We start from the raw sequence: 47,887 nt of genomic DNA on the forward strand, positions 1-47,887 counted from the left end.
AGCACTACCCGTACCCCGATGCGACTCTCAGCCCCGACGACCGCCTGATGGCGCTGTGCGTTCCGGGCGAGCCCGTCCAGGTGTGGAATGTGCCCGAACAGCGCCAGGTCCCCACCCCCTGGGCCCCCGGTGTCACCGCGCAGCAGTGCCTCAGCCAGGCGGTCGGGTTCGCGCAGGACGGCCGCCGGCTGGCAGTCGTCGACGGCGGAGGAGTCCGGATCTGGGACATCGCCTCGGGAACGGAGCTCCCGCGGATCGAGCACGCCGACATCAGGGAGGCGGCGTTCAGCGCGGACGGAACGCTCATGGTGGCGTCGGACGGCAAGGAGGTGCTGTTGTGGCGCCTTGACACCCCATCGGTCCCGTTCCTGCGGCATCCGCTCGCCAACACCGACGCCAGCCAGTTCCGGCTGGATCCGGCCGCACGCAGGATCCGCTACCTGGAGGGCCCGACCGGAGCGGTGGTCCGCACCATCGACCTCACGAGTGTCCTCGCTCCGGCCTGGACGAGCCGACCGATCGCGGCTGCCGTGTTCAGCCCCGACGGCAGCACACTCGCCACGCTGGCATCGCCCGAGGGCGGGGACATGTACCGCTTCCAACTGCGCGATCTCCGCGGGCCGGGAAACGTCGTCGACCTCCCCGCCACGTCCTGCACCTCGCAGCGCCGGAGCTCCATGCCCTGCACCGTCCTCACGGCCTTTCGTCCCGACGGGGGAGCCTTCGCCTTCAGCGTCTTCGACCGCTTGCAGTGGGACGCACCCCCCAGGGTGTCCATCTGGGACATCCCCACCGCCGGCGTCACCGCGACCCTGGACCTCGTGGCCGGTGAGAGGCTCACCGTGTCCGCTGTCAACGCGATCGCCTTCACACCGGACGGACGATCGCTCCTGGTGTCACGGATGGAGCAGGACGGGGCCGTGGAAGTCTGGGACCTGTCCCAGAGGGCCAGAACACGGGTGATCTCCGACATCGGCGGGGAACAACTCGCCGTCCGGCCGGACGGACAACTCCTCGTCACCTCGCACAACCAACTCACCGACCTGCCATCGGGCCAGGTGAACCCCCGTACGCTCACCCAGAACACCACCCACGCAGTCGCCTTCAGCCCGGACGGCGGGTACCTGGCCACCGGCGACGAAGCCGGCCGCGTCACACTCTGGGACGGCAATGCCGAGCGGAACCTGGGCGTACTGCCCGGCACCTTCAGGCCCAACGCCGCAGGGGTGTTCGACCCCATCTCCGCACTCGCCTTCTCCCACGACGGCCGCACCCTGGCCGCCGCGGGCACCGACGGCACACTGCGGATGTGGGACCTCGCATCCCACCAACCACTCGGCCCCGCCCTCCCCGCACCAGGAGGCGCCACCCTCTCCCTGGCCTTCAGCCCCGACGACCGCACCCTGCGCATGGCGACCGAGCACGTACCAGGACACGAGGTCGTGGTGGCCCCGGACCGGGAAGCCGCCGACATCTGTGAACGCGCCGGAGGCGGACTGCCGCAAGCCGACTGGGACACGTACCTCCCCGAAGTGCCCTACCGGAAGGTCTGCTGACTCCGACGGTGCGATTCCCTGCGGGCCGTCGCCGCCGATCAGGCGCTCATTGTCCAGCCGTACGACCAGCCGCCGACGGCGCTCCGGTTCACGGTGAGCAGCAGGACGAGGTCCGGGGCCTCGGAGTGGCCGTGAAGACCCGCTGGCGACTCGCCGTCGATCCCATCGAGCTGAACGCGCTCCACGAGATCGCGGCCGGCTGCGACGACACGCCAATCACGATCGTCGTCGCCCGATGACCCAGCCGCCGGCGCCCACAGCGGCTTCGCCCAGGAGCCGGGTGAAGCCGGTGCGGTGGAGGTGTGCGACATTCCACGGGTTCCCCTGAACCTCGCTCGCTCTGCCGTGACGGAACGCCCGTCGGAGCGCTGAGGGCGGGGACGCCTGCCTCATGGCTGTTCAGCTGGCCCGGACGACGGTCGGGCAGATCCGGCCTGCCAAGCGGGGCGGAGACCAGTGTGAGCCGAACCGGCTGGCCGCCAGCGCTCAACGAGCATCCCCGCGCGTGCGGGGCCTACCTCCGTGGTCACTGCAACTCGCCGATCGCCGGGGAGCCATCCCCGCGCGTGCGGGGCCTACGGACGCGTTCAAGGTCAGTGCAGTGTCCGGCAGGAGCCATCCCCGCGCGTGCGGGGCCTACTCCCTTGGTAGGGCATGTTGGTTTGCGCTACGGGAGCCATCCCCGCGCGTGCGGGGCCTACGGCAGGCGATCCCTCGGGACGGCGCGCGCACCGGAGCCATCCCCGCGCGTGCGGGGCCTACACCGGCCGGGCCTGCGGCTGCGAGGGCATGCCGGAGCCATCCCCGCGCGTGCGGGGCCTACGCGTTCGCCGGGGCGTCCTCGTTGAACGCGACGGAGCCATCCCCGCGCGTGCGGGGCCTACAGTGACCACCTGCTGGTAGGCGGGGGCCGGGCGGAGCCATCCCCGCGCGTGCGGGGCCTACCTGATCCAGTCGCCGGAGAAGAACATCCGGCGGGAGCCATCCCCGCGCGTGCGGGGCCTACGGTCGACTCGGGCTCGAAGCGCATGCCCGCCAGGAGCCATCCCCGCGCGTGCGGGGCCTACCTCTGCGGCTGCCTCCGGGTCCATGGCGACCGGGAGCCATCCCCGCGCGTGCGGGGCCTACACTTTCTGACCTGCTGTGATTCGGCTCAGAGTGCGCCAATTAAATCAGTTCGAGTCCACAGCCCCTCCACAGCCCGGTCTGCGCAGGGTCGACCTGGCGCTCCGTTCCGGAGCTCACTGACCGCTCGTCGCCAACGGGCAGCGCACGGGGACCAATGCGAGCACCCCGACGTTCACCCTGCCCAGGTCGGGCCCGGAGCCGGCCGTCACCTGGTGGCCGGCTCCGGGCGAGACTCGCCGTGCCATGACAGTCGGCCTGCGTCGTGAAAAGCTGGCACGCGCACGACGTACCCGCCCATGCGAATGACCAGTGCTCATGAATTCCCCCCTCCGTCAAACAGGCATCACCGCAGGTGGAAGCTCTGGAGATTGGGTGCCGACTCAGGAAAGCAGAGCGGTTCTCCGGGAGTCCGGCCATCGCGGTCCAACCCTTTTGTGCTCCATGACACGCGGGTCGTGTCAGGCTCCGGGCTGATCATCTGGAATGCTGTTCTCCGTCCGCCGACCACGGCTTTGAGCGGCGGGCATCCGCAGTACCGGGCAGTCGGCCCGGGAAGCCCACGGAGAGAACGGAACATCATGAAGCCATCTGTGCTTGTCGTGTCCACCGACCCCCAGGGGTCCGCGGTCGTCTGGGCCGAGCGGGTGGGAGACAACCTGCCCTTCGACTTCATGGCGGCACACGACCACGCCGAGCAGTTGATCCACCTGAAGAAGACCGGCGCGAAGATCCACGTCATCGCCAACCAGAAGGGCGGCGTGGGCAAGACCACCACCACGGTCAACCTCGCGGCGTGCACCTTCGACGTCCTCGGCGAGAAGGACGAGTACCAGCACATCTTCATCGACACGCCGGGCACCCTGGCGGACGAGGAGATCCTGCGCAGGGCCCTGGAGATCGCGGACGACGTCCTGGTCCCGATGATCACCGAGCCGCTGTGCTTCGACCCGACGGCCCGGACCATCCAGAAGGTCATCGAGCCGATGGACATCCCCTTCCGGATCGTCGTCAACAACTGGGACCCCCGGGACGGCCGCGCCGACCTCGAGGACACCGAGGCGTACATCACGGCGAAGGGGTGGCCCCGCGCCAAGACCGTCCTGCGCCGGTACAAGATCCACTCGCGGGCGGTGGCCGAGGGAACGGTCGTCACCCAGTACAAGGAGAGCGGTACCGCCTACCGGGCCCGCGAGGACTTCTTCCGCCTGTCCCTCGAGCTGGGTTACGGGGGCCGCTGATGGCGGGCCGTCGCGTCTCCTTCGCCTCGATGGCCGGCGACCCGGTCGTCGACGCCCCGGGTGTGGACATCGCCAACAACAGCGCCCCGGTGGCCAAGTGGATGCCCACCGCCGGCTGCCTCCCCAACCCGCGCAACCCCCGTGACGAGCTGGGCGACCTCTCCGACCTGGCGAGCATCAAGGACCGCCAGCTGCAGAGCTGCCTCGCCGTCACCCCGGCCGCCTACCTGCGGCTGTGGCCGGAGGACCAGCAGACACTGGGCGCGGGACCGCAGGACGTCGTCATCGTCAACGGCAACCGTCGGCGGGCCGCCGCTGAGCTGTACGGACGCGAGCAGCTGCTCGTCGTCGTGGACGACTCGGTGGCGGAGTCCAAGGCGACCCTGCTGCGGGCCGCGCTCGACGAGAACATGGCGCGCAAGGACTTCGACCCGATCGAGGAGGCCAACGCGGTCATACTCATCGTGGCGCAGTACCCGACCGCCAAGGAGGCCGCCGAGGCCGAGGGCTGGTCGCAGAGCTGGATCTCGCACCGCAAGAACCTGCTGAAGCTCCACCCCGAGCTGCAGCGCCAAGTGCGGGCCAAGGCGCGCGGCGAGGAGGGCATCTCCATCAACGTCGCCCGCCGGCTCGGTTCGGTGAAGGGCATCGAGGCGATGTCCCTGGCCGGGCAGACCGCGGAGCTGGAGCAGCTGCTCCAGGCCGACGCCGACGCCGTGGCCGCCAGGCGCGCCGCGAAGCTGGAGGCCAGGGCCGCCGCCAAGGCGCCTGCGGAGGCCCCCGCACCGCAGCCCGCTGCGGTGGCTGCCTCCGCACCCGCTTCCACGCCCGCGGCCCAGCCGGCCGCGGAGGCGGCACCGGCCACTGTGAAGGCGCCGGCTCCCGTCGCTCCCCGGCCGGAGCCCGCGCCCCGCAACCCGGTCGCGAGCGCCGAGCCCGTCCGAAGCACCGAGCGATTTTCCGCGGAAAATTCCGAGCCGCTCCCGATGCCGGAGCAGCGGGCCGTGGCCCCGGTGGACGAGCAGTCGTCGGCCGCCCCTCAGGCGGAGCTCGGCGACGTCGACTGGCACAACGTGGAGGAGCTGGCGGACGCCATCTGCCGCACCCTCTCGGCCGACGAGGCCTACCGCCTCGCCGACGCCCTGGCCAACCGGCTGCTGACGACCAGCAGCTGACCCACCCGTGGTGCCCCGGCCCCGCCGTCATGGCGAGGCCGGGGCACCACCGCAGGGGGCTCCTGCGCGATCCGACAGCATCGGGCGGCTCCATCGGGTACCCGCTCAGGGAGGAAAGCCCCCGTGACCCTCGGGGGGTTCGGCCTGGCCGGTGCAGTGGTCGAGAGCAGCGAGCGGCACCGGCCGGCTCTGCTTCGTTCCTCTATCGGGCGAGGGTCGGATGCGTTCCGGCGACAGACTTCCGGTGCGCGAAGAAGCCCGACTCGCAGCAGCCGGGATCACCGCCGGTCTTGAGGGGCGTTGAGGAAATTCAGTCGGCCTGGCAGGACCCAGCGGGCAGGATGGCGGGATGGCTGATCTGCTGTGGGACGACCAGGTCGCGTGGCTGCTCGATCCCACCGATGGGGGGTGCCTGCCCGATGCGTTCGTTGAGGACACGACGGCGGCGGACTGGCAGGCCGTGCTCGACCTGATCGAGGAACAGGGCTGGACCTTTGAGTACGCCGAGGGCGAGGCGGTGCTGCCGCTGCCCCGGGCCGAGGCCGTATTGTCCCGCCCGGCCGACGCCGAGTGCCCGAGCCTGAGTGTGCGGCCTGATCCCGGGGTCTGCGCGATCTTCCGGTTCCTCGGGGAGGAGCAGATCGACTTCGACGTCGACCTCCGGGAACTTCAGGGGCAGGAGCGGCTGGACGTCCTGTGCGGGTTCCTGACCGCCATCGGGCGCCGCCTGGGCAAGTCGGTGCCGCTGTTCCCCGAAGGCGGCGGCACGCAGCCACTGCTCGGGTTCGACGTCGCCGCCGACCGGGTGAGGGTGATGTGGACGCCACCGGAAAAGTGAGGCGATCCATCGCTGCAGTCGGCCGCCAATCTGCACTGAGGAGCACTGTGCCTGAGCAGTTCTTGCTGATCTGCGACGAGATCCCCCAGGACATCGTTCTCCTCGATGTGGGCCCGCGGCCCCTGGAAGTAGCGAAGGTGCTCCGGGAACTCGTGGGCGTCGGTCTCTGGCGGGCCAAGCAGATCGTGACGCAGACGCCTCCAGTGCGCCTCGCAGAGGAGGTCGGTGATGACGTGACAGCGAAGTGGGTCGGCCCTCTGCGCGGGGCGGGCGCGGTGATCGAGCTGCAGACGTGGTGGCGATACCGACCAGGGCAAGGGCCACTGCCAGTAGCCTGAGCCAGGAAAGCGCCGCTTCGACCCATCCCCGGTCGACCGTCGCCACTGTGGAACTGTCCGGGGATTCTTGAGCCGGGTAGTCGGCCATTCCGAGAGTTCGGCCCTACCTCGGGTGCGCCTCCGGCGCGCGCTCACCGACGTGCCTGGATGGTTCGCCGGCGGCCGGGCCTGTGTCCGTGGCACGCCATTGGTCCAGAATCAGGGCATGGATGTCCCCAAGCTGCTGGAAGCCGCCTCCCTACTGGTTCCCGAAGAGGTCGCCACCGAGAACGACATCACGGTGAACGACGTCTGGGAGTACCTCACCCATGATGAGTGGGAGGTGGCCCTCGGGCTGCTGGAGGAGCTGGGTGACGTTCACCCGCTTCCGCTGAGCTTCTGGGAGACTCTCGCCACCGCTGCCGAGCAGATGCGGCTGGAGACGAGCTCGGCCTGGTGTCGCTGGCGCTGCTACGAAGCCCGCAATGGCGTCATCCGAGCTGACCTCACCCTCCGACCGGCCGGCGAGGCGCGTCGGCAGACGCCCTTTTCGGGTGCTGGCGTCCTTCGGCCGATGTGGGACATCGGAACTCGAACCGCGACCGGCGAACCGGGCCTGAACATCGCCGGCCTCTGGGTGGAGTTCATGCCCTTCATGGAACCTGGCGGGCGAGCCACGGTGCGGTTGGCACCTCTCGACCCCTCGCAGTGGCAGCACCTTCAACCCGGCCAGGTGATCACTATGCATGAGGACCGATCGGCGGCCGGAACGGCGGTTGTCCTGGAGGTTCACCGTCCGACGGCCGAGCCGGCCGCATAGCGGTGGGCGTCCAGGCTGGATGCGCGCGAAACCCGGTGCGCCCGCCGGGCAGCTACCGGCTGCATCTGAAACTCTACATTCGTTGCGGACGAATGCCGAGGTGCTGTCGAATGCCGCCGATCGACGGCAAAGCGCAGGCAAAGTACGATCGGTGCGCTCGGTCCCCGGCGATGTGAGGAGTACCCCCGGATGGTGTTCAAGCGGCTTCTCGGTGCCCTGGGCGTCGGCGGACCCACCGTCGACACGGTGCTGTCCACCCCGACCGTCCATCCCGGTGGCACCGTGCACGGCCAGGTCGACCTGGTCGGCGGCAGCCGGGACGCCGAGATCAACGGCATCACTCTCTGCCTGGCCGCCCGGGTCGAGGTCGAGCACGAGGACGGCGAGAGCCACACCGTCAAGGAGTTCGCCCGGGTGCAGGTCTGCGGCCCGCTACGGCTGGCGGCCGAAGAGCAGCGCGCCGTCCCGTTCGCCTTCCCCGTACCGTGGGAGACGCCGCTGACCGCGATCGGGGGCCACCACCTGACCGGCATGGTGCTCGGGGTGCGCACCGACGTCGACATCGCAGGCCAACTGGACCGCGGGGACACCGACCCGATCGCGGTGCAGCCGCTGCCGGTGCAGCAACGGGTGCTGGAGGCACTGGCAGCGCTCGGCTTCCACTTCCACCGGGCCGACCTGGAGGCCGGCCGGATCCACGGCACGGGCCAGACGCTGCCGTTCTACCAGGAGATCGAGTACAAGGCGGCACCTCAGTTCGCCCGGCGCTGCAACGAGATCGAGCTGTCCTTCGTCACCGACCCGCACCGGGTCGAGGTGGTGCTGGAGTTCGACAAGCGCGGCATGTTCCACAGTGGCGACTCGGTGCACACGTTCCTGCTGGACCATGCGGCCGGGAATCACGACCTGACCGGCACGGTGGACGGCTGGATCCGCGGCGTGCTGGGCCACTGACCGCGCGCCTCGCCCTGGCAGGAGTGCTGGTCGTCCTGCGCGGCGAGCGCCTCGGCGCCGGGGGCCAGGAGCGCGAGGCGGGGCGGGGACGCCGCCATCACGAGGGCCTGGGGCCGACGGCTGGCCGCCAGCAGCGGATACCTCCTGGGGCCCCGTACCTACCAGGACGTCATGGCCTACTGGAACACCCAGGACAGCCCGTTCCGCGCCGCACGGCCCTGCAGCGCGGCGAACGACGGGACGCCCGCGCGCATCACCACGAGCTCGCCGTTCAGGACCAACGGTCCCCGGACCTCCGTCAGGGTGTCGGCGACCTCAGGGAACCTCCGGCGGGAGCAGCAGTCCCGGCCGGCCTCCTGACGGAAGTATCGGTGGGTGGCTCCAGTCGCGCGCCTCGCGGAGATCGACCTTGCCGCCGTTGAACGTGGCCTTCGCGAAGTCCACGGTCGCTCCGACGAATGAGGCGCCGCCGAAGCTCGTGAGGCCTGTGCCGAGATTGAAGGAGGCGTTTGTCAACGGCCATCACGCTCGCCCCACTGGCGGCCGGAGTCCCGCCCCACCTGCGGTCTTCAAGACCGCCCCGGTGGCGGCCAGATAATCTCCCCGCCTGATCTGATGCTGATCAGCTGAAGGGCTTCACCCCCTTGCCAGTGGTGGCCTGGGTGAGCCGGTAGCTGTCACCCTGGGTGACGACGATGTGGGCGTGGTGCATGAGCCGGTCGACCGTGGCGGTGGCCAGGGTCTTGGGCATGATCTCGTCGAACCCGGAGGGGTGGAGGTTGCTGCTGACCGCGACCGAGCGCCGTTCGTAGGCCGCGTCGACCAGCCGGTAGAAGCCCTCGGCGGCGTCCGGCGAGACGGGCAGCAGACCGATGTCGTCCACGATGATCAGGTCCGAGCGGATGATCCGCGACAGCGCCCGGGCGATCGAGTCGTCCGCCCGGTGCCGGCGGACCAGCGCGCCCAGGTCCTCGATGGTGAACCAGGCGACCGTCATCCCGGACTCGACCGCGGCCTGGCCGAGCGCCTCGGTGAAGTGGCTCTTGCCCGTGCCCGACGGACCACAGACACAGAGGTTCTCCCGACGTCCCACCCACTCAAGGGACTTGAGCGCGTCCTGGGTCTGCCTCGGGATCGCGGAGGCGGTCTCGTCCCAGTCGCCGAAGGTCTTGCCGCTCGGGAAGCCGGCCCGCTTGCGGCGGGTGTGCAGGTTAGCACGGTCGCGGCCGGCGGCCTCTTCCGCCAGAAGGACCCTCACCACCTCGGCCGGATCCCAGCGTTGGGCCTTCGCGGTGGGGATGATGTCGGTCAGCGAGCGGCGGATGTGCGGGAGCTTGAGCCGCTTGGTCAGTTCGATGGCCTCGGCCAGCGGGTCGCCGTTGGTGCCGTGGACGGTGCGGAGCGGGGTGGCCATCAGGACGGGTCGCTTTCGTTGTGGTCGAGCAGGGTGTTGAGGCCGAAGGAGGACCAGGCGGAGGTGCCCGGCTGGAGCGAGTGCTCCTCGCTGCGGCGGGTGGGTTCGGCCTGTCCGTGGACGGCCTGGTAGTCGAGGATCGAGAGCAGGTCCTTGTCCGCGAAGCGGCCGGTGACCGCGGCGGTGCCCAGCGCCCGGTCGACCTCCCCGGCCGAGAAGAGCTTCGAGAGGGCGACGGCCTCGGCCATCTTCGCCTTGATCCGGCGGGTGCCGGAGGCGGCGGCCTCGACCAGCCAGCTCGCGGCGCCGGGGCCGAGCCCGAGGAAGGCGACCTCCTGGGCCGAGCCACGCTCGTCGACCGCGGTGACGATCAGCTCCTCGCCGTGGAAGCGGGCCCAGACCCGGGTGTCGATCAGCTCGTGCGGGACCGAGTAGCGCACCGCCTCGACCGAGATCGTGGAGTCCCAGTTGACCCGGCGGGTCGTGCCGAACGCCGCGGTGAACGGCTGCCGGGGCAGGGGTGCAGCCGCTGTTGCTCCTCAGCCAGCCGGTCGACGGGCTTGCGCCTGGTCTCCCGGTGCGGGCGGGAATTGACCTCGTCGCAGAACTGGCGGCAGGCCGCCTCCAGTTCGCCGAACGTGCGGAACTCCTCGCGCAGGTTCACGTCCTTGGGCACCAGGTCGGCCTTCGCGATCCGCACCGTCGCCTCCGAACCGCCCTTGGACTCCGGGTCAGCCGGCACGCAAGTACGAATGAACACCGCGCCGACGGCCCGCCGTGAAGCACCCGGAACCGGACAACCCGCCTTCAAGGACTACGAGAACCACCCAAGACTCGCAGAACACCCTCTGAGGAGCACCCGAGCGCAGAGCGGGGAAGTCCAGGGGCCCCATCACTGTCGGCGAGGTTGGGTCCAACAGCCAGGCCGCGGGGCCGAAGTGACCGCACCTGGAGCTATCCCCGCGAGCGCGGGGCCAACGGCGGAGAACGTCCTCGGCTTCTCGGTGGCGGGGAGCTATCCCCGCGAGCGCGGGGCCGACTTGAAGTCGGCCTGGGTCGGGGCCCCCGCTGAAGTAAGGGAGCTCTCCCCGCGAGCGCGGGGCCGACCCGACCCAGACCAAGGGCCTCACCCTCCCGACGGAGCTATCCCCGCGAGCGCGGGGCCGACGCGGGGTCGTGGCGGACGATGTGGCTGGCCACGGAGCTATCCCCGCGAGCGCGGGGCCGACCCCATGGCCGTCGTGGCCCCCGCTGAAGTAAGGGAGCTCTCCCCGCGAGCGCGGGGCCGACCCGGTGCCCGGGTAGAGCCAGCCGCTCCAGTCGGAGCTATCCCCGCGAGCGCGGGGCCGACGGGTCCTGCGGGATGACGCCGGGCTGCCGCTGGGAGCTATCCCCGCGAGCGCGGGGCCGACACTTCCTGACCTGCAGCGATTGGGCGCAGAGTGCGCCAATCCATTCAGTTCGAATCCGGAGCCCGCGCGTGCGGGGCCGAAACCCCTGAGGCCAACTCTCCCAGCTGCGCCCAGGCGAGCTGGGTCTGAGCCTTCGACAGCATCGTACGGGCTGCGTCCAGACGTCGCGTCTTCGCGGCCGAGCCCACCATCCTCGGGAAGACAACGGCTTCTGAACAGGTGCCCGCTGAGCCGGGAAGACGGAGGTTACGACCAGGACGGCTCGCTGTGCGCCCGATCGCCAGCGATCCGGCCGGGCTGGACCTCGACCAGGCTGCACGGCACCGATCGCCAAGTACATACCGTGGAGGGGCCATACAGGGATGTACCTGCATCCTGGTCGACAGGAACACACGCAGCTCACCAACTACGCGCTCGTTGCATGAGCTTGGGTGCCCCGGGGTTGAGAGCGGAGCATTCCGTCATGGGATGAGGGCCTGGCCGGTGGGTTCGGGGGTCTTATGTGCCATGGTTTCTCGTGCGTCGGAGCCCTGCTCCGTGCGGTGCTGAGGTCGACGCACACGGGGCGGGGCCGGCTCCGGGGGTGCCAGGGCCAGGTGTTGCGGCCGGGCATGGGGATGCCCTCCCAAGGGCTGGGCGTGTCCGGGGCGGTTGCCCGGAGTCGTCGTCCGGGGCGATGTACCCGGCCCTGACCAGCTGCCGAAGCAGCTGGTCGGAGTCGCAGGCATGGCGCTGGGCAATGGCGGGGAGCGCGGCGATGACCAGCCTTTTTTCCCCCTTCGCTACCCGACTTCGCGGATCGCGTGCCGGATCAGATCCGGCACGACGGTGACGGCCTCGTCCAACAGGACTTCGATCGCGACGGCCACCTTGCTGGTGTCGACGGCGATGTGCTCGGACCAGCGGACGGGCTGGTAACGGGCCAGGTTGGACAGGGCGTGCAGCACCGTCCACCAGGCGAGGAGAGGATGGAGGGCGCCGCTACCGGTCCCGTCCGCAGTGTCATCCGTCTCGGTCGGGGTGTTCTTCCATGCGGCGGCGTAGGCGGCCAGGGCGGTGTGCAGGCGATCGCCTTCGGGGGTGTAGGGCAGGCGGATCCTGCGGTGGATGAGGTGGGCACTGTCGCAGCGGGCGTAGGGGAGAACGACGGCGTCACCGCGGGCGATGGCGGCCGCCAGGCACCGCAGGACACGGCCCGCGGCCGAGGACAGCCCTGCAGCCCCGCCCGACCAGCGTTAGATGAGTGAGTCCGATTGCTGGGCTGGCCGCGACCATGACGAAGGGTGCCCGTTGGTTGGTTTGTGAAGACGAACCTGGACACCCTTCTGACGGCACTGTACGTGTTCATCGACGATCACGTGGCCCCTCGTCACCGGATCGGGCGACCTCCGAGGCTCTCGGATGCGGAACTGCTGTGCCTGGCCGTGGCGCAGGTGCTGCTCGGCTTCCCCTCGGTGAGGCACTGGCACCGCTTCGCGAGCGGTCGTCTGCGGCACCTGTTCCCGTACCTGCCGGGGCAGTCCGGCTACAACAAGCGGCTGAACGCGGCCGGCCCGCTCATCCCGCAGGTCGTCGGGGCGCTGGCCCGGCAAGTGCCGACCTGGCACGACGACCTGCGGCTGATCGACTCCACACCGCTGCCCTGCGCGGCATCCCGTGAGACGGTCAAGCGCTCGGCCCTGGCCGGCACCGCCGGTTACGGCTACTGCGCCAGTCACTCCCGCTTCTTCTGGGGCCTGCGGCTCTACCTGTTGACCACGGCCGAGGGCATGCCGGTCAGCTGGTGCCTGGCCAACCCGAAACTCGGCGAGCGCGAGGTCATGGAGGCCATGCTCGGCCGTAACCGGCACCTCGTGCGCCGGGGGCAGGTGATCCTCGGTGACAAGGGCTTCGCCGGAGCCGCGTTCGAGGCCTTCGTCACCGACGGGCTCGGCGCGCACCTGGTCCGGCCCGACCGCAAGGGCGAGCCTGCCCGATTCGGCAGGCTCGCCCGCGTCCGCCAATGGATCGAGGCGGTCATCGACACCCTCAAGGGCCAGCTCAGCCTCGAACAGCACGGCGCACGAACCGAGGCCGGCGTCCTCGCCCGCACCGGTCAGCGCCTGCTCGCCCTCGCCGCCGCGATCTGGCACAACTGGAACACCGGCGCCGCGATCAAGCGCTCACTCATCGCCTATGACCACTGAGGACATCGGACTCATTCATTTAGGGCGGCGGCGAGCTCGGCTTCAGCGGCTGCCAGGCCGTGGTCCACGCCCGTCTGCTGCGCTCCGGCGGTCCCGTCGTCGGCGGCGGTGCAGGGCTTCGCCCCAGTCGTGGTGGTGTCGGTGGTCTGCTGTCGGCCCGTGGTGCTTTCCACCGGGCCGTCGAGAGCTGCTGCTCGGGTGCTGCGGCGGAAGGGGTGCTGGCGGGCAGGGGACGGGTGTCCGGGAGCAGGACGGCCAGGGCCTGCGCCAGCTCGGCACCTATGACGAACTGGTGCAGCGCCACCGCTGGTGCCCTGGGGCGGGCGCCGACAGGACGGGAACACGCCGCGTCGGCCTCGCCCACGAGAGCCTCTTCGGTGGCATGATGCCCTCCGGCGGAACCAGCCTTCCGCGTGGGACGTGAGTCCCTGTCATCCACTTTTCGGGGGGAAAGCGGTATGTGGATTTCCTTGCTGCCTGAAACTGTGCGGCCGAACGAACGGTTCGACTGGTTCAACGACACGGTCGCGCAGACGGTGATGCCGACGGTGATGAGCCCGGAACCGTCCACCGAGTTCCGCGCCGAGGCCGAAATGCTGGACCTGGGGCCGCTGCGGATGGCCCGGTTCGCCTTCTCGCCGCTGCGGTCGCGGCGGACACCGGCCCTGATCCGGCGCGGTGACCCGGAACAGTACCAGCTCGCGCTGATCCGCAGGGGCGCTGCGGTGCTGTCCCAGTCGGGAAACGAGAACCGGATCGGGGCCGGTGAGTTCGTTTTCTGGGACACTTCGCGCCCGTCCGACACCCGGATCCTTCCCGGACCCGGCCCGGTCGTGCTGACGATGCTGCAGTTCCCGCGAACCCTGCTCCCGCTGTCCGGCCGGCGCCTGGAGCGGCTGCTGGCCGGGCGGCTCACCGGCGGACACGGGGTCGCGGCGGTGCTGATGAGCTTCCTGGACGGTCTGGAGGCCCACGGCGACACCTGCGAGGCGGCGGAGCTGCGCAGGCTGGGCACCGTCGCGGTGGAACTCGCCGGCGCCCTGCTCGCCCAGCGGCTCGACGACGCGGGGCAGGTGCCGGTCGAGGTCCGCGCGCGGGTGCTGCTGGAGCGCATCCGCGCCTTCATCGAGGACAACCTCGGCGATCCGCAGTTGACCCCGGGTGTCGTCGCTGCGCGGCACAACATCTCGCTGCGCAGCCTCCACCAGCTGTTCCGCTCCCACGACCCGCAGTCGGAGACCGTCCACGCCTGGATCCGCCGCCGCCGGCTGGAGCGCTGTCGCGAGGACCTCGCCAGCACCCGGCTCCGCGCGTACACGGTGCAGTCGATAGCCGACCGCTGGGGGTTCAGCAGCGCGACCGTCTTCAGTCGGACCTTCCGTCAGGCCTACGAGCTCACTCCGACCGAGTTCCGAGAGCTGAGTCTCGCACGGAGCGTCGAGGACCCCCGCACGGAGCGCACACCCGGACGGGCGCCCGCTTCGTAGTCTCGAAGTCGTGTCCGGGCGGTGCAGACCGGCGGACCACAACAGGACATCGAGCGAACGGAGTCGAAGCATGCTGAAGAAGAGGATCGTCAAGGTGGCCGCGGCCACCGCCGCAGTGGCGGCGTTCGGTCTGTTCAACGCCTCCTCGGCGAGCGCGGCCAGCTCGACTTGCGAGAGCTGGGACGGTATCTGCTACTCCGGCATGGTCGCGGCCAACAGCAACCACGAGGTCTGCTTCTCGGGCACGCACAAGGCGCTGTCGTACTGGGGCCGCGCGGAGCTGTGGGACTCCGACACGAGCGTGATGGTCGGCTCCTTCGCCACCAACCCGACCGAGACGAAGACCAAGTGCGTGGGCGGCCTCTACGGCGACCACTACTACGAGCGCGGCACCGGCAACTACTTCCTGGGCAAGGTCTGGAACTGACCCGTCAGGCCACAGGGGCCCGTGCGGTGCTCCGACCTGCCACCCGTCCGGTGACCTGATCGGAGTTCCGTCGGGAACGCGTACGAGGGCGAAGGCCCGTGCACCGACCGGATGCTGTTGGTTGATTCGAGCTCTGTTTCGCCCCGTCGGCCTTGTGGTCGGCGGGGCGAAGTGCTGCGAAGTGGCGGGTGTGGGCTCGGGGTGTGTCGGTGAGGTGGGCGTGGAGGCTGTCGTCGGCCAGGCGCAGGATGTGCTCTGGCTTTCGTGGAACCGCTCGCGGGGCCGGGCCAGGAGGATTCGGGCGGCGCCGCGGTCGGTGACGGACGCAGTGGTGCTGAGGGAATGGATCGCGGCCATGGTCCGCCCGCCGGACCCTCGTCAACGAGGTGCTTGCCGACCAAGTGGCCGTGTTCGACAGGGATCGACTGCTGTCGCTATGCCCCAGGGAATCGCTGTGTCGTGGTCCGTCGAGTGGACGGACCACGACACAGCAATACGGGGTCTCGCCCACTATGCCTATCCGGTGGGACCGGTCGGCGGTGGGACGACCAGGGAGTCGAGGGCCTGTTGGGCCCGGCCGAGGTTGTCCTTGCCGGCGCGGCGCAGGCCGGCCTTGGCGTACTTCTCGACCATGGTGGTGGACTTCCAGTCCTCGGTGATGACCAGGATCTCCGCCGCGCTGTAGCCCTGGGCGGCGAGGTCGGCGGGGACGCCGGCGCGCAGGCCGTGGCTGGTGGCGTTCTTGGCGTCGAAGCCGGGAGTGCGGGTGACCATGCGCTTGAAGGCTCGGTTCACCGAGTGGCCGGTCATGCCGGTTCCGGAGGCGGGGACGGGCATCAGGTTGCCCCAGCGGGTGATGCCGCGCAGTAGCGGCAACTGCGGTTCCGCTTGGCCGAGTTCGGCAAGCAGTGAGATGTAGGTGCGGACGACGGTGATCGCCACCGGGTCGCGGACGACGTACTCGCGGCCGGTGGACCAGTGGTCGCTCTTGCTTGTGCGCTTGCCGACGACCATCTGCTCGGTGCCGTCCTCCAGGCGCTCGAAGACGATGGAGTCGATGCGGTAGGCCGCCTGCTCGGAGCGCCGGGCGCGGGTGCGGTAGCCGAGGTGCAGGATGGTGAGGTCGCGCCAGCGGGCGAGCGGGATGTCGGCGGTCGTGCCCTGCTGGAGGTGGGCGATGCGGGCGGCGTCGACGGGCGGGCTCGACCTCGGGGTGCGGCGGGCGCGGGCGTGCTCAGCGGCCTGCTTGCGGATCAGTTCGGCGGTCGCCTTCTTCGGGGGCCAGTTCTCGTACCCCGCACGGGCGTTGGCGTCGCGGATGGCGGCCATCGCCAGGCGCAGCGAGCTGACGGGCGCGCCTGTGCCGTCCCGTCCGCCGCGGCGGCGGAGGTGGGAGACGTAGGAGACCATGTTCGCCTCGCTGGTGCGCGGCCCGGGGTGGCGGCCGTTGTCGGCGCACCAGCGCGCGAAGTAGCGCCACTGCTCGGCGTAGGTCTGGCTGGTGCGCGCGGGCCGGGCGGAGACGAGGTCGTCGGCCGCGTCCTCGGTCAGCGTCTCGTTGGGGTCGACCCCGGCGGGCGCGAACGGCGCGAGGACCTGGCCGTCGTCCACCAGCTCGGCGACCACGATCTCGATGGAGCGCTCCACCAGGACGGGCAGGCCGTCCGACGCCTCGGCATCCACGGGCGCTCTCCTTCCGGCACGGCGGGCTGATGATCCGTCCGGGACAGCCTATCTGTACCGGGCCCTGTGTTGCGTCCTCTAAATCCAGTTAGAGGACGCAACACGTTTCTTGGTACATAACCCGAGCCGGATGCCGGCCTCGCGTCTGTGGCGCGTTTGTCGAGGTTATTTGTGTTCAGCGTCTCAAGCTGCCAAGGTTTCCGTCATGAAGATCACGATCACCGTGGAGAATCCGACCCCCGAGGTGCTCGAGAAGCTGCTAGCCCTCGCCACCGCGCCAGCCGCCGTCGTGGCCGCGGTGCCCGACGACCGCTGGACCCCGGAGCGGGCCCGCTCGTACTACGACCGCCTCCCGCCCCGCGCGCAGCAGATCCTGCTCCAGGTTGTCGAGGGCCAAGGCGAGTGCGCCGCCGAGGACTTGAAGGCGAATGGCCGGAGCCTGCGGGGCTCCACCGGCGCCTTCCGGCGCGTGCTATCCGAGGGTAAGCGGACCGGCCTGTGGCCGGACGCCCTGCCCGTACCGCTGGTGTCCCATATCGTCGGGGGACAGCTCAAAAAGCTAGAGGTGCCCGGGCGCGACACCGAGCAGTATACATACTGGTCCTTTGAAGAGGGGTTGCGTGATCTGCTATTCAATGATCACTGACAAGTTCTTTCGAATGGCCATTTCTGATGACCCGTATTAAATTTTTTGGCAGAGTGAGGGCCTCTGGATTAGTCCTGTACGCGCACTGGCCTTCCGGGCGGTCCGGGCCGGATCGGTGGGGATGAATTCTCTTGCCCATTGATTCGATGATGTGCACGGAGATGGGCGGTCTATCTATATGCAGCGATTTCCTCACTCCCGCCAGCTGCGACGGACCTCATGCCAAGCGCGAATGAGGTTGGGCAGTTTCTCCAGCATCTCGTGCAGCTGAGTGATGACCAGCCCGACGGTTCCGAAAGCCGCCAGAACGAAAAGCAGAACGGTGTCCCAGTTCATGAGTTGTTCTCTCCGCCGGGGAACCGCCCCGATGTCATATCGCTGGCACCCAACATGACATCGGGGCTGCTGACCGGTAGGACGCGGTCTAGCCATTTTGGGGCGGCACCCAGGCTTGCCAGTGTTGCTCGTGCATTCCTGGTGTAGGCGCCCAACCCATGGCGGAAGCGAAGTTGCAGGCCACCGCGATAGGTGTCATCAGTATGTTCAAGGTGGTATGTGCACTGGAGTAGGTAGTTGTCGTGGCCCAATCGATGGCGAGGGTCACAGGAACAACGCTGTTGGCGAATTCGGAGCGGGATTCCCCAGATGGGGTCCAAGAGTCGACTCAGGAAGGCATCATGGTCGAGCTCTACGCCACGCACGGTATCTAGCTGGAGGACCCATTCGTCATCGTGAACCCATGACCGTACTGAATGTGCGGTACTGGACGTATGGACCATGGCGAGGCGGCGCAGGAGGGCTGATCCGAGCCAGTCGAGACTCCGATTCGCACTCCAGACCCGGGGATAGTCTCGAATGTGATCCACTTCGTGATCGGTCAGTTGCTGCTCCCGCCATAGTGGCGGAAATCCCGCTTTCCTCAGGTGGTTCCAGCGTTCATCGATCTCGCCTTTCCAATCCACCCCTGCTGTTCCACGCAGAATCAGGTGGCAGTCGCCATCGGTGAGTGTGAGGTGGAGATCTCGGCCGTCCATGCCCACGACGCGAAGGCCGACGACGCCGTTCACTTGGATGCCGGGTTCGGCTTCAGGCAGCAGGGCTTCGAGGGCATGAGCACTTCGCGAGTACGGGGTGCCGTCGTGGAACGTGGTGTGGCTGTCGAGATGTGCTGTCGCCGACTGGACCCGTGCTTGAATGGAGGAGATCCCGAACGGATGGGGCCACCATTCACCGCCACTGCAGAGTTTTGCGAAGACCTCTGCTTCGAGATAGGCCTGCCTCATAGGGGCGGTAGAGAGGGGTGATCGGTTGTTCCCATCACGGACCATCTCTTTGGCCACGTGGAAAGGCTCACCCGTGTAGATCTGCCGGGTTCGTGCGAGCTTCTGGAGACGCCCACCGCTGGTCATGCGCGATCCGTCCTCGGATACCGTCGCCCCAAGGCATCCGACAACTGATCTACGCCCTGCATGAGGGCATGAACGCCAGTGTCAAGGGATGTACAGGTGGGGCTATGGCTCCTTGACCCCTGAGTGGTCCTGCGAAGGGGCGACGCGGGACCAGGGGCGGCCTCCTGAAGGCCACACCGAGTGTGGAGGAAGGTGGCTGTCGGACGCAAGTGCCGCAGCACAGGCAGGGCCTGGCATGGAGCGAACCTTGCTGCCCGAGGCAGAGGAATCGTCAGATTCTGTGGATCGACCGGACAGTCCAATGGCTGGTCGATCAAGCGAGCGGCTTGCGGTAGCGGACATACTCGTTCTGTCTCCGGAACCCCACGCTCTCGTAAAGATCGTAGGACCGGTGGGGATTTGCCGTGCCCGTGTACAGCCTGGCCGTCGTTGCACCCTGCTCGCGAAGGCTTCGCAGCCCTTCCAGCAGCAGGATCCGGCCGATTCCGAGGCGTCGCTGGTCCGTTCGGACGCTCAGCTCTTCCACCTCGCCCACGGTGTGGTCGTGGCTGCGGATGGAGCAGAGGGCCACGCCGAGCATCTCCTGCCCCCTCCAGGCAGCCCTCCAGCACGCCGGGTCGGCGGTGTCGACAAAGTCCGGGAAGGTCCATTTCTGAGTGAAACCGGTTTCCGCATACGAATCGACGACCGTCCTCCAGGCCGCGCGGTAGTGGCTGGTCCCGATCGGCCCCGTCCGTATCCCGGCCGGGAGTTCGCTGCCTCGTTCGGGCAACTGCTGCAGATCGCCCAGCTCCAGCTCGACCAGACTGAAGACACGTCGGTAGCCGGCTGCGAGCAGAAGCGCCGTGGCGTCCTGCTCGGACACCATGGCGTTCGCACCGATCACTGCAGTCCGAGCCGTGCCATGACCTTCGATGAGCCGGCCGATCCGCTCTTCGGCCCAGCTCAGCATGGCTGACCCGATGCCCTGGCCGCGATGCTCGGGCAAGAGGTAACCGCGGTGCAGGTAAAGCCACGTATCGTCCCGCTCCTGCCACCACCGGATCGTCGAGTAGCCGACGACGCTCCCGTCGCGTACCACCAGGACCTGGTTCCTGGACGGCTCGTCCAGCTTGGCAGAGGCCTCGGCGATCTCGGCCGCTGTCGGGAGCCCTTCCACAACCGAACGGGTGTCGACCCGGTCCCGTTCGACACATCCCAGCCGCACCGCGGCCATGGGGCCGTGGTCCTCCTCGCCCCGATACGGCCGTAACCCGAAGCCGGCTGGGAGGTCCTGCCCTGGCGTGTCATCCGACATGATCGGATGATCTCGAACTTCGAGGCAGGTCCGCCACCCTGTTCATGATTCATGCCGCGGTCGTGTTCGGCCGTTCCACGAGGTGGCCGCGTTCGAAGTGGGCTCCGGCTCGGACGAGAGCGACGAGGTGGGGCGCATTCACGGCTCGCCAGCGGGTCTGGGCGGACTCGACGAGCTTGAACACCATCGCAAGTGCGGCCGCTCGGGAGCCGGCCCCCTTTGGTGACCTTGGTCCGCGGCCGGACGGTCGCGAAAGTCGACTCGATCGGGTTGGTTGTCCGCAGGTGGATCCAGTGTTCGGCGGGGAAGTCGTAGAAGGCCAGGAGTTCATCCTCGTCATCGGTGATCTTCTTGACGGCCTTGGGGAACTTCGCGCCGTACTGTCTGGCGAACGCGGCTATGGCCTTGGCCGCGTGCTCGCGGTCTTCGGCGTTGTAGATGTCCTGGACGGCCTTCTTCGCCGCAGGCTGGGCCGACTGCGGGAGGCTGTCGAGGCAGTTGGCTGTTTTGTGAACCCAACACCTTTGATGGCGGGTCTCGGGAAAGACCTCGTTGATCGCGTTCCAGAAGCCGAGGGCGCCGTCCCCGACGGCCAGGACCGGAGCGCGCATGCTGCGCCGCTGGCAGTCCCGCAGCAGGCCGGCCCAAGACTCCGGCGACTCGCGGTAGCCATCCGCTGTGGCGATCAGCTCCCTGGTGCCGTCCGCGCGCACGCCCATCACGACCAGGACCGCGGCCTTCGCCTGCTCCAGACGTATCCGCAGATGGATGCCGTCAGCCCAGATGCAGACGTAGTCCGTGGCGGACAGGTCGCGCTCGCCGAATGCCTGGTGGTCGGCCTGCCACTGCTGGGTGAGCCGCGTGACGGTGGCTGGGGACAGCCCGGCCGAGGAGCCGAGGAACTGCTCGAGCGCAGGCACGAAGTCTCCACTGGACAGGCCGTGCAGGTAGAGCAGTGGCAACACCTCGCTGATCTTCGGGGGCTTGCGGCACCACGGCGGCAGGATCGCCGAACTGAACCGCTTGCGCTCGCCGGTTGCCTCATCGACGCGCTTGTCGTTGACCCGCGTCGCTTTCACCTCGACCGTCCCGGCTGCGGTGGTCACTTTCCTCGGCTGGTGATAGCCGTTGCGGACCACCAGACGGCGCCCGCTCTCGTCACACTGATCCGCCAATCGGCTATGTAGGAGTTGACTTCGGCCTCCAGTGCGGCGGCCAGCATCCGCCGTGCCCCCTCCCGGACGATGTCGTCGATCAGGGAGCCGGTCTCGGTCGATCCATCGGCGTTCACTACGCTGAGCACGGGCGTGCCTTCCTGGCCGACGGTGCAACGTCGGCCTACTCGATGACCAGAAGTCGGTCACTCGGGAAGGTACGCCCTTCGCGTCCACCCCGAAGCCGATCCACAGGTCATGAGCATTGCTCCGCCTGCTCGCACTGGGGTCCTGCCCGCGCCAGACGAGGAGAAGGCGGCCCTTGCCCTGTCCAAGCTATTTCAGTGGTCGTGATGTCTTTTCGAAGTCGCCTCCGAAGGGCGCTGTCACGGAGCTAGGGTCGAAGGGCTATGACATCGGTGCGAGCGAGAGGGCGGGAATGCTGGAGGAGGCGCTGATGGCGTTGGCCACGGCTGGTGGGACGGCTGTGGTCCAGGCAGCTGGGACGCAGGCGTGGGACGGGCTGCGGACGCGGGTAGCTCGGTTGCTGGGCCGTGGAGACGGTGAGCGCGAACGGGTGGAGTTGGAGCGGCTGGACGGTACGGCCAGCGCGTTGCAGGTGTCGGCATCGGCTGGGGCCGAACAGGTGCGGCTGCGCCAGGAGGTGGCTTGGCAGACCAGGTTCGAGAGCCTGTTGGAGGGCGTGGCCGGCGCGGAGCGTGAGCACGCTGCGGCAGAGCTGCGAGCCTTGGTCCAAGAGCAGGCTGTCGGCGGCGTGGTGTCGGCGGGAGACCACGGTGCGGCGGTGGGTGGGAGCGTGGATGTTCGGGCCGATCACGCGTCGGTGGCCGCCCTTCGGATGGGGGACGTGACGCTGGGAAACCCCCCGTTGCCGGGTCCGCCCCAGGGCTGAACGGGCCCGGCGCCACACTGTCATCGCCCGCCGCCAGGCGCCCAGCCGTCTCCGCCGAGCACGGCAGCTTCGCTGTCGGCCACGCCCAGCAGGTCGTTTACTACCACACCGCACCCCCGGCGCCGGGCCCCGCTTGGCCGTGCCAGCAGCATGAGAGGCTAGTGCCGCGTCAGCTGCCCGGCGAGGCGCCTGGCTTTGTGGGTCGCGCGGCCGAGCTTGAGCGTCTGGAAGCGCTGGAGGCCATCGCGCCGGGCGAGGGCGTGCGGCTGGTGGTGGTTGCAGGGACCCCCGGGTCGGGCAAGACCTCGCTCGCGGTGCGCTTCGCCCACCGGGTGCGCCACCGGTTCCCGGACGGGCAATTGTTCATCAACCTGCGCGGTTATGACCCGGGCCCGCCGGTGGCCCCCGAGGCAGCACTGGAGCGCTTCCTGCACGCCCTGGGCATCGCACCGAACGCGGTCCCCAGGCGTCAGGAGGAACGGACGGAACTGTACCGCTCACTGCTCGCGGAGCGCCGGGTACTGGTGGTACTCGACAACGCCTCCACCGTGGAACAGGTCCGTCCGCTGCTGCCCGGCGACGCCGGCTGTCTGGTGGTGGCCACCAGCCGCGGACGCTTGTCCGGTCTTTCCGCCCGCGACGGTGCACACCGCCTCACCCTTGGCCTGCTCACGGAACCCGAAGCCGTCGACCTGCTCACCACCGCCACGTCCGAGTACCGCCACCGGGACGAGCCCGAACAGCTGGCCGAACTCGCCCGGTTGTGCGCCCGGCTGCCGCTGGCCATGCGGATCGCCGCCGAACGCGCCGCCGCCCGCCCCCACATGCCCCTGACCGACCTGATCGCCGACCTGCGAGAGGGTTCCTCTCTCTGGAACGTCCTGACCACCGACGACGACTCGGAAGCCGATGCGGTGCGCTCCGTCTTCGCCTGGTCCTACCGCACCCTGCCCGCACCATCCGCGCGCGTCTTTCGCCTCCTGGGCCTGCACCCCGGACCTGAGTTCGGCACCGCCACAGCCGCCGCCCTCACCGGCCACACACACCGTCAGATCCGGCATCACCTCGATCTACTGGCTGGCGCGCACCTCCTGGAGCAGACGGGCTCCGCCCGCTATCAGTTCCACGACCTGCTGCGTGCCTACGCCGCCGACCAGGCCCGCCAGGAAGAGAGCCGCGAGCAACAGCGTGCAGCCCTGACCCGCGTCTCCCAGTGGTACCTGTACACAGCCGACGCCGCCGTCCGCACCGTGCAGCGCCTCCACCCCTCACAGATCTCAGGGCCTGCCGAGCCCACAGTCGAGCCCCTCACCTTTACCGGTTACGCAGAGGCGGTGGACTGGTACCTCACAGAGCGGACCAATTTGCTGGCTCTCGCACGGGCCACGGCTGCCGCTGGTCTCGACGAGATCACCTGGCAACTTCCCACAACACTGGATCCGCTACATGACGCGAACAGCGCCGTGGACGACGAACTCGAAACCGCTCGACTCGGGCTCGCAGCAGCGCGACGCTCAAGCGACCGTCGCGCCGAAGCGGCTATGCGGCAGATCATGGGCTACGCCCTTCGGAAGCACAACAGACTGGGGCCGGCCGCCGACTGCTTCCGCGCCGCCTTCGACCTCCACCGGCAACTCGGCGAGCGACTCGGCACGCTCGAAGCGGCCAACAGTCTGGGCCGGATCCACCTGGAGCTGCGCGAGCTGAGCGCAGCCGTCGAGTACCTCGAGCTGACCCTCGCCCTGGCCCGCGAACAGAAGCACCAGGGGTGGAGCGCCGTCGCGCTGAACAACCTGGCCAGCGCCTACCGCGAAATGGGACAGCCCAGGAAGGCGGCCGACTTGGCACGGCAAGCTCTGGAAATCTGCCGCCAGGCCGACCTCGAGTTGCGGATGCACGGCGACTTGTCGCTCTGCCTTGCCGGTGCCCTCCGGGAAATGGGGCGGTTCGCACACGCTGAGGAGCATCTGAATGCGGCAGCCGCAATCGTCGCCGACGGACTGGTCTTCCATGCACTGGAGTACGGCGTCCTCCATGAACAGGCAGCACTGGCTCTGGCACGTGGCGAGAGCGAGCAGGCACTGAACATCTACCGGCAGTGCGTGGATCTCACCCTGACCATGGGCAACAGGCGTATAGAGGCGCTGATCTACGACGGAATCGGACAGGCCCTACAACATCTGGGCCGCGCCGGTGAAGCCGCCGACTTCCATCTGTCAGCAGTGGCACTCGCCCGCGAACACGCGAACCCCGTCATCGTTGCCACAGTCCTGAGCCACCTGGCCCATGCACTGGAACGAAGCGGACACAGCAAGCGGGCACTGGCTGCCCGAGCTGAGGCCGAAGTACTCCTGGCTCCGTACAGTGACCTCCGAGCCGAGGCACTACGGGAAGGTCTTCGCACACCGGGTTGAACGGTCTGCGGGTCGAGGCCGGCACTGCGAGGCCCACTTCCGGTTGAATCACGACGTGTCCGTGAGGGTGCCGGACGGCTCCGACGCCATGTGGCACGGTGACCTTGGATGCCGCCACCACCGCCAGGCCCTCCTTTGCCTGGCCAGACGCCGGGCCAACGCCCTGTTCGCGATGCTCGGCAACGGCACGTTCCACGAATCCCGGCTCGGGGCGCGCTGGGGCGTTCAGAGCCTGCATACGCGTCACGACGTGAAGAAGGAGAAGCCGTTCCCTGGCGGGTCCGACAGCGCCCGAATCGGGGTCGTTCGAGGCCACTGTGCTCCGCGAGGAACTGATCACGGCCCTGGACACCGCCGGCTGTGAGCACTACGTCGACGACAGCCTCACGTTCGGCAGGCAGTCCGGCCTCCGCACCCGGTCCGCCGACGTCTGTGCGGTCTTCGGCACTCGCTGGTGCCGCTGACGGCACCGCAAGCCCCGAGGGGGAGACCGCGTGGTTCGACCGACCGGTGCGCCGCTCACCTCCACGGGCCGGCGGACGTGGGCGACGCACCGTCTGCTGAGCGGTACGTCAGCAGGCTCGCTGGTACGTGGCGAAGACGATCTGGTCGAGCGCGAGGATCTCGGTGACGCCCGGGGCCATGCACATGCCGGTGTCCGGGACGGAGCGGTAACCCACGACGATGTAGGCGCTGGTGGTGCCGCAGTTGTTCCAGTAGGAGTGGCCGGCGGATTCGTAGTAGCCGCACGGGGTGGTGGCCTGGGTCGCGGCCGATGACGGCGTCGCCGAGGTGAGGAGCAGGAACGTCGATACGGCCGCCGTGACGGCGACGAGGAAATGCCGCTTGTATCTGGTCATGCGGTCCAGAATTCCGCGCGGCGCTATGCCGCTCCTATACATCCCGCATTCACTCCGCCTTTCCCTGGTCAGGGGAAAGGCGGAGTGGAAAATGGGGGTCAGAAAACGGGCTGGGGAATCGCGGAGGTGATCCAGGCGGTGAGGGCCTGGGCGACGGGGCTGGCCGCGGCGACGGGGTTGAAGGCGGGGACGGGCTTGACCGCAGGGACGGGCTTGGCCACGGGGACGGGGATGACCGCGGGGACGGGGTCGAGGTGGACGATCTGTCCGGCGTAGGTGAGGCCGGCTCCGAAGCCGAAGAGCAGGACGTCGCCGCCGGTGTCGATGTCGCCGCGGTTGATCATGCGGGACAGGGCGATCGGGACGGTCGCGGCCATGGTGTTCCCGGTGGTCGCCACGTCGGTGGCGACGGGCACGCCGGACAGGTCGAGGTGGTTGGCCAGGGCCCGGATGATGCGCAGGTTGGCCTGGTGGGGCACGAAGCCAGCCAGGTCGGCGGGCCGGATGCCGGCGTCCGCGCAGATCCGGGCGGCGATGGGGCCCAGGCTCGTCGCCCAGCGGTAGACGGCGCGGCCGTCCTGGCGCAGGACGCGGGTGTCGGGGTCGATGACGATCCGGTCGGCGTGCTCGCCGACGCTGCCCCACACCACCGGGCCGATGGCGCGGCGGTGGTGCGGCAGGACCACCGCCGCGCCCGCGCCGTCGGCGAAGAGCACGGCGGTGTCCCGGTCGGACCAGTCCAGCCAGGAACTGGCCTTGTCCGCGCCGATCACCAGGGCGCCCCGGCTGGTGCCGGACCTGATCAGGGAGTCCGCCACGGCCAGCGCGTGGCAGAAGCCGGCGCAGGCGCTGTTGACGTCGAACGCGGCGGGCGCGGCCAGGCCGAGCCGTCCGGCGACCCGGGCGGCGACGGCCGGCATGGTCGACTCCGCGCTGGCGGTCGCCACGATCACCGTGTCGATGTCGGAGGCGGAGTCGAGGCCGTCCCGGTCCCGGGCGAGGTTGGCCAGGGCGTCGTGGGCGGCCGCGACGGCCATGTCCGCGACCGTCTCGTCCGGGGCGGCGATGCGGCGTTCGCTGATCCCGGTGCGGGTCAGGATCCACTCCGCGTCGACGGTCAGCCGTTCGGCGACCGCCTCGCTGGTCAGGACGGTGCCGGGCAGGTAGTGCCCCATGGCAGCGATCCGTGTGCCCGGGGCCGGGATTGATGGCATTGTCGTCTCTCCTCGTGTGATCAACCAGGAACCGGGACGCCCTGGGCAGCACCGAGGACTACTGTCGCCACCGCGGCTATATTTTTCTTCTACTTCCGGGCCTGCCGGGAATTTCAGGCGGGGCGTTCGGCCACCGGTTCTATTCGTGGACGTGCCAGGTCGAAGTAGTCGCCGGTGTCCAGGGCCACGGAGCGGTCCAGGCGGGCCGCGTTGAAATAGAGCCGCGGGCTTTCGAGGAGTTCCGGGTCGACGATCAGTTCCAGGTCGGGGTGGAACGCGAACGGCACGATGGATCCGCTCCGGCATCCGGTGAGGCGCTCGGCCCGTTCCAGCGAGGCGAATCCGGCGCGCGTGCCGCCCAGCAGGTCCCGGACGGCGTCCACGTCGACCCGCAGGTCGCCGGGGACGACGGCGAGGGCGTGGCGTGTGCCCCGGCCGGGTGTCCTGACCTGCAGGACCAGGCACTTGGCGGCCTGTTGCAGGGGGTGGCCGCGCAGGACGCTGGCCACGTCCGTACGGCCTTCCGCCGCGTGGTGGATCATCCGGTAACGGCACCCGGACCGGTCGAGGAGGTCGATGAGCCGTGTGTACGTGCTCGGTTCGGCCGGTTCACCGGGGCGGGCGGTCTCCGCCGGCTCGGCTGTGCGAGTCATCACCAGCAACTGGTTCACTCCTTTTCTGTTGGTGCGGGGGGAGCCGGTCGGCGGCCTCGGGCAGTCGGCCGGACCGCGTGGTCGCCCGCGCGGTCCGGCCACGGGGGGTCAGGCGGTCCGGTTGCCGTGCTCCGCGAGCATCTCCGCGAGCAGGCCGGAGAGGGCATCGACGGTCGGGTAGTCCCAGACCAGGGTCGGTGCGACCTCGATGCCGAACTCGTCCTCGATCTCGCCGCACAGGGTGAGGCCGTGGAGGGAGTCGAGGCCGTACTCGGCCAGCTTGGTGTCGGTCCGGATGGAGTCGACCGGCTCCTCGAGGTAGAAGGCGACCTTCTCCCTCAGCCACTCGGCGATCGGCGCCTGCTGGATCTCGGTGGTCATCGCGGCAGTGGTCATCGGTGTGTCTCCTCGACATCTGAAGTGGTAACGGAAAGGGGACGGAACGAAGGAAGGGGTGGGGCTGGTCGGTCAGCTCAGCGACCGGGCGAAGGCGACGAGGGCGGCCGTGACCTCCTCCGGGCGTTCCTGCTGGATCCAGTGGCCGCAGCCGGGGAGCAGGAGCATCTCGCGCAGGTCGGGGACCCACTGCCGCAGTTCGGACTCCAGCCGGGCAGGGTCCGCGCCCTTGATCACGAAGTCCTCCTCACCGGCCAGGTAGAGGGCGGGCACCTGGACGGCCGCCTTCTGGTACGGGGCGGTCAGATCCCAGTTCGCGTCGAGGTTGCGGTACCAGTTCAGCCCTCCGGTGAAGCCGGTCCTGGTGAACTCGGCCGTGTAGACAGAGAGTTCGTCCTCGCTGAGCCAGCCGGGCAGTGCGGCGGGCTCAGGGTAGAGGTCCAGCAGTCCGCCGCCGTCCGGCACGACGGGCGCCCGGTAGGGGGCCGATCCCGAGGTGCCGTTCAGCAGGCGGCGGAAGGACGCGGCCACGTCGCGCTCCAGCTCCGCCTCGGCAACGCCGGGCGTCTGGAAGTACAGCATGTAGTGGCCCGCGCCGATACCCCGCCGGATCGCGGGCAGCGGGTTGAGCGGCGAGCGCGGCCGGTAGGGAATGCTGAGGCCGGCCACGCCCCTGACCCGGTCGGGGCGCATCAGGGCGGTGTGCCAGGCCACCTGGGAGCCCCAGTCGTGGCCGGCCAGCACGGCCGGGCCCTCGCCCAGCGCGTCGATCAGCGCGACCGCGTCGCCCACCAGGTGGTGGATCGTGTACTGGGCCGCGTCCTCGGGGCTGTCGCTGCCGCCGTAGCCGCGCATGTCCGGGGCGACCGCGTGGAACCCGGCCGCCGCCAGGCCGGCGAGCTGGTGTCGCCAGGAGTACGCGAGTTCGGGGAAGCCGTGCAACAGGACGACGAGCGGGCCCTGACCGGCCTCGGCGATCCGGACGCTGCGCCCGCCGGCCCGCAGCGTGCGCTGGCTGACCCCCTCCGGGAGCGGCAGGCCGGACTCCGGCGGCTCAGACACGGACGGCCTCCTGGTCCGACGGGCGGGAGGGCGCCGGGACCTGGACCAGGCGCAGCCGGGAGATGACCTGGTCCGGGTCGGCGGCGGCGGTGTCCAGGGCGCGCACGTAGTAGGAGGCGAAGCGCTCGATGGTCGACAGGTCGAAGAGCACGGCGTTGTAGCGGAAGTCGAGCGTCAGGCAGTCGCTGCTCTGGCGGACGTTCACCGCGAGGTCGAGCTGGCCCTCGGCCTGGGGCAGCTCGAACGGGCTGATGGTCAGGCCGTGGTGCTCGATGGTGTTGTGCTCGCCCTCGCCGTCCAGCAGCAGCTTCATCAGCGGGTCGGGCTTGGCGACACCGATCAGGTTGAAGGTGATCTGGCAGAGCGAGGAGCCGGCGCTGGTGCGCGGGCGGTTGGCCGTGCGGGTGAGCCGCGCGAAGGGGTAGCCGACGGCGGCGAGGCCCTGGCGGACCTGGCCGTCGACCGTCGTCGCGGCGTCGCGGAAGGTGGCTCCGGGGGCGAAGCTGCCGCGGAAGACCAGGGTGTTGATGTAGTTGCCGACGACGTCGCGCATCGGCGGGGAGAGCCGGGTGGTGGTGGGGCAGCCGATGAGGAAGTCGTTCTGCCGGGTGTAGCGGTGGAGCAGGCCCTGGAAGGCGCCCAGCAGGAAGGAGAAGAGGGTCACGCCGCAGGCACGGGCGGCCGTGCGCAGTGCCTCGACCTGACCGGCGTCGAGCTCCAGGTGGTGGGTGGCGCCGACGGGCGTGGGCCCGGCTGTGCGGGGGCGGTCGGTGGGGATCTGCGCGGGCTGCGCCCCCTCGATCACACCGTGCCAGAACGCCTCGGCGCGGGCACCGCGCGGGGAGGAGAGCAGGCGCTGCTCGGCGGCGACGTACGTGTCGTGGGTGTAGGCGACCGGGGCGGGCGCGGCCTCCTCGCCGGCGACGGCCTGCTGGTAGCCCGCGAGGATGTCGCGCAGCAGGACGAGGTCCGAGACGGCGTCGGAGGCGATGTGGTGGCCGCCGATCAGCAGGACCGCGTCGGTCTCGGAGCGGCGCAGCAGGACGAAGCGGAAGGCGCCGCGGTCGCGCAGGTGGTACGGCTCGTTGAGCGCCCGGCGGACGGCGGTACGCAGTTCGTCGTCGCCGACCGGGCCCAGGTCCTCGACCAGCAGGGCGAAGGGTTCGTGGGCCCGGGGGGTGCTGACGGGCACCCCGTCGACCCTGTCGAACAGCGAGTGGACGAGTTCGTGCCGGGCGACGGCGGCGGCGACGGCCTCCCGGAGTGCGGGCAGTTCGACGGGGGACAGCACCCGTACGGCGACGCCGGTGTTGTAGGAGCTGCCCTCGGGGTCGAGTTCGTAGAGGAACCACAGCGCCTCTTGGGCGTGGGAAAGCTGATGACAGGTCGACATCACCGGCTCCCTTCTGGGATGAAAAGCCGATATGCGCGGAGGGTCCGCGCGTGGACGTGGAGCGGCCGGTGGCGTCCGGCCGGTGCTCGGGTCAGGCCAGTCGGCGGCCCGTGAGGTCGAAGCCGCGGCGGGTCTCGTGGCGGCGGGCGAGCTCGGCGAAGACGGGCTCCGGTACGCCGTCCGTCTCCGGTCCGCAACCGAGCCGGCCGGCCAGCCGGCCCAGCGCGGCGGCGAGCCAGGCCGTGTCGCGCAGGAACGGGTCCGGGTTGTCCGCGTTGTGGCGCCACACGCCGAGGCAGGCGGCGGCCGCGAGCAGCACCGCGTAGCGCTCGGCCAGCACGAAGGTGCCCGCACTGGCCACCGGGGTGCGGTCCCGGGGGGCCAGTTCGCCGAACCGCTCCTTCAGCCGGCGCAGCTCTCCCACCAGCGAGGCGCACAGCGGGCCGAGCACCCGGTCCCCGGCCAGCTCGGCGGCCACCTGCGGCAGTGCCGCCATCAGCGGGTCCTCACGACCCGCCATGACGCTCAGCCGTTCCGCGTCCAGCTCCGGCAGGGCCCGGTCCATGGTGAACAGCTCGGCCGGCGCGCCGCCGTCACTCAGCCAGCCGCCGCGTGCCATCCGCGGCAGCTGGGGGATCATCGTCGCCTGGCAGACCGTTCCGCCGGCGTGGACGAGCGAGGCCACCGGGAGGTCGCGCAGGTGCTTCTGGAAGACGCCGTGCTCGCCCTCGCGCAGGAAGGAGCGCGCGCCCAGCACGACGGCCATGGCGTCGACCGCCTCGCGCATCAGCGTCGGCACCAGGTACTTCACGGCCGCCGCGTAGACGCTGGTCTGGCCGGGGAGCACGTGCAGGGCGCGGCAGACCGTGGTGGCGAGGCTGTCGGCGACGAGCAGGTCGAGCCACGCGCCGGCCAGCAGGGAGCGGGCGTGCGGCAGTTCGGAGACGGCCCGCCCGTACAGGCGCCGCTGGACCGCGAAGTCCATCACCGTCCGCAGCTGCTGGTCGACCGTGCCGACCGCGGCCGCGGGCAGCACCGCCCGGGTGACCTGGAAGGCCCGCAGGATGGTCTCCATGGCCTCCCCGAACCCGCCGGCGACCGCGGTCACGGGCACTGGGCAGTCCTGGAACTCCAGGCCGCCGAGGTACAGGGCGCGCACCCCGCTGGTCCGGTAGCGCGGCAGGAAGCGCAGCCGGTCGCGCGGGACGCTCGCCATGTCGACCAGCACCATGGAGTGGCTGCGGCTGCCGGCCTCCTCCCGGGTGCGGGCCAGCAGGGTGACGGCCTCGGCCCTGGCGAGGTTGTTGATGATCTCCTTGCGGCCGTTGAGGACGAGCGAGTCGCGCTCCACCCGGGCACTGAAGGCGGTGCGGGAGACGTCGTTGCCGGTGGACATGTCGGTGTACCCGGCGGCGACCCGGCCGTTGCGCAGCAGCACGTCCGCCAGCCAGCGGCGCTGCTTGTCACTGCCCGAGGACCAGACGTTCACGGAGCCGACCAGGTTGCTCGCGCCGTGGCCGAGCGCCAGCGCGACGTCGCGCCGGAACAGCGGGCGCAGCACCCTGGCCAGGTGGTCGGCCTGCCCGAGCCGGCCGCCGAGCGCCGCCGGGACGAACTCCGCGCCGAGGCCGTAGGCGTCCAGCACCCGCTCGCCCGCGGACAGCAGGTCGCCGCGCTCGTCCGCGTTCAGGAGGGCGGCGAAGCCCAGCGGGTTGCCGGGGTCGGTGGGGTCGCCCAACCGCGATTCCAGTGCGGCCGGGGTGCCGAGGTCGGTGAAGGGCGACGCGGGGGGTGCCGCGGGTGCCGTGGTCATGAGCGGCCTTTCACGAGCGGGTGGGTCAGCAGGGACGGCAGGTCGCCCCGGCCCTGCTGCTCGATCAGGACCGGCACCAGGCGCTCCAGGACGTCGCCGTCGGTGTCCGGCCGGCCGGGGAGCAGCTGGTCCAGCAGCCTGACCAGCACGGCCCCCAGCCACAGGCCGTCCTGCCAGAGCGGGTGGCCGGCGCCGGCCGTCGCGTGGTTGCGCAGCCACAGCCGGATCGCCGCCGAGGCGGCGAAGCAGCGGGCGTACCGCTCGGCCAGGGAGAAGGCGGCCACCGGGACGTCGGTCGCCACCGGGCGGTGGGCCGCCATGGCGGCGGCGACCTCGTCGGCCACGGCGGCGATCGCCTCCGCGTTGCGGGCCAGTGAGGCGGGGACCACGCCCTGGCGGGCCAGTTCGGCCAGCTCCGCCACACCGTCGGAGAGGGAGAGCACGATGCTGCCGCCGGGGCGGGGCAGCAGGGAGAGCCGTTCGCGGTCGAAGTCCGGCAGCTCGGCGGTCAGGGTGGCCGCCGTCTCGACGCCGGCCCGGTCCACCTCGCCGCGGCGGGCCTGGCGGGCCAGCTGCGGGAACTGGTTGACCAGCGAGTGGAGGTTCACCACGGTGTTGCCGTCGAAGATGGACACGATGCGGTGGTCGCGCTGCACCTTCTGGAAGCGCCCGTGTTCGAAGGTGTCGCCCACCAGCAGGGAGCGGGCGCCCAGCACCGTCGACAGGCGGGAGACGACCTGGTCGACGAGGGTGGGGACGAAGTACTTGGTGACGGCCGAGACCACCGCCAGCTCCCCGGTCAGGGCGTGGATGGCCCGTCCGGCCACCAGGGTGGTCGCCTCGGCGAGGAGCACATCGGCGTACGACGCGGCGATCAGGTGCCTGGTCTGCGGCAGGTCGATCAGGCGGCTGCCGTAGGCGTGGCGCTCCAGGGCGTACCCGGTGGCGAGTCCGAGCGCCTGGTCCGCCGCCCCGAGCGACAGGGCGGCGCACAGGGTGCGGGTCAGCTGGAGGCTCTTCAGGACGATCTCCGCGCCCCCGCCTTCGGCGCCGATCAGGGCGGCGGCCGGTACGGGGGCGTCGGTGAACGCGACGCCACTGATGTCGGCGCTGCGGATGCCGTGCAGCTTCACCGCCGGCAGCGGCCGGTAGGTGCCGCCGGGGAGGCTCTGCTTGTCGACCATGAGCAGGCTGTAGGCGCGGGCGCCGCCCTGCTCGCCGGTACGGGCCAGGACGCAGATCCGCCGCCCCCGGTTGGCGTTGTTGATCAGCCACTTCTCGCCGGTGAGGCGGTAGCCGCCGTCCGGTTCCCGGTGGGCGGCCACCTCCCCGGCGAGCAGGTCGCTGCCGTGGTCGCGCTCCGTCAGGCCCCAGGACACGACGGTGCCGTCGGCCACCAGCCGGCCGAGCTCGCGGGCCTGCTCCTCGCTGCCGCCGACCCAGACGGACACCGCGCCCAGGAAGGTCTTGCCGTGCGCGATGGCCACCGTCAGGTCGCGCCGGGCGACGGCGCGCATGAGCTGGAGCACCTCGTCGTAGCGGTGCAGCGAGCCGCCGTACCGCGCGGGGACGTAGTGGCTGGGCAGGCCCAGGAAGTCCAGCTCGCGGCAGATCTCGACCGGGAACTCCTCGCGGTCGTCGAGTGCGCCGCAACGGGCGTAGGAGAAGAGCCGGCCCGCGTCGTCCGGGTCGCCCAGGGCGCGGTCGAAGTCCAGGACGGCGGGGTACGGGGTGGAGGTCACGGCGTCTCCCCCGTGCCTCCGGTCGCGGCGGCCGCCGTCTCGGGCGTGCGGTAGCGCTTCCTGGTCGCGGTGTTGAGGTCCTCGTACAGCGGCTCCAGGGCGCCGGTCATGAACTTCTCGCGCATCAGCCGCCGCTGGATCTTGCCGCTGGTCGTGCGGTGCACCTGGCCGGGGCGCAGGAACACCACGTTCGACACCTTCACGCCGGCCGCCTCGGCGAGCTCGCCGCGCACGCGGCGCGCCAGTTCGGGCAGCTCGACCGGGTTGGCCGGGTTGGGCCGGTACTCCTGGATGACGACGATCTCCTCGCCGTCGGCGGGGACCGAGCAGACGCTGGCGACCAGGCCCTGGAACGAGGCGTGCACGGTCTGCAGTTCGCGCTCCAGGTCGTGCGGGTAGAGGTTGCGGCCGTTGATGACCAGCACCTCCTTGGTGCGGCCGGTGACGTACAGCTCGCCGTCGTGGATGATCCCGATGTCGCCGGTGCGCAGGAAGCCCCGCTCGCCCTCGGCGGTCATCGCGCGGAAGGTGCGCTCGGTCTCCTCCGGGTTGTTCCAGTACCCGGCCGTGACGCTCCGGCCCCGGACCCAGATCTCGCCGGCGCGGCCGTCCGGCAGCGTGGTCCTGGTCTCCGGGTCGACGATCCGCACGTCGAGCCCGTGGATCTGGCCGCTGCTCACCAGCTTGGGGGCCTCCAGGTCACCGGGGAGCGGGCGCAGCACCTTGTGGGCGAGCGCGTCGCCGTCCACGGAGGTGATCGCCGGGCGGCGGCCGGGCGGCGTGCCGGTGACCAGCAGCGTGGTCTCGGCCATGCCGTAGCAGGGGTTGAAGACGTCGGGGCTGAAGCCGGCCGGGGCGAACTTCTCTGCGAAGCGGTGCAGCGTCGCGGCGCTGATGGGCTCCGAGCCGTTGCCCGCGTTGCGCAGGTGGGACAGGTCCAGGGTGGCGACCTGCTGGTCGGTGATCCGGCGCACGCACAGGTCGTAGGCGAAGTTGGGCGCGACGGTGGTGTGGATCCTCTTGCGGGAGACCAGGTCCAGCCAGAGGTAGGGACGGCGCAGGAAGTCCATCGGCGCCATCAGGTAGGTCGTGGTGCCGAGGTAGAGCGGCTCCAGCACCTTGCCCATGAGCCCCATGTCGTGGTGCTGCGGCAGCCAGCTGGCGACCAGGCAGCCGGAGTCCAGGCCGAAGGCCCGCTCGATCAGCTGCAGGTTGTGGAAGAGCGACCCGTGGGTGACCATGACGCCCTTGGGGGTGCTGGTCGAGCCGGAGGTGTACTGGAGGATGACCAGGGTGTCCGGGCCGAGCTGCGGCACCCGCCATCCGGGCGCCTCGGCGAGTTCCAGGGTGTCGGTGACGACGGCGTCGACCCCGGTGAGGCCGGAGTCCGCCACGAAGGCGCTGACGACGCCGGCGTTCGGCGTGTCGGTGAGGATCAGCCGGACGTCGGTGTCGCGCACGATGCCGACCGAGCGGGCGTCATGGCCCCGCTGGCTGCCCGGGACCGGCGCCGGCACGGCGACCACGCCCGCGTACATGCAGCCCATCAGGACCTTCACGAACTCCAGGCCGGTGCCGTAGAGCAGCATCACCCGCTCGCCGACCGTGCAGCGTCCGGCCAGCCACGAGGCGATCCTGCGCGCCTCCCGGTCGAGTTCGGCGTAGGTCAGCGTCTCCTCGACGGGCTCCCCGTCGACGACCCGGACGAAGGCCACGGCGGTCTTGTCGGGGATCGTGCGGCTGTGTGCTTCCAGTCGGCTCACCAGGTGCTCGTGCATGGCGCCGCTCTTCCTTTCGGTCATGGGATCTGTGGCTCCGGGTGATCAGGTACGGCTGAGACCGGCGAGGGCCTGCCTGAGCCGGAGGTCGCTGCGGAGGTGGCCGGTGATGTGGCCGAGGAGCTCCTGCTCGTGCGCCTCCAGGTAGAAGTGGCCGCCGGGGAAGACCCGGAACTCGAACGCGGACGCCGTGGTCTGCGACCAGGCGCGGGCCTTGTCGACCTCGCAGTCCTCGTCGCTGTCGCCGACGTACGCCACGAGCGGGCAGCCGGTCCGGGTGCCGGACGCCGGGTGGTAGGCGTCCAGCAGCCGGTAGTCGGCCCGGATGCTCGGCAGGACCAGCTCCAGCAGCGCCGCGTCCTCGATCTCGCCCATCGAGCCGCTGCCCAGCTGCCGGAGCTCGCGGACGAAGGCCTCGTCGTCCTCGGCCCGGCCGGGGGGCGTGGCCAGGTGCGGTGCCTCGGCGCCGGAGACGAACAGCCGCACCGGCTGGACCCCGTGCCGTTCCTGGAGCCGCAGGGCGACCTCGTGGGCGACGTAGGCGCCCATGCTGTGCCCGAAGAGCGCGATCGGCGTGTCGAGCAGCGGGACGAGGGCGGCCACGATGTCATCGGCCAGTTCGGGCAGCGAGGCCGCGAACGGATCGGCGAACCGGTCCTGCCGGCCGGGGTAGCAGGTGGCCAGCACCTCGACATCGTCGGGAACGGCCCGCGCCCAGGTCCGGTAGGACGTCGGCGCCCCGCCTGCGTGCGGGAAGCACACCAGGCGCAGGGCCGGGGAGGGCGTCGCCCGGTAGCTGCGGAACCAGTCGGCCGCCGCGCCGGTCATCGAACCTGTCATCGGGGTCCTTCCTTGGAATCGTGCGCGGAGGCGTCACAACTGCTGGCACTCCGCCAGCGTCCACACGCTCTCCCGGAGCCCTATATCCCGCCCATACCGGCGGATTCGGCCGCCGCGGGCGGCTCCTGCGTCCCGCCGCCGGGCGTCGCGGAGGCGGGCGCCGGGCCTTCGGGCGCCGCGGAGGCGCGGTGCTCGGCGCGCACCGCCGGGCTGAACGCCACCACGGCGGTCAGCGCCAGCACCGCGACGCCGAGGACGAAGCCGGTCGCGGACGGGCCCGCCCGGTCGACCAGCCAGCCGCCGGCCAGGGCGCCCAGCGAGTTCGCCCCCGAGGACAGGAAGCTCGACGCCCCGTTCACCCGCCCCTGCAGGGCCTCGGGGGTGACCTGCATCTGGTAGACGTTCCCGGTGACGTTGAACAGGCTGGCCACGAAGGTGATGCCGGCCAGCGAGGCGGCGATCAGCGCGGGCGAGCCGGAACACGCCGAGACCGGGATGAACACCGTCCACACCGCGAAGCCGGCCACCGCCGTCCGGTACAGGTCCGACCGGCGCGACCACCAGCCCGCGCTGAGCGCCCCGAGGATGCCGCCCAGCCCGCCCGCGCCGAGCACCAGGCCCACCACCGCCGGTGGGTGACCACCGTTGTGGATCCGCACCAGCACCGCCAGCAGGAGCACCTGGAAGACCAGGTTGCTGCCCGCGAACACACAGGTCATCACCCGCAGGAACCGCTGCCGCCACAGCCAGCGGACCCCTTCCCCGACCGCGGCGCGCAGCGACGTGCCGCCCGGGGGGACCGCCCGGTCGGCCTGCGCCGGGCCGAGGGCCCGCCGCAGGGTCACCAACAGGACGGCGGCGACCAGGCCCACGGCCGCGTTGGCCGCGAACGGGAGCCAGCGGGCCACCGTGAACAGCAGGCTGCTGCCGGGCTGGGCGAGCAGGCCGATGGCGGCCCCGCGCGCCTCGTTCTGGGCCAGCGCGGCCGACAGCTGCCCGGGCTCGACCACGGTCCGCACCGCCGCCCGCTCCGACAGCTGGTAGAGGATCGTCATCGCGGACTGCAGGAACGCGCCCAGCATGAGCTGCGGCAGCCAGAACCGGCCGTACAGCTCGGTCACGGCGATGCTCGCGACCACCGTCACGCAGACGATGTCGCAGCCCACCATCAGCCTGCGCCGGTTCCAGCGGTCGACCAGCGCGCCGGCCGGCAGCTGGACGAACAGGTTGGGCAGCGCGGCGGCGAACGTGACCAGCCCGGTCGTACTCGCCGATCCCGTGTGCCACAGCGCCAGCAGCGGGTAGGCGACCATCGTCACCGAGGTGCCGAAGCGCGAGATCCCCGCGCTCACCCAGAGCCGGATGAAGTCGGCGTTGCGCCGCAGGGGCACCGGCCCGGGCAGGGCCCGGGCCGGTGCCGACGGCGTCGCCGTGGGAACGGTCACCGGTGCTGCCCCGCGACCGCCGCGCGCGCCCGTTCCTGCTGCACGGCCTCGTCGATGGCCTTCTGCCACAGTCCCGCGACCCTGGTCCGCGCGGACCAGGTGGCGACGATCATGTGCTTCACCAGCTCACGCCCGCTCACCGCGTTGGTCAGCAGGACCGAGCCGACACCCGAGTGCACCCGCAGCCCGGTCATCGCCTGGTAGCCGTAGGCCTGACCGCCGTGGCCGAACTCCACGTCTCCACTGGTGGTGTCGACGATGGTGCTCCAGCCGTAGTTGCGGTCCGACTGCGGCGACAGCATCTGCCGCACCAGCTGCTGGTCGACCAGGCCGTCCGAGTACCCCAGGTAGCCGCGCCGGATCTCGACGGCGAACCTGGCCAGATCCTCGGCGGTGCTCCACATCCCGGCCGCGGCCGGCTCCGGCTGGACGATGTAGCCGCCCCGTACCTGAGTGCCCACCACGTCGTGTCCCCGGGCGAAGGGCCGCCCGGAGGCGTGCGGGAACATCGGGTCGAAACTGCTGCCCGTCATGCCCAGCGGTGTGAACACCAGACGCTTCACCAGGTCGGGGAAGGCCTCACCGGTGAGGTCGGACATCACCTGCTGGAGCACCGAGTAGTGCACCGAGTTCTGTCGGAACACCTGGCCGGGCACGTCCTGGCGGCGCACCGGCGGTGTCTTGGCCGGCGCCCGCCCGTACAGCATGTCGAGCACCGTCGGCTGCTCGTCGTCGTCCGGGTAGTGGCCCTCGTTCACCGCCGGGTGCGGGGCGAACCCGGCCAGGTTCGCCATCAGCAGCCTCGCCGTGACCGGCTCCCGGAACTCCCCGGGGACCTGCCAGGACGTCAGGTAGCGGTTGACGTCCCGGTCGAGGTCCAGCAGGCCCTGCGAGACCAGCCCCAGCGCCGCGTAGGTCGTCACGTGCTTGCTGATCGACCCCACCGCGAACAGGGTGTCCGGGGTGACCGGTTCGCTCTCCCCGGCGCCGAGGACGCCGTAGCTGCGGACCGCCGTCACCTGACCGTCGTGGATCAGGGCGAGGCTGGCGCCCGGGATGGCGTGGTCGGCCATCACCTCCTCGGCCCGCAGGTCCGCGAGCACCGACTCGGCCGCACTGCTGCGGCTCGACCGGCGCACCGGGCGGCGGCCCGACGCGGCGTCCGTGCCGTCGTCCTCGCCGAGCAGCACCCGCAGCTCCGCCATCTGCTCGTCGACCAGCCGGCGGACGGTCGCCGCCTCGTGGACGTCCGTGCTGTGGACCCACTCGACGTACAGCCGGCCCTCGTACACGTACGCGTCGATCTCCAGCAGGTGCGCCCGCGGGGCCTCGGGGGCGGCCGTGGCCACGACCCGCTCCGCGAGGTAGACCAGCGGCGGCGTCCCGTTCAGGGAGCGGGCCGTCGGCCTGCCGGCAGCGGACCGCGGCGCCGTGAAGGAGAACCGCGCCTCCGGTGCCGGGAGGGCGGCCAGCTCCTCGGCCACCTCCGGGTCCGGCGCCAGGTGACGCAGCAGTCCGTATCCCTGCACCGGGTCGGGCAGGGTGCGCATCTGCCGGGCGACCGACTTCAGCGAGGACTGCGCGTCCCGGCCGAGCGGCAGTCGCAGGGTCACGGGGTAGCCGTGGTCCAGCGGGCCGACCGTCCGCGACGGGTCGCCGGCCGTGTCCGCCGTCGCGCCACCACGGGCGTCACCGGCGATCTCGACGGCGATCCGGTCGGCCTGCGCCCAGCGCGCGAGCGTACGGCCCACCGCCGTCAGCACCAGGTGCTCCGGGTTCGCGTCGGCCAGCAGGGACGCGGTCAGCTCGGACGGCAGGGTCGCCGTGACCGTGTTGGCCGTGGCGTGGGTGGTCTCCACCCGGGCACGGTCCACCGGGAGCGCGGCCCCCTTCGGCCGGTCCAGCCACAGCTCGGCCTGGTCCAGCAGCTCGTCGGAGTGCGCCTGCTTCAGCTTCTGCTCCGCCCACCAGTGCAGCGGGGACGCCACCGGCGGCAGCGTCGCCGGAAGGCCCTCGTTGAGCTGCCGGTACGCGGTGTTCAGGTCCTCGACGAGGACCGTCCAGGACGCCCGGTCGACCGCCAGCTCGTGAACGGTCAGCCAGATCTGGTCGGCCGCTCCGCTCTCCGCGCCGAAGCGGATCAGCGTCGCGTCCACCAGCGAACCGCCCCGCGTGTCCAGGCGCGCCCGGCCCTCGACGACCGCCCGCTCGATCCGCGCCGACCGCTCGGCGGCCGGCACCTCACCGAGGTCCACGACATGGACCAGGGCCTCGGTGTTCGGCTCCGCCAGGTGGGCGCGGCCGTCGGCGGCCTCGTCGAACCGCAGACGCAGCGCCTGGTGGTGCTGCACCACGGCCCGCAGCGCTTCTTCGAGGACGTCCGCGTCGGCCTGCCCGTTCACCGGCAGCTGCACCGTGCGTCCGCCGGTGGCCTGCGCGCCGAGCAGCCGGTGCTGCTCCGCGAGCAGCGCGATCCCGTCCTGCTCCGGCGTCCGACCGCCGTCACCCTGCGCCAGGGCGGCGAGTTCACGCAGGTTCTTGGCCTGCATGACCATCCAGACCGCCAGCGGGAGACCCGCCTCCCGGCCCGCGGACAGCATCCGCAGAGCCCGGATGGAGTCGCCGCCGAGCTCGAAGAAGCTGTCCTCCACGCCGATGCGGTCGATGCCGAGGACATCGGACCAGATGGCCGCCAGCTGCTCCTCCACCATGGTGCGCGGGGCGACGTAGGCCGCCCGGGAGAGCGCGGTGGTGGCGGAGGCCGGGAGGGCCTTGTGGTCGACCTTGCCGCTGTTGGTCAGCGGGATGGCGTCCAAGGTCACGAAGACGGCCGGGACCATGTACTCGGGCAGCGAGCGGGACAGGAACTCCCGCAGCGCGGCCGTGTCCAGGCCGGAGCCGCCGGCCGGGACCAGGTAGGCGACCAGGGACTTGTCCCCGTGCGCGTCCTCCTGGGCCGTCACGACGGCGTCGCGGACGGAGGTGTGCTCGCGCAGGGCGCTCTCGATCTCGCCGAGCTCGATGCGGTAGCCGCGGACCTTCACCTGGCCGTCGGCGCGGCCCAGGCACTCCAGCGTGCCGTCGGCAAGGACGCGGGCCAGGTCACCGGTCGCGTACAGGCGGGAGCCGGCCGGCCCGAAGGGGTTCGGGACGAACTTCTCCGCCGTCAGGTCCGGGCGGCCCAGGTAACCACGGGCCAGACCGTCACCACCGATGAACAGCTCGCCGGTCACACCCTGCGGTACCAACTCCAGAGCGCCGTCCAGGACGAAGAGCTGAGTATTGGCCAGCGGGCCGCCGATCGAGACCCGCTCCACCTCCGCCGGGACCTCGCCCCGCGCAGACCAGATCGTCGTCTCGGTCGGACCGTAGACGTTCACCAGACGACCGACCTTCGGCAGCAACTCCCGCGCCACACCCACGGTCAGCGCCTCACCACCCACCAGCGCGGTCACCGACACATCGTCGAAGCCCGCCGCGAGCAGCAGACGCCAACCCGACGGGGTCGCCTGGACATGGGTGACCTCGTTGCGGGCCACCAGCTCCACCAGCGCCGTCGCGTCCTTGGCCTGCTCGGCCGAGGCCAGCACGATCGTCCCGCCGGAGATCAACGGCAGGTGCAGCTCCAGACCCGAGATGTCGAACGACACCGACGTCGAAGCCAGCCACGTGCCCGCGTTGTCGCCCGTGACGTCGTCACGGATCGAACCCAGCAGGTTCACCAGCGCACCCTGCCCGATCATCACACCCTTGGGGCGACCGGTCGAACCCGAGGTGTAGAGCACGTAGGCGAGGTCGTCCGAGGCGGGAACGATGCCGTCCCAGCTCTCCTCGGAACCGCCAGCCAGCTCCAGCCACGGACCGGCGTACTCACCCAGGCGCCCGGCCGGGTCGGCGTCGGTCAGGACGAGCGCGGCACCCGAGTCGGTGAGCATGTAACCCACCCGCTCGGCCGGAAGCGACGGATCGACCGGAACATACGCAGCCCCCGCCTTCCACACACCCAGCATTGCCGCCACAACACCCGGACCACGGTCGAGATACAGACCGACCACCGATCCGGACCCGACCCCGCGCCCACGCAGCCGGCCCGCGATCCGCGAAGACTCGGCATCGAGTTCGCCATACGACACCCGCTCCTCACCGAACACCACCGCGACCGCATCCGGCGCAGCCGCCGCACGAGCCCGGAACAACTCCAGAGCCGAACCCGCACCCCACTCCACCGACGAACCACCACGCACCAGCGCGGCCCGCTCCGCCTCCGCCAGCACCACACCCGACGCGTCACCGTCCGGATCCGCCGCCATCGCCTCCAGCACCAACCGGTACATCCCCGCAAGACGCCCCAGCGCCTCACGGCCGACGACGTCCGACGTCGTGTTGAGCATGATCCGCCGGCCGATCGCCGCGACGTTGAGCGCGAACTCGTTGCCGCCGACGTTCAGGTTGCCGGCCATGTCGACCGTCTCGGTGTCGACCTGGTGGAAGTCGAGGTACTCGAAGAGCACCGCGATGAGCCGGCCGCTCTGCCCCGAGTCCCGCTGAACGGCGGGCAGCGGGTACCGGCGGTGGGCCCAGGTCTCCGCTTCCTGCGCGAAGACCTGCTCCACCAGCTGGCGCCAGGTGCCGGACGGGCGGGTGGCGGGGAACGGCAGCGTGTTCAGGTGCATGCCCAGCACCCGCTCCGCACCCGGCGCCTCCAGACGCCCGTGGTAGACCACACCCGCGTGGATGGCCTCCTCCGCACTGAGCATGCCCAGCACCTTCAGGTGCGCCGCCAGCAGCACGCTCTTCAGCGAGGTCCTGGCACGGGCGGCGAGGGTTCGCAGGCCGTCCTCGAGGTCGCCGAAGGCGACGTCCGTCCCCAGCGGCTCGCGGGCCCCGGCGGTCGCCGGGTCGGCCCAGGAGTCGGGCAGCTGCGCAGGAGCGTGGTTGTCCACGATCCCCTGCCAGAAGGCGCGGTCCTCCTCGGAGGCCAGCGACTCCAGCTCGGCCGCGACGAAGTCGGCGAACCGGACGGCCGGCGCCTCGTAGGCGGGCAGCTCACGGCCGTCGCGCAGGTGCTGGTAGGACGCCAGCAGCTCCATGAGCAGCGAGTGGTAGCTCCAGCCCTCGGCGATGGCGTGGTTGTAGGTGAAGGTCAGTCGCCAGGCCTCGTCCGACTCCAGGTGGATCGCGATCCGCAGCAGCGGAGCGGTCCCGAGGTCGAACGCGGCAGCGTGCTCCTTCACCGAGAAGGCCCGCAGCGCCTTGATCTGCTGAGTGGAGTCGAGACCCCGCAGGTCGTGCAGCGCCACCGGCACCTGGGTGTCGGCGTGCACCAGCTGCATCGGCTGCGAGTAGCCGCTCAGGTGCATCGAGGTGCGCAGGGCCTCGTGGCGGCCGGCCACGACGGCGGCGGCCTCCGTAAAGGCGGCGGCGTCGAAGGACTCGGCGTCCGGGATGCGGAAGGAGCTGATGTTCAGGTAGGCGGACTCGCCGCGCTCCTGAGCGGCCACCATCTCGACCAGCATGCCGGTCTGGATCTGCGACAGCGGGTAGGCGTCCACGACGCCCACCGGCAGCAGGGCCCGGTCCTCGGCGCCGATCAGCGCGAACGGCTCCACGGCGGTGACCAGGGACCCACCGACCTCCTTGCCGGAGATGTACGTGCCCAGTTCCGCGATCGTCCCGTGCTGGTAGACCGACCGGACATCCACGTCGTAGCCGGTGGCGCGCAGGGCACCGACCAGGCGGACGACGCGGATGGAGTCGCCACCCAGCTCGAAGAAGCTGTCCTCGACACCGACCCGGGCGACGCCCAGGACGTCCGACCAGACCGCCACGAGCCGCTCCTCCAGCGGGGTGCGCGGGGCGACGATCTCGGCGGTGGCGAACGCGCTCTGGTCGACGGCCGGGAGGGCCTTGTGGTCGACCTTGCCGCTGTTGGTCAGCGGGATGGCCGCCAGCTCCATGAAAGCGGCCGGGACCATGTACTCGGGCAGCGAGCGGGACAGGAACTCCCGCAGCGCGACCGTGTCCAGGCCGGAACCGTCGGCACTGACGACGTAGGCGACCAGGGACTTGTCCCCGTGCGCGTCCTCCTGGGCCGTCACGACGGCGTCACGGACCCAGGCGTGCTCGCGCAGGGCGCTCTCGATCTCGCCCAGCTCGATGCGGTAGCCGCGCACCTTCACCTGACCGTCGGCGCGGCCCAGGCACTCCAGGGTGCCGTCGGCAAGGACGCGGGCCAGGTCACCGGTCGCGTACAGGCGTGAACCTGCGGGGCCGAAGGGGTTCGGGACGAACTTCTCGGCCGTCAGGTCGGGGCGGCCCAGGTAGCCGCGGGCCAGACCGTCACCGCCGATGAACAGCTCACCCGTCACACCCTGCGGCACCGGGTTGAGGTCCACGTCCAGGACGTGCAGCCGGGTGTTGGCCAGCGGGCCGCCGATCGAGACCCGCTCCACCCCCTCCGGGACCTCACCCTGAGCGGACCAGATCGTCGTCTCGGTCGGACCGTAGACGTTCACCAGACGATCGACCTGTGGCAGCAGCTCCCGCGCCAGGCCGGCGGTCAACGCCTCGCCGCCGACGAGCGCGGTCACGGCGTAGTTGTCGAAGCCCGCCGCCAGCAGCAGACGCCAACCCGACGGAGTCGCCTGGACATGGGTGACCTCGTTGCGGGCCACCAGCTCCACCAGCGCCGTCGCGTCCTTGGCCTGCTCGGCCGAGGCCAGCACGATCGTCCCGCCGGAGATCAACGGCAGGTGCAGCTCCAGGCCGGAGATGTCGAACGACACCGACGTCGAAGCCAGCCACGTGCCCGGAGCACCCGGAGTCACGTCGTCACGGATCGAACCCAGCAGGTTCACCAGCGCACCGTGCCCGATCATCACACCCTTGGGGCGACCGGTCGAACCCGAGGTGTAGAGGACGTACGCCAGCTCATCGACAGCCGGGACGATGCCGTCCCAGCTCTCCTCGGAACCGCCGGCCAGCTCCAGCCAGGGGCCGGTGTACTCACCGAGCTGGCCGGCCGGGTCGGCGTCGGTCAGGACGAGCGCGGCACCCGAGTCGGTGAGCATGTAACCCACCCGCTCGGCCGGAAGCGACGGGTCCACCGGAAGGTAGGCGGCACCCGCCTTCCACACACCCAGCATCGCCGCCAGGACACCGGGGCCGCGGTCCAGGTACAGGCCCACCACCGAACCGGCGCCGACCCCCTGCCCGCGCAGCCGGCCCGCGATCCGCGACGACCACGCATCCAGCTCGCCATACGAAACCCGCTCCTCACCGAACACCACCGCGACCGCATCCGGCGCAGCCGCCGCACGAGCCCGGAACAACTCCAGAGCCGAACCCGCACCCCACTCCACCACCGAACCACCACGCACCAGCGCGGCCCGCTCCGCCTCCGCCAGCACCGCACCCGACGCGTCACCGTCCGGATCCGCCGCCATCGCCTCCAGCACCAACCGGTACATCCCCGCAAGACGCCCCAGCGCCTCACGACTCAGGAACTCACCGCTGGTCGCCATGTTGAGGTGGCCGTTGTTGGGGACCACGTTGAGCGCGAACTCGTTGAAGCCGTCGTTGAAGCCGGCGTCGGTGTCGACCGTCTCGCCGTCCACGTGGTGGAAGTCGAGGTACTCGAACATCACCGTGAGCAGGCGCTCGCGGGTGCCGCTGTCGCGCTGGACGGCGGGCAGCGGGTAGCGGCGGTGGGCCCAGATCTCCGCCTCCTGCGCGAAGACCCGCTCCACCAGCTCACGCCACGTGCCCGACGGGCGGGTGGCGGGGAACGGCAGCGTGTTCAGGTGCATGCCCAGCACCCGCTCCGCACCCGGCGCCTCCAGACGCCCGTGGTAGACCACACCGGTGTGGAAGGCCTGGTCCGGGGTAACCGAGCCCAGCACCTTCAGGTGCGCCGCCAGCAGCACGCTCTTCAGCGAGGTGCCGGCACGGGCGGCGAGGGTGCGCAGGCCCTCTTCCAGGTCGTGGAACGGGACGCGCAGACCGTGCCGGTCCTGCGGGTCGCGCTCCGGTGCGGCCCACGGCTCCGGCAGCCGCAGCGGCGCGTGCTCCGCCACCACGTCCTGCCAGAAGGCGCGGTCCTCCTCGGAGGCCAGCGACTCCAGCTCGGCCGCGACGAAGTCGGCGAACCGGACGGCCGGCGCCTCGTAGGCGGGCAGCTCACGGCCGTCGCGCAGGTGCTGGTAGCACTCCACCAGCTCCATCATCAGGGCGTTGTAGCTCCAGCCCTCGGAGACGGCGTGGTGGTAGGTGAAGTTGAGCCGCCACGAGCCGTCCGACTCGGCCAGGACGGACATCCGCAGCAGCGGTGCGGCCGTCAGGTCGAAGACCACGGCGCGTTCCTGTGTGAGGTAGGCGGCCTTGCGGCGCTCCTGCTCCTCGATGTCCAGGCCGCGCAGGTTCCACAGCGTCACGGGGTAGTCCGCCGTGGCGTGCACCAGCTGGAGCGGCAGCGCGTAGCCGCTCAGGTGCATCGAGGTGCGCAGGATGTCGTGCCGCTGGACGACGACGTCCACCGCCTGCTGGAAGACCGGCAGCGAGAACGGCTGGTCGTCGCGGATCCGGAAGGAGTTGAGGTTGTGGTAGACCGCCCGGTCCGCCGGGCCGGCGGCCATCGTCTCGACGAGCATGCCGGTCTGGATCTGCGACAGCGGGTAGGCGTCCACGACGCCCTCGGGCAGCGCGGCCCGGTCCTCTTCGCCGATCAGCGCGAACGGCTCCACGGCCTTGACGAGGGACTCGCCGCCCTGGCCGGTGAGGCCGGCCGCCATCGCGGCGATCGTCCGTGACTCGAACACGTCGCGGATCGAGACGTCGTACCCGGCGGTGCGCAGTGCACCGACCAGGCGCACCGCACGGATGGAGTCGCCGCCGAGATCGAAGAAGCTGTCCTCGACACCGACCCGGGCGACGCCCAGGACGTCCGACCAGATCACCGCGAGCCGCTCCTCCACCGGGGTGCGCGGCGCCACGTGCTCGACCGTGGCGAAGGACGCCTGGTCGGGCGCGGGCAGCGCGCGGTGGTCGAGCTTGCCGTTGCTGGTGAGCGGGATGGCGTCGATGGCGACGAACGCCGTCGGCACCATGTAGGCGGGCAGGTCGGCGGCGAGGTGCTCGCGGAGCTGTGCGGCAGCCGGTGCGGCGCCCTGCTGCGGCACGTAGTAGCCGACGAGCTGCTTGGCGCCCTGAGCCCCCTCGATGACGGTCACCACCGCGGCGCGGACGGCCGGGTGCCGGCGCAGCGCGGTCTCGATCTCGCCGAGCTCGATGCGGTAGCCGCGGATCTTCACCTGGGTGTCGACGCGGCCGAGGAAGTCCAGCGAGCCGTCCGGCAGTCGTCGGGCCAGGTCGCCGGTGCGGTAGAGGCGCGAGCCGGCCGGTCCGAAGGGGTTCGGGACGAACTTCTCCGCCGTCATCTCCGGCCGGTCGAGGTAGCCGAGGGCCAGTGCGGGGCCACCGACGTGGATCTCGCCGGGCACCCCGACCGGCACGAGCCGGCCGTGGGCGTCGAGCAGGTGGACGGAGAGGTCGCGCAGCGGACGCCCGATGTTGCTGCGGCTCGGCCGCCGGATGTCCTCGGCGCCGATCCGGTGGTAGGCGCAGTGCATGGTCGTCTCGGTCGGCCCGTACAGGTTGACCAGGGCGGGCCGGTCGAGGCCCATCCGGTCCACCCACGGCTGGAGTTCGGAGGTCTCCAGCTTCTCGCCGCCGAAGCCGACGAGCCGCAGGTCAAGCTGGTCGATGCGCGGGTCACCGTCGCCGGCCAGGGCCGCGAGGGCCCGGAATCCGGTCGGGGTCTGGAGCATCACGGTGACCTGCTCGGCGACCAGGAGGTCGAGCAGCTCGCCGGGCGAGCGGTTGACGTCGGTCGGGACGACGACGACCCGGCCGCCGTGCAGCAGGGCTCCCCACATCTCCCACACCGACACGTCGAAGGCGTAGGAGTGCGCCTGGGTGAAGACGTCGTCGGCACCGAAGGCGAACTGCTCGCGTGTCGCGCTGTACAGGCGCAGGACGTTGGCGTGGGTGAGGCTGACGCCCTTGGGCTTTCCGGTGGAGCCGGAGGTGTAGATGACGTAGATCAGGTTGTCCGGGGTGACGGTGGTGGCTGGCGCGGTGGCCGGGCGGGTCGCGATCTGCTCACGGCTGTCGCCGTCCAGCAGCACGATCCGGCCGTCGAACGAGTCGGTCACCCGCTCCGCCAG

The 47,887-nt window shown here is 70.6% G+C and carries 31 protein-coding genes, 3 pseudogenes and 1 CRISPR repeat array (1 of these 35 cut by a window edge); of the genes and pseudogenes, 13 read left to right on the top strand and 21 right to left on the bottom strand.

Annotated features, from left to right (window positions below; all coding sequences use genetic code 11):
- Nucleotides 1–1,556 carry the 3' portion of a helix-turn-helix domain-containing protein gene (locus tag ACFVUY_RS36755; RefSeq protein WP_387736496.1) on the top strand. It extends 2,305 nt beyond the left edge of the window, so 1,556 of the gene's 3,861 nt are visible here — the last part of the coding sequence; its start codon lies beyond the left edge, outside the window; its stop codon occupies nucleotides 1,554–1,556.
- Nucleotides 1,557–1,594: 38 nt separating this feature from the next.
- Here the strand turns inward: ACFVUY_RS36755 and ACFVUY_RS36760 are convergent, their stop codons facing one another.
- Nucleotides 1,595–1,867 (bottom strand): hypothetical protein, encoded by a 273-nt coding sequence (locus ACFVUY_RS36760; RefSeq protein WP_387736497.1) that lies wholly within the window; start codon nucleotides 1,865–1,867, stop codon nucleotides 1,595–1,597.
- Between the two features lie 178 nt (nucleotides 1,868–2,045).
- A CRISPR array of direct repeats spans nucleotides 2,046–2,684; the repeat unit is 29 nt; unit sequence GGAGCCATCCCCGCGCGTGCGGGGCCTAC.
- A 599-nt stretch (nucleotides 2,685–3,283) separates the two neighbouring features.
- Here ACFVUY_RS36760 and ACFVUY_RS36765 point away from each other — a divergent pair.
- The 6 genes from ACFVUY_RS36765 to ACFVUY_RS36790 all read left to right on the top strand — a co-directional run bounded on the left by ACFVUY_RS36765 (nucleotide 3,284) and on the right by ACFVUY_RS36790 (nucleotide 8,026).
- On the top strand, nucleotides 3,284–3,922 hold the full coding sequence (locus ACFVUY_RS36765; RefSeq protein ID WP_359902473.1) for a ParA family protein: 639 nt from the start codon (nucleotides 3,284–3,286) through the stop codon (nucleotides 3,920–3,922).
- Nucleotides 3,922–5,097, top strand: a complete 1,176-nt coding sequence (locus ACFVUY_RS36770) for a ParB/RepB/Spo0J family partition protein (RefSeq protein ID WP_387736498.1) — start codon at nucleotides 3,922–3,924, stop codon at nucleotides 5,095–5,097. Before ACFVUY_RS36765 ends, ACFVUY_RS36770 begins: the two co-directional genes overlap by 1 nt.
- A 349-nt stretch (nucleotides 5,098–5,446) precedes the next feature.
- Nucleotides 5,447–5,935 carry a hypothetical protein gene (locus ACFVUY_RS36775; RefSeq protein WP_387736499.1) on the top strand — a complete coding sequence of 163 codons (489 nt, stop codon included), beginning with the start codon at nucleotides 5,447–5,449 and terminating at the stop codon, nucleotides 5,933–5,935.
- Between the two features lie 47 nt (nucleotides 5,936–5,982).
- On the top strand, nucleotides 5,983–6,273 hold the full coding sequence (locus tag ACFVUY_RS36780) for a ribosomal protein L7/L12 (protein ID WP_387736500.1): 291 nt from the start codon (nucleotides 5,983–5,985) through the stop codon (nucleotides 6,271–6,273).
- A 205-nt stretch (nucleotides 6,274–6,478) separates the two neighbouring features.
- Nucleotides 6,479–7,072 (top strand): hypothetical protein, encoded by a 594-nt coding sequence (locus ACFVUY_RS36785; RefSeq protein WP_387736501.1) that lies wholly within the window; start codon nucleotides 6,479–6,481, stop codon nucleotides 7,070–7,072.
- 189 nt (nucleotides 7,073–7,261) lie between these two features.
- Complete coding sequence (locus ACFVUY_RS36790; protein ID WP_387736502.1) at nucleotides 7,262–8,026, top strand: sporulation protein; 765 nt, start codon at nucleotides 7,262–7,264, stop codon at nucleotides 8,024–8,026.
- 622 nt (nucleotides 8,027–8,648) lie between these two features.
- Here ACFVUY_RS36790 and istB read toward each other — a convergent pair.
- The 3 genes and pseudogenes from istB to ACFVUY_RS36805 all read right to left on the bottom strand — a co-directional run bounded on the left by istB (nucleotide 8,649) and on the right by ACFVUY_RS36805 (nucleotide 12,063).
- Nucleotides 8,649–9,440 (bottom strand): IS21-like element helper ATPase IstB, encoded by a 792-nt coding sequence (gene istB / locus ACFVUY_RS36795; protein WP_049649636.1) that lies wholly within the window; start codon nucleotides 9,438–9,440, stop codon nucleotides 8,649–8,651.
- Nucleotides 9,440–10,194: pseudogene (locus ACFVUY_RS36800) on the bottom strand (IS21 family transposase); the annotation flags it as partial. The gene istB and the pseudogene ACFVUY_RS36800, both read right to left, overlap by 1 nt.
- 1,440 nt (nucleotides 10,195–11,634) lie before the next feature.
- Nucleotides 11,635–12,063, bottom strand: coding sequence for a YaaC family protein (locus ACFVUY_RS36805; protein ID WP_387736523.1), 429 nt, complete (start codon nucleotides 12,061–12,063; stop codon nucleotides 11,635–11,637).
- A 90-nt stretch (nucleotides 12,064–12,153) separates the two neighbouring features.
- Here ACFVUY_RS36805 and ACFVUY_RS36810 point away from each other — a divergent pair, with 90 nt between their 5' ends.
- The 3 genes from ACFVUY_RS36810 to ACFVUY_RS36820 all read left to right on the top strand — a co-directional run bounded on the left by ACFVUY_RS36810 (nucleotide 12,154) and on the right by ACFVUY_RS36820 (nucleotide 14,952).
- Nucleotides 12,154–13,038, top strand: a complete 885-nt coding sequence (locus ACFVUY_RS36810) for an IS982 family transposase (protein WP_387736503.1) — start codon at nucleotides 12,154–12,156, stop codon at nucleotides 13,036–13,038.
- Nucleotides 13,039–13,523: 485 nt separating this feature from the next.
- Nucleotides 13,524–14,525, top strand: a complete 1,002-nt coding sequence (locus tag ACFVUY_RS36815; RefSeq protein ID WP_387736504.1) for a helix-turn-helix domain-containing protein — start codon at nucleotides 13,524–13,526, stop codon at nucleotides 14,523–14,525.
- Nucleotides 14,526–14,595: 70 nt separating this feature from the next.
- The gene (locus tag ACFVUY_RS36820) at nucleotides 14,596–14,952 is read left to right on the top strand and encodes a hypothetical protein (RefSeq protein ID WP_387736505.1); all 357 of its coding nucleotides are present in this window, start codon (nucleotides 14,596–14,598) and stop codon (nucleotides 14,950–14,952) included.
- Between the two features lie 516 nt (nucleotides 14,953–15,468).
- Here the strand turns inward: ACFVUY_RS36820 and ACFVUY_RS36825 are convergent.
- Entirely contained in the window at nucleotides 15,469–16,635 is a 1,167-nt protein-coding gene (locus ACFVUY_RS36825; RefSeq protein ID WP_387736506.1) for a hypothetical protein, read from the bottom strand.
- 205 nt (nucleotides 16,636–16,840) lie between these two features.
- Here ACFVUY_RS36825 and ACFVUY_RS36830 point away from each other — a divergent pair, with 205 nt between their 5' ends.
- Complete coding sequence (locus ACFVUY_RS36830; protein WP_387736507.1) at nucleotides 16,841–17,281, top strand: hypothetical protein; 441 nt, start codon at nucleotides 16,841–16,843, stop codon at nucleotides 17,279–17,281.
- Nucleotides 17,282–17,473: 192 nt separating this feature from the next.
- Here the strand turns inward: ACFVUY_RS36830 and ACFVUY_RS36835 are convergent, their stop codons facing one another.
- The 4 genes and pseudogenes from ACFVUY_RS36835 to ACFVUY_RS36850 form a co-directional block, all read right to left on the bottom strand.
- A complete protein-coding gene (locus ACFVUY_RS36835; protein WP_387736508.1) occupies nucleotides 17,474–17,617 on the bottom strand; it encodes a hypothetical protein in 144 nt (47 codons plus the stop codon).
- Complete coding sequence (locus ACFVUY_RS36840; RefSeq protein WP_387736509.1) at nucleotides 17,614–18,690, bottom strand: hypothetical protein; 1,077 nt, start codon at nucleotides 18,688–18,690, stop codon at nucleotides 17,614–17,616. The genes ACFVUY_RS36835 and ACFVUY_RS36840 overlap by 4 nt, the downstream gene beginning before the upstream one ends.
- A 313-nt stretch (nucleotides 18,691–19,003) precedes the next feature.
- Nucleotides 19,004–19,987, bottom strand: a complete 984-nt coding sequence (locus tag ACFVUY_RS36845; protein WP_387736510.1) for a GNAT family N-acetyltransferase — start codon at nucleotides 19,985–19,987, stop codon at nucleotides 19,004–19,006.
- Nucleotides 19,988–20,036: 49 nt separating this feature from the next.
- A pseudogene (locus ACFVUY_RS36850) lies at nucleotides 20,037–21,290 on the bottom strand (IS256 family transposase).
- Between the two features lie 290 nt (nucleotides 21,291–21,580).
- On the opposite strand from ACFVUY_RS36850, the gene ACFVUY_RS36855 reads away from it, so the two are divergent.
- The gene (locus ACFVUY_RS36855) at nucleotides 21,581–22,054 is read left to right on the top strand and encodes a hypothetical protein (RefSeq protein ID WP_387736511.1); all 474 of its coding nucleotides are present in this window, start codon (nucleotides 21,581–21,583) and stop codon (nucleotides 22,052–22,054) included.
- A 161-nt stretch (nucleotides 22,055–22,215) separates the two neighbouring features.
- Entirely contained in the window at nucleotides 22,216–24,468 is a 2,253-nt protein-coding gene (locus ACFVUY_RS36860; RefSeq protein ID WP_387736512.1) for an ATP-binding protein, read from the top strand.
- A gap of 572 nt (nucleotides 24,469–25,040) precedes the next feature.
- Here ACFVUY_RS36860 and ACFVUY_RS36865 read toward each other — a convergent pair.
- The 12 genes and pseudogenes from ACFVUY_RS36865 to ACFVUY_RS36920 all read right to left on the bottom strand — a co-directional run bounded on the left by ACFVUY_RS36865 (nucleotide 25,041) and on the right by ACFVUY_RS36920 (nucleotide 47,875).
- Nucleotides 25,041–25,328: a DUF6355 family natural product biosynthesis protein gene (locus ACFVUY_RS36865; RefSeq protein ID WP_387736513.1), complete on the bottom strand. Its 288-nt coding sequence runs from the start codon at nucleotides 25,326–25,328 to the stop codon at nucleotides 25,041–25,043.
- Nucleotides 25,329–25,585: 257 nt separating this feature from the next.
- Nucleotides 25,586–26,542 (bottom strand): annotated as a pseudogene (locus ACFVUY_RS36870) (beta-ketoacyl-ACP synthase 3); the annotation flags it as partial.
- Between the two features lie 113 nt (nucleotides 26,543–26,655).
- Nucleotides 26,656–27,195, bottom strand: coding sequence for a YbaK/EbsC family protein (locus ACFVUY_RS36875; protein ID WP_375877657.1), 540 nt, complete (start codon nucleotides 27,193–27,195; stop codon nucleotides 26,656–26,658).
- A 108-nt stretch (nucleotides 27,196–27,303) separates the two neighbouring features.
- Nucleotides 27,304–27,591: an acyl carrier protein gene (locus ACFVUY_RS36880; RefSeq protein WP_375877652.1), complete on the bottom strand. Its 288-nt coding sequence runs from the start codon at nucleotides 27,589–27,591 to the stop codon at nucleotides 27,304–27,306.
- A gap of 72 nt (nucleotides 27,592–27,663) precedes the next feature.
- Nucleotides 27,664–28,653 (bottom strand): alpha/beta fold hydrolase, encoded by a 990-nt coding sequence (locus ACFVUY_RS36885; RefSeq protein ID WP_387736514.1) that lies wholly within the window; start codon nucleotides 28,651–28,653, stop codon nucleotides 27,664–27,666.
- Entirely contained in the window at nucleotides 28,646–30,046 is a 1,401-nt protein-coding gene (locus tag ACFVUY_RS36890) for a condensation domain-containing protein (protein WP_387736515.1), read from the bottom strand. Before ACFVUY_RS36890 ends, ACFVUY_RS36885 begins: the two co-directional genes overlap by 8 nt.
- 91 nt (nucleotides 30,047–30,137) lie before the next feature.
- The gene (locus ACFVUY_RS36895; RefSeq protein WP_380663841.1) at nucleotides 30,138–31,859 is read right to left on the bottom strand and encodes an acyl-CoA dehydrogenase; all 1,722 of its coding nucleotides are present in this window, start codon (nucleotides 31,857–31,859) and stop codon (nucleotides 30,138–30,140) included.
- The gene (locus ACFVUY_RS36900; RefSeq protein WP_387736516.1) at nucleotides 31,856–33,601 is read right to left on the bottom strand and encodes an acyl-CoA dehydrogenase family protein; all 1,746 of its coding nucleotides are present in this window, start codon (nucleotides 33,599–33,601) and stop codon (nucleotides 31,856–31,858) included. Before ACFVUY_RS36900 ends, ACFVUY_RS36895 begins: the two co-directional genes overlap by 4 nt.
- Nucleotides 33,598–35,403: a fatty acyl-AMP ligase gene (locus ACFVUY_RS36905; protein ID WP_380663845.1), complete on the bottom strand. Its 1,806-nt coding sequence runs from the start codon at nucleotides 35,401–35,403 to the stop codon at nucleotides 33,598–33,600. Before ACFVUY_RS36905 ends, ACFVUY_RS36900 begins: the two co-directional genes overlap by 4 nt.
- 21 nt (nucleotides 35,404–35,424) lie before the next feature.
- Complete coding sequence (locus ACFVUY_RS36910) at nucleotides 35,425–36,219, bottom strand: thioesterase II family protein (protein ID WP_387736517.1); 795 nt, start codon at nucleotides 36,217–36,219, stop codon at nucleotides 35,425–35,427.
- Between the two features lie 80 nt (nucleotides 36,220–36,299).
- Nucleotides 36,300–37,664 (bottom strand): MFS transporter, encoded by a 1,365-nt coding sequence (locus ACFVUY_RS36915; protein WP_387736518.1) that lies wholly within the window; start codon nucleotides 37,662–37,664, stop codon nucleotides 36,300–36,302.
- A complete protein-coding gene (locus ACFVUY_RS36920; protein WP_387736519.1) occupies nucleotides 37,661–47,875 on the bottom strand; it encodes an amino acid adenylation domain-containing protein in 10,215 nt (3,404 codons plus the stop codon). The genes ACFVUY_RS36915 and ACFVUY_RS36920 overlap by 4 nt, the downstream gene beginning before the upstream one ends.
- Nucleotides 47,876–47,887: the final 12 nt, after the last annotated feature.

The organism is Kitasatospora sp. NPDC058063, assembly GCF_042885395.1.
GTDB lineage: Bacteria > Actinomycetota > Actinomycetes > Streptomycetales > Streptomycetaceae > Kitasatospora > Kitasatospora lactacystinica.

Coding starts and splice junctions, on each gene's coding strand:
- ACFVUY_RS36760 (WP_387736497.1), bottom strand. CDS start 1,867: ATGTCGCACACCTCCACCGCACCGGCTTCACCCGGCTCCTGGGCGAAG.
- ACFVUY_RS36770 (WP_387736498.1), top strand. CDS start 3,922: ATGGCGGGCCGTCGCGTCTCCTTCGCCTCGATGGCCGGCGACCCGGTC.
- ACFVUY_RS36775 (WP_387736499.1), top strand. CDS start 5,447: ATGGCTGATCTGCTGTGGGACGACCAGGTCGCGTGGCTGCTCGATCCC.
- ACFVUY_RS36785 (WP_387736501.1), top strand. CDS start 6,479: ATGGATGTCCCCAAGCTGCTGGAAGCCGCCTCCCTACTGGTTCCCGAA.
- ACFVUY_RS36790 (WP_387736502.1), top strand. CDS start 7,262: ATGGTGTTCAAGCGGCTTCTCGGTGCCCTGGGCGTCGGCGGACCCACC.
- istB (WP_049649636.1), bottom strand. CDS start 9,440: ATGGCCACCCCGCTCCGCACCGTCCACGGCACCAACGGCGACCCGCTG.
- ACFVUY_RS36820 (WP_387736505.1), top strand. CDS start 14,596: ATGCTGAAGAAGAGGATCGTCAAGGTGGCCGCGGCCACCGCCGCAGTG.
- ACFVUY_RS36830 (WP_387736507.1), top strand. CDS start 16,841: ATGAAGATCACGATCACCGTGGAGAATCCGACCCCCGAGGTGCTCGAG.
- ACFVUY_RS36835 (WP_387736508.1), bottom strand. CDS start 17,617: ATGAACTGGGACACCGTTCTGCTTTTCGTTCTGGCGGCTTTCGGAACC.
- ACFVUY_RS36840 (WP_387736509.1), bottom strand. CDS start 18,690: ATGACCAGCGGTGGGCGTCTCCAGAAGCTCGCACGAACCCGGCAGATC.
- ACFVUY_RS36845 (WP_387736510.1), bottom strand. CDS start 19,987: ATGTCGGATGACACGCCAGGGCAGGACCTCCCAGCCGGCTTCGGGTTA.
- ACFVUY_RS36855 (WP_387736511.1), top strand. CDS start 21,581: ATGCTGGAGGAGGCGCTGATGGCGTTGGCCACGGCTGGTGGGACGGCT.
- ACFVUY_RS36865 (WP_387736513.1), bottom strand. CDS start 25,328: ATGACCAGATACAAGCGGCATTTCCTCGTCGCCGTCACGGCGGCCGTA.
- ACFVUY_RS36875 (WP_375877657.1), bottom strand. CDS start 27,195: ATGACTCGCACAGCCGAGCCGGCGGAGACCGCCCGCCCCGGTGAACCG.
- ACFVUY_RS36880 (WP_375877652.1), bottom strand. CDS start 27,591: ATGACCACTGCCGCGATGACCACCGAGATCCAGCAGGCGCCGATCGCC.
- ACFVUY_RS36890 (WP_387736515.1), bottom strand. CDS start 30,046: ATGTCGACCTGTCATCAGCTTTCCCACGCCCAAGAGGCGCTGTGGTTC.
- ACFVUY_RS36895 (WP_380663841.1), bottom strand. CDS start 31,859: ATGACCACGGCACCCGCGGCACCCCCCGCGTCGCCCTTCACCGACCTC.
- ACFVUY_RS36905 (WP_380663845.1), bottom strand. CDS start 35,403: ATGACCGAAAGGAAGAGCGGCGCCATGCACGAGCACCTGGTGAGCCGA.
- ACFVUY_RS36910 (WP_387736517.1), bottom strand. CDS start 36,219: ATGACAGGTTCGATGACCGGCGCGGCGGCCGACTGGTTCCGCAGCTAC.